42 protein-coding genes (1 of these 42 running past the window's edge) are annotated in these 47,282 nt (G+C 45.9%); 30 read left to right on the top strand and 12 right to left on the bottom strand.

Features of this window, described 5'->3' with window-relative positions:
• Positions 1–6 precede the first annotated feature (6 nt).
• Both HGP28_RS19430 and HGP28_RS09350 read left to right on the top strand, forming a co-directional pair.
• A complete protein-coding gene (locus HGP28_RS19430) occupies positions 7–168 on the top strand; it encodes an integrase core domain-containing protein (protein ID WP_369333941.1) in 162 nt (53 codons plus the stop codon).
• A gap of 419 nt (positions 169–587) precedes the next feature.
• Positions 588–2,069: a hypothetical protein gene (locus HGP28_RS09350; RefSeq protein ID WP_168836179.1), complete on the top strand. Its 1,482-nt coding sequence runs from the start codon at positions 588–590 to the stop codon at positions 2,067–2,069.
• Between the two features lie 417 nt (positions 2,070–2,486).
• Here the strand turns inward: HGP28_RS09350 and HGP28_RS09345 are convergent, their stop codons facing one another.
• The 3 genes from HGP28_RS09345 to HGP28_RS09335 all read right to left on the bottom strand — a co-directional run bounded on the left by HGP28_RS09345 (position 2,487) and on the right by HGP28_RS09335 (position 6,104).
• A complete protein-coding gene (locus HGP28_RS09345) occupies positions 2,487–4,202 on the bottom strand; it encodes a bifunctional protein-serine/threonine kinase/phosphatase (RefSeq protein ID WP_168836178.1) in 1,716 nt (571 codons plus the stop codon).
• Positions 4,203–4,261: 59 nt separating this feature from the next.
• Positions 4,262–5,092 carry a formate/nitrite transporter family protein gene (locus HGP28_RS09340; protein WP_168836177.1) on the bottom strand — a complete coding sequence of 277 codons (831 nt, stop codon included), beginning with the start codon at positions 5,090–5,092 and terminating at the stop codon, positions 4,262–4,264.
• A gap of 151 nt (positions 5,093–5,243) precedes the next feature.
• Positions 5,244–6,104 (bottom strand): NAD(P)H-binding protein, encoded by an 861-nt coding sequence (locus tag HGP28_RS09335; RefSeq protein WP_168836176.1) that lies wholly within the window; start codon positions 6,102–6,104, stop codon positions 5,244–5,246.
• Positions 6,105–6,361: 257 nt separating this feature from the next.
• Between HGP28_RS09335 and HGP28_RS09330 the strand changes: the two genes are divergently transcribed.
• Positions 6,362–6,766 (top strand): nuclear transport factor 2 family protein, encoded by a 405-nt coding sequence (locus HGP28_RS09330; RefSeq protein WP_168836175.1) that lies wholly within the window; start codon positions 6,362–6,364, stop codon positions 6,764–6,766.
• 161 nt (positions 6,767–6,927) lie between these two features.
• On the opposite strand, the gene HGP28_RS09325 is transcribed toward HGP28_RS09330, so the two are convergent.
• Both HGP28_RS09325 and HGP28_RS09320 read right to left on the bottom strand, forming a co-directional pair.
• A complete protein-coding gene (locus HGP28_RS09325) occupies positions 6,928–8,148 on the bottom strand; it encodes an MFS transporter (RefSeq protein WP_211091938.1) in 1,221 nt (406 codons plus the stop codon).
• A gap of 122 nt (positions 8,149–8,270) precedes the next feature.
• On the bottom strand, positions 8,271–9,254 hold the full coding sequence (locus HGP28_RS09320) for an SLAC1 anion channel family protein (RefSeq protein WP_246225666.1): 984 nt from the start codon (positions 9,252–9,254) through the stop codon (positions 8,271–8,273).
• A 274-nt stretch (positions 9,255–9,528) separates the two neighbouring features.
• Between HGP28_RS09320 and HGP28_RS09315 the strand changes: the two genes are divergently transcribed.
• The 17 genes from HGP28_RS09315 (at position 9,529) to HGP28_RS09235 (ending at position 23,801) form a co-directional block, all read left to right on the top strand.
• A complete protein-coding gene (locus HGP28_RS09315; RefSeq protein WP_168836174.1) occupies positions 9,529–10,950 on the top strand; it encodes a mercuric reductase in 1,422 nt (473 codons plus the stop codon).
• Between the two features lie 270 nt (positions 10,951–11,220).
• A complete protein-coding gene (locus HGP28_RS09310) occupies positions 11,221–11,559 on the top strand; it encodes an antibiotic biosynthesis monooxygenase family protein (RefSeq protein WP_168836173.1) in 339 nt (112 codons plus the stop codon).
• A 382-nt stretch (positions 11,560–11,941) separates the two neighbouring features.
• Positions 11,942–12,139: a Flp family type IVb pilin gene (locus tag HGP28_RS09305; protein ID WP_168836172.1), complete on the top strand. Its 198-nt coding sequence runs from the start codon at positions 11,942–11,944 to the stop codon at positions 12,137–12,139.
• Positions 12,140–12,278: 139 nt separating this feature from the next.
• Positions 12,279–12,476, top strand: a complete 198-nt coding sequence (locus HGP28_RS09300; RefSeq protein ID WP_168836171.1) for a Flp family type IVb pilin — start codon at positions 12,279–12,281, stop codon at positions 12,474–12,476.
• A gap of 9 nt (positions 12,477–12,485) precedes the next feature.
• Complete coding sequence (locus HGP28_RS09295; protein ID WP_168836170.1) at positions 12,486–12,902, top strand: A24 family peptidase; 417 nt, start codon at positions 12,486–12,488, stop codon at positions 12,900–12,902.
• A gap of 12 nt (positions 12,903–12,914) precedes the next feature.
• Positions 12,915–13,718 carry a Flp pilus assembly protein CpaB gene (gene cpaB, locus HGP28_RS09290; protein ID WP_211091937.1) on the top strand — a complete coding sequence of 268 codons (804 nt, stop codon included), beginning with the start codon at positions 12,915–12,917 and terminating at the stop codon, positions 13,716–13,718.
• Between the two features lie 23 nt (positions 13,719–13,741).
• Positions 13,742–15,058: a type II and III secretion system protein family protein gene (locus HGP28_RS09285; RefSeq protein WP_168836169.1), complete on the top strand. Its 1,317-nt coding sequence runs from the start codon at positions 13,742–13,744 to the stop codon at positions 15,056–15,058.
• Positions 15,055–15,588, top strand: a complete 534-nt coding sequence (locus tag HGP28_RS09280) for a hypothetical protein (RefSeq protein WP_168836168.1) — start codon at positions 15,055–15,057, stop codon at positions 15,586–15,588. Before HGP28_RS09285 ends, HGP28_RS09280 begins: the two co-directional genes overlap by 4 nt.
• A gap of 9 nt (positions 15,589–15,597) precedes the next feature.
• Positions 15,598–16,827 carry a CpaE/TadZ family protein gene (locus HGP28_RS09275; protein ID WP_168836167.1) on the top strand — a complete coding sequence of 410 codons (1,230 nt, stop codon included), beginning with the start codon at positions 15,598–15,600 and terminating at the stop codon, positions 16,825–16,827.
• A 38-nt stretch (positions 16,828–16,865) separates the two neighbouring features.
• A complete protein-coding gene (locus tag HGP28_RS09270; protein WP_168836166.1) occupies positions 16,866–18,149 on the top strand; it encodes a TadA family conjugal transfer-associated ATPase in 1,284 nt (427 codons plus the stop codon).
• On the top strand, positions 18,149–19,066 hold the full coding sequence (locus HGP28_RS09265; RefSeq protein ID WP_168836165.1) for a type II secretion system F family protein: 918 nt from the start codon (positions 18,149–18,151) through the stop codon (positions 19,064–19,066). The genes HGP28_RS09270 and HGP28_RS09265 overlap by 1 nt, the downstream gene beginning before the upstream one ends.
• Positions 19,063–19,971: a type II secretion system F family protein gene (locus HGP28_RS09260; protein WP_246225664.1), complete on the top strand. Its 909-nt coding sequence runs from the start codon at positions 19,063–19,065 to the stop codon at positions 19,969–19,971. Before HGP28_RS09265 ends, HGP28_RS09260 begins: the two co-directional genes overlap by 4 nt.
• A 15-nt stretch (positions 19,972–19,986) precedes the next feature.
• Positions 19,987–20,751: a tetratricopeptide repeat protein gene (locus HGP28_RS09255; RefSeq protein WP_168836164.1), complete on the top strand. Its 765-nt coding sequence runs from the start codon at positions 19,987–19,989 to the stop codon at positions 20,749–20,751.
• 1 nt (position 20,752) lies between these two features.
• Positions 20,753–21,322, top strand: a complete 570-nt coding sequence (locus tag HGP28_RS09250) for a TadE/TadG family type IV pilus assembly protein (RefSeq protein ID WP_246225662.1) — start codon at positions 20,753–20,755, stop codon at positions 21,320–21,322.
• Positions 21,297–21,848 (top strand): tight adherence pilus pseudopilin TadF, encoded by a 552-nt coding sequence (gene tadF, locus HGP28_RS09245; protein ID WP_168836163.1) that lies wholly within the window; start codon positions 21,297–21,299, stop codon positions 21,846–21,848. Before HGP28_RS09250 ends, tadF begins: the two co-directional genes overlap by 26 nt.
• Entirely contained in the window at positions 21,845–23,101 is a 1,257-nt protein-coding gene (locus HGP28_RS09240) for a TadE/TadG family type IV pilus assembly protein (RefSeq protein ID WP_168836162.1), read from the top strand. Before tadF ends, HGP28_RS09240 begins: the two co-directional genes overlap by 4 nt.
• Positions 23,102–23,165: 64 nt before the next feature.
• On the top strand, positions 23,166–23,801 hold the full coding sequence (locus tag HGP28_RS09235; RefSeq protein ID WP_168836161.1) for an OmpA family protein: 636 nt from the start codon (positions 23,166–23,168) through the stop codon (positions 23,799–23,801).
• Here the strand turns inward: HGP28_RS09235 and HGP28_RS09230 are convergent.
• The 3 genes from HGP28_RS09230 to HGP28_RS09220 are packed head-to-tail and all read right to left on the bottom strand — an operon-like array spanning position 23,793 to position 26,495.
• A complete protein-coding gene (locus HGP28_RS09230; RefSeq protein WP_168836160.1) occupies positions 23,793–24,575 on the bottom strand; it encodes a sulfite exporter TauE/SafE family protein in 783 nt (260 codons plus the stop codon). The two genes, HGP28_RS09235 and HGP28_RS09230, sit on opposite strands and share 9 nt — an antisense overlap.
• Before the next feature lie 12 nt (positions 24,576–24,587).
• On the bottom strand, positions 24,588–25,466 hold the full coding sequence (locus HGP28_RS09225) for an NAD(P)-dependent oxidoreductase (RefSeq protein WP_168836159.1): 879 nt from the start codon (positions 25,464–25,466) through the stop codon (positions 24,588–24,590).
• 9 nt (positions 25,467–25,475) lie between these two features.
• Entirely contained in the window at positions 25,476–26,495 is a 1,020-nt protein-coding gene (locus tag HGP28_RS09220) for a TauD/TfdA family dioxygenase (RefSeq protein WP_246225660.1), read from the bottom strand.
• A 158-nt stretch (positions 26,496–26,653) separates the two neighbouring features.
• Between HGP28_RS09220 and HGP28_RS09215 the strand changes: the two genes are divergently transcribed.
• The 7 genes from HGP28_RS09215 (at position 26,654) to HGP28_RS09185 (ending at position 36,579) form a co-directional block, all read left to right on the top strand.
• On the top strand, positions 26,654–27,994 hold the full coding sequence (locus tag HGP28_RS09215; protein ID WP_168836157.1) for an aminotransferase class I/II-fold pyridoxal phosphate-dependent enzyme: 1,341 nt from the start codon (positions 26,654–26,656) through the stop codon (positions 27,992–27,994).
• A gap of 136 nt (positions 27,995–28,130) precedes the next feature.
• Positions 28,131–28,562 carry a DUF4399 domain-containing protein gene (locus HGP28_RS09210; protein WP_168836156.1) on the top strand — a complete coding sequence of 144 codons (432 nt, stop codon included), beginning with the start codon at positions 28,131–28,133 and terminating at the stop codon, positions 28,560–28,562.
• 327 nt (positions 28,563–28,889) lie between these two features.
• Complete coding sequence (locus HGP28_RS09205) at positions 28,890–30,776, top strand: DUF294 nucleotidyltransferase-like domain-containing protein (protein WP_168836155.1); 1,887 nt, start codon at positions 28,890–28,892, stop codon at positions 30,774–30,776.
• On the top strand, positions 30,773–31,504 hold the full coding sequence (locus HGP28_RS09200; RefSeq protein ID WP_168836154.1) for a 3'-5' exonuclease: 732 nt from the start codon (positions 30,773–30,775) through the stop codon (positions 31,502–31,504). The genes HGP28_RS09205 and HGP28_RS09200 overlap by 4 nt, the downstream gene beginning before the upstream one ends.
• 248 nt (positions 31,505–31,752) lie before the next feature.
• Positions 31,753–33,426: a BCCT family transporter gene (locus tag HGP28_RS09195; protein WP_168836153.1), complete on the top strand. Its 1,674-nt coding sequence runs from the start codon at positions 31,753–31,755 to the stop codon at positions 33,424–33,426.
• Positions 33,427–33,923: 497 nt separating this feature from the next.
• Complete coding sequence (gene mltC, locus HGP28_RS09190; protein ID WP_168836152.1) at positions 33,924–35,078, top strand: membrane-bound lytic murein transglycosylase MltC; 1,155 nt, start codon at positions 33,924–33,926, stop codon at positions 35,076–35,078.
• Positions 35,079–35,259: 181 nt separating this feature from the next.
• Positions 35,260–36,579, top strand: a complete 1,320-nt coding sequence (locus tag HGP28_RS09185; protein ID WP_168836151.1) for a mechanosensitive ion channel family protein — start codon at positions 35,260–35,262, stop codon at positions 36,577–36,579.
• Between the two features lie 207 nt (positions 36,580–36,786).
• On the opposite strand, the gene HGP28_RS09180 is transcribed toward HGP28_RS09185, so the two are convergent.
• Both HGP28_RS09180 and HGP28_RS09175 read right to left on the bottom strand, forming a co-directional pair.
• The gene (locus HGP28_RS09180; protein ID WP_168836150.1) at positions 36,787–39,939 is read right to left on the bottom strand and encodes an efflux RND transporter permease subunit; all 3,153 of its coding nucleotides are present in this window, start codon (positions 39,937–39,939) and stop codon (positions 36,787–36,789) included.
• A gap of 12 nt (positions 39,940–39,951) precedes the next feature.
• A complete protein-coding gene (locus HGP28_RS09175) occupies positions 39,952–41,109 on the bottom strand; it encodes an efflux RND transporter periplasmic adaptor subunit (protein ID WP_168836149.1) in 1,158 nt (385 codons plus the stop codon).
• Between the two features lie 537 nt (positions 41,110–41,646).
• Between HGP28_RS09175 and HGP28_RS09170 the strand changes: the two genes are divergently transcribed.
• From HGP28_RS09170 to udp, 3 genes are all read left to right on the top strand, one after another.
• On the top strand, positions 41,647–42,063 hold the full coding sequence (locus HGP28_RS09170) for a CBS domain-containing protein (RefSeq protein ID WP_168836148.1): 417 nt from the start codon (positions 41,647–41,649) through the stop codon (positions 42,061–42,063).
• 106 nt (positions 42,064–42,169) lie between these two features.
• On the top strand, positions 42,170–44,560 hold the full coding sequence (locus tag HGP28_RS09165; protein ID WP_168836147.1) for a zinc/cadmium/mercury/lead-transporting ATPase: 2,391 nt from the start codon (positions 42,170–42,172) through the stop codon (positions 44,558–44,560).
• A gap of 332 nt (positions 44,561–44,892) precedes the next feature.
• On the top strand, positions 44,893–45,657 hold the full coding sequence (udp, locus tag HGP28_RS09160) for a uridine phosphorylase (protein WP_168836146.1): 765 nt from the start codon (positions 44,893–44,895) through the stop codon (positions 45,655–45,657).
• Between the two features lie 224 nt (positions 45,658–45,881).
• On the opposite strand, the gene HGP28_RS09155 is transcribed toward udp, so the two are convergent.
• Both HGP28_RS09155 and HGP28_RS09150 read right to left on the bottom strand, forming a co-directional pair.
• Positions 45,882–47,042, bottom strand: coding sequence for a DUF1887 family protein (locus tag HGP28_RS09155; protein WP_168836145.1), 1,161 nt, complete (start codon positions 47,040–47,042; stop codon positions 45,882–45,884).
• Positions 47,043–47,263: 221 nt separating this feature from the next.
• On the bottom strand, positions 47,264–47,282 hold the 3' end of the coding sequence (locus HGP28_RS09150; RefSeq protein WP_168836144.1) for a methyl-accepting chemotaxis protein. It continues 1,973 nt past the right edge of the window; only the last 19 of its 1,992 coding nucleotides appear in the window; its start codon lies off the right edge, out of view — the gene reads right to left on this strand; the stop codon is at positions 47,264–47,266.

Below are 47,282 nucleotides of genomic sequence, written 5' to 3'. Positions count from 1 at the left end.
CGGCTAATCAGAACCATCAAAGAGCAATGTATCTGGATGCACAATTTTACGTCGATGCATGAGGCCAGAACAGCGATTGGCAAGTGGCTTGATTTCTACAATACAGAACGACCACATCAAGCTCTGAATATGAAAACGCCCGCTAAAGCGTATGAATTAGCGGCTTAAGTTGTCCAATTTCGGCTGGGTCATTACATTAGAGTCTAAATTGAAATAACACTCACCCATCATAATGATAGAGCTCTGTTTCTAACACTGACGTAACTTTGTAACAGAACCAGACAATATTGAGTGTAAACTTTGATCATATAGTATACCCAGTGAAGGTCTCAGTAGGAGTAGCTTTATCGTCGTCCTAGCACGTTTCTGTCCAAAGGTGTGCTGGCGGGGCATGTAACACGAAATTGCCCCGAAATGAGTTGCAAGATACAGAAATGATTCTCTCTAAAAAGTCACTGGCTAGAGGCACAAAGTAATGAAGTGTGATACTACTCTCGGAGAAAGGTCAAATTATGATGGTATGATCTTAAAGCTAAATGCGTTATTCTTTTAAGGAGGTTTGATATGAAAGATAGTCTGATTAATACATGAATGATTTAAGTCCACTATGGCAAGAAATTGAAGATGATGCATCGTACAAGAGATTTGCAGATTCTTTACGAATAATTTCTCGTTGTAATTTCACCTTCCCTACTTCTCTTGCTATTAGATGGATCAGTGCTTTAGAAATGTGTTTAGGGCTAACACCCTTTACTATTTCTAAAGCGGATAAAAATTGGGCTCCAGACTATACCAAAGATATAATAGTTTTAAATTGTTCGAACGAACTTCATGAAGATATTCATTTCGATTCCATATCTTCTAGTGAGTCGGAATTTATAATTAAGTTGAAATCTTCTATAGAAGAAATCCAAAGCGAACTTGTTAATTATCAATTTTTTACTAAAGAAGATAGTTCTAACAAAAGCAGTACAAAAGTTAATATTAAAATAGAAGTGCATCGCTATGAAGTTTTTTCTAGAAAGATTACTTTGATAGCACCTTACGAAAATAAGAAGTTTGATAAGTCAGAATTTTTACTTGGCTGGGTTGGCAGTAATAAGTTATTTTTGACTTCATATAATTTAAACAATGGTCTTTATCATCAGCCCACCTCAAATAGTGTAGGAAAGTACATCACGTTCCGTAATAACCTACGTAGATATCTTAGTGATGATCGAAACGCCAGATATCGTAAAAATTACGACCGTTTCTATAACATGGATACAAGATTGGAAAATAGTCTCTTACAGGCTCTTGAGTGGGTAAAAGAATCACTGATAACAATTGAAAATAAAACAATAACAACGGGTGGAACCGACTATCCGTCCGATGATCTATCAGATACTTGTCCGCACTTTATGGCGGCTATTACTTATTACCAAGAAAAGCGCAATAAAGTTACAGCCATGATTATTGAAGATTCAAATCGAACTAGTAAGTTAGGATATAAAATTATTTCCTCTCCTGACCAATTAATGCTTTATATCAAAGAAGGAATTAAATTATTAAGAAAGGATAAACTGTCTTACTTACTCGATGATGAAAAATTTCGTAATGAAACTGCAATTAACAAAAGATTGAGTGATTTCATCAATTTGCAACCCAATGTAACCGCTAAGATAGAGGAAGATGATGGTGCAAGTTGTATAGATTTACTGGTCAATAATGTTCAAGATAAATTTATTTCTGATTTAGCTATTGAAGCAAAAATTGCATTTAAAGATGGTAAATTTAAAAAAGATGATGTCGATAAGGCAATTTTTACTCAAGCGGCATCTTATGCCGAAGGCCATAACAGAAAAGCATGTGTTGTACTCTACGCTTTTAATGCTGAACTTGATAAGATAAAAAGTGAAATTAAAAATGTTGTAAATAACAGTGGAGCAGAAATGAATCCTGCTTCATTCGATAGTTTTAATCATTTTAAAATCACAAAAAAAGACGCATTCAAAATTGATCTTTTAGTCGTCATCTTGCACTCAAAAAGCAATACTCAAAAACATAAGGACAAGAAAAAGAAAAAATAAGCCATCACATAAGAGCCCTTATCACCAAGAGTACCCGCTGAAGTACTGCCGTTTCAGTCTAAACTACCAGTTCTCACCTTGATTGTTATGGATATCTCGTTAGCTCTGTGGTGAGCAAAAATAAAAGATTAATGGTATTGATGTGTCGATGTATACGATTGGCACATACATAAATCAGGTTTAAGAGTCTTCACCTTACTTAAACTAACCCGTTATTATCTAATTTACTAAAATACGTAACTCAAAAATGTCCAAAAATGATTTTGACCGTTCGCGGATGGCCTTGTGTGCTTGACGCATAGCCAGAATTTCTTACTGAATAGTTTTGGGATTAGTTTGCGGTTTTTATGCTTTTCAGCGACTTTTGCTGCCGCGATACCTTCCAACTGCCTGTAACTGGCGACTCTTATATTGTTTTTAGTAGCCAAACACTAAAAGCACAATGAGTGTTGTCGCCAGCCCAAGTGATAGGCGCTGCCAAAAGAGTAATGGGTTACGCTCAATCAAAGGAATTATTGGGCGTGTTTTTTTTACGACATTAGGTGAGGTTAACTCAAACACAAACTCAGATGCAGCGTGATAGCGTTTTCGAGGCTGAATTTGCAGCGCTTTTTGCAAAACGCAGTTTATTGTTACGTTCCTATTTGAATCAAGCGTGTTGATTGAAGTGTATTTGAGTGCTCGCTGCTGTTTGGGTGAGCGCGCGCGGCTGACCATGCCATTGTAAGGAAGCTTATTGGTCAGCAGATAATAGCCAATCGCGCCGAGTGAATAGAGATCCGATTGCGGTGTCGCTGCATGCCCGACGAAATATTCGGGCGCTGTAAATTGCATGGTGCCCTTAATCACTGATGCTGGATTGTCTGTTAATCCCAAAATGTGGGTGGCGCCAAAATCAATGATGGTGATTTTCTCGTTTTCATCAATCAATATATTTTCAGGCCGAAGATCTTGATGAATCATATCGTGGCGGTGCATGGCATCAATCCCCTTGGCGATTTGAATCATAATGTGTTTCCAGTTTGATAAAGCACAAGGGGAATTTTGTTTCAGCCATTGGGCTAGTGTGATTCCTCGAACGTATTCGCTGAGCGTGTAAAGATAGTGGCGCTCTGGCGCGGGTAGGCTTTTAAGCAGGTAAGGGCTGTGAAGCCTGCGCCCGACCCATTCTTCAATGCATAGGCTCTCAAGCGCCGCTTCATCGTCTCGACTTTCCGCAGACGGCAGTTTTATGACCAACTCGGTATCATCCGTTGCTCGCTTTGCAACAAAGAGATGGCTACGACTGGTGATGCTCAGTTCGCGTATTAAACGAAGATCGTCAATGGTATCGCCGCATTTTAGTGCTGGTGGTAAGGGCAATCGACTCGATGAAAAAAGGTCAATTGGCTCAGACGAATGGGGTAAGGGGCCAATTTTAACCAATTGGACAGAAATATTGTCTGCACTGCCGTTATCTAATGCAAGCGTGGTAAGCGTTTGGGCGCATAGAGTGAGATTTTGTGGTTGATGAGTGAGTTGCTCAATGAGCGCCTCTTCACTGACATGCTCATAAAATCCGTCACTGGCAAGAATGTATATATCGCCTGTCTTTGCCTCAACGCTCTGATAATCAAGATTCAAATGAGGGTTTAGACCAAAGGCATTAGCAAGATAGTCGCTCTCTGTGCCGAGTTTATTTCGATGATCGCGTGTAAGCTGCTCTAGATGGTTTTCAGAAAATCTTAGTATGCGAGTATCGCCGCAATGAAAAAGGTACACGTGGCGCTGGTGAAGAATGAGCGCGCTTAACGTGCACACGTAGCCTTTATTAAAATCAAAGCGAAATTCACTGTTTCGCGTTTGTGCATAAAGCCAGTAATTGACGGCGGTAAGTACTTTGATGGCGGATTTTTTTACCGTCCAGGCATCGCTGGTACAGTAGTAATCTTGGATCAAGGTTTTCACTGCCGTTTCGCTGGCAATCTGACTGACGTTGCTTGAGCTTATTCCATCCGCTATCGCAATAAGAGCCCCCTTGCGTTTCATAGCGGATGGTTTTGGTATTAACGCGCCGATGAAATCTTGATTTATCGGCTTGAGACCGGCAATCGAAGCTTGTCCCAGTTCAATGAGAGGCGGTTTTGAACTCATACTGGTAACTCATATTGATGACTTCGATGCACGGTTCATTAACGTGTGTTTAAACGGTGTTATGCCAACTGCTCCTTTACTTTGAGCTTGCGCTCGGCGTTTGTGCGCACGTGCGTGATGTAAAGTGGCAAGCCGACCATGAGTAGTCCACCAACTAAGTTGCCAAGTGCGGTAGGAATTTCATTCCAAATAAAATAATCGACAACGGTAAATTCCCCACCCATGATCATCGAAAATGGGAACAAGAACATGTTGACGATAGAATGCTCAAAGCCCATGAAGAAAAACAGCATGATCGGCATCCACATCGCGAACATTTTCCCTGTTGCAGAGGTCGATATCATCGCGCCCACAACGCCCATAGAAACCATCCAGTTACATAACATGCCGCGAATGAAAATGGTGAACCAACCTGCCAAGCCGTGCTCCTGGTACCCAAGGGTTCTGGACTCGCCGATGGTGCTGACCTTTTGTGCTAGCACACCGCCATCAGTGTTGTATCCGTAGGTTAAAATGAACGAGGCAAAAAACGCGACAGTGAGAGCGCCAGCAAAGTTGCCGAGAAACACCAGACCCCAATTACGCAGCATCTGATCGACGGTGCAACCACTGCGTTTATCAAGCACAGCGAGGGGAACTAACGTAAAGACGCCGGTGAGCAGGTCAAATTTCATCAGATAGAGCATGATAAAACCGACCGGAAAGAGAATTGAGCCAACCAGTACACTACCGGTTTTGACGATCACGGTGATCGCAAAAAAAGCAGCTAGAGCTAAAATTGCACCTGCCATAAAGGCACGCACGACCGTATCTTTGGTCGACATGAAAATTTTTTGTTCGCCAGCATCAACCATTTTGGTGACAAATTCACGGGGTTCAACGTATGACATCGTTACTCTCCTTATAATGATGACTGTTGTTGAAATAGCGAAAACTGTGCCACAAAAATAAGTTATAAATTTCAATGTCTTTTAATCACTGTTTTCATTTTTAAACTAATCAATGCGAGCGAAAGGTGCAACTATGCACATAATTGAGACACTATTGCAGTTGCTGCTGACGTAGTTGCTCAAAAAAATGCGTCCAAGACAGGTGCTCGCGTTCCGCCGCAATGGAATAGTCACTTGGGTTATTGAAATAGCCTTGTTCAATGCTCTGATAGATACCGGCGATGACGGTGCCAATAAACTGACCGAGTTCATTGATTCGTTCAATTTTGAATGCGTCGACACTCATATTTTCGTATTTCAATGTCGTGCTAAAAGCATGATTGAGGTATTGGCATAACTCGCTTTGAGTGATTGGCGCGCCGTTTAAGTTGTAGGTTTGGCCATTATGCTGTTGGCCAGTGGCCATTTTGGCATAGGCCCAGGCGAGCTCATTTCGTGTGGTATAGCCGCATTTTCCATTACCCGCGCAGTTTCGAATGATGCCCTCACGGCGATAGTGATCTATGTATTCAATATCTGGTTCAATATAGAGGCCGTTGCGACCGATAGACCATTCTAATCCGCTGGACTTTATATCCATTTCGGTTTGTCTATTACTGGCAACCACAGGAGCAAAGTCGTTACCTTCAGGGTTTCCTTGAATGCTGGTGTAAATTAACTTCGTCACACCGGCCTTTTTTGCGGCATTAATTACGTTGCGATGTTGAGTAACACGACGTTGTGGCTCGTCATTGCTTGAAATGAGCACTAATGTATTAATGTTTTGCAACGAGTGCTGCAACGTAGCGCCATCGTTATAGTCACCCGGTCGAATGTCAATGCCAAGGTGAGACGCATGCGCGGTATTTCTTGATAATCCAACCAGTTGCTGTGGGCTGACAAGTTCTTTAAGGGCGTAAATAATCGCGCTCCCGAGCTGTCCGCTTGCGGCGGTAATCGCAATATTGGTCATTCATGTCATCCTCTTGGTGAGCGTGCGTAGGGTAAAGGCTAGTTATGCTCCTAGGTTGCCGCAAGTGGTTAACCCCTTCCTATTTGAAACTGAAGCGATATTCGCTTTTCACCTATCGGCCTCTCCAAATTGCGCTGAGATAAAATTCTGTTTTTCTAAAATCAGGGTAATAGTTTGCGGCTATTGCTCCTATCTTTCACAGACATGTTGCAACGATTTGGCCTTGCTCGGTGAGGGGTGAGGAAAAGGAGTCCATAATGAGCTCAGAGCAAAATCACCAAGTGGTTAATGAGTTTTTTCAACGTTTCTCCAACGGGGATGTACCAGGGGTGCTGGAGCTACTCACGCCAGATGTTGATTGGCGGATGATGGGACAGCAAGGTGGGCTACCGGTATCTGGTAATATGGATCAAGAAGGCATAAAAGGCTTGATGGCCGGTGTTAAAGAGACTGTGATTGACCATTTGGCGATGACCCCTAAGGGTTGGACTATCGATGGCGATCGCGTTGCGGTGGAAGTTGAGTCATTTGGTAACATGAAAAATGGGAAAACGTACAACAATTTGTACCATTACCTTATTGAAATGAAACAGGGGAAGATTTGGCGTATTCGCGAGTATGGCGATACAGATCAAGTGCGTCGCGTTTTCCTTGAGCCATAGAGTGGCAAAGGGGTGACCAAGATAACGCGTAACGAACACCAAGACGGAGCAAGGCTTGATTGGGGGTCAGTTCGTCTTTGGTTGCGTTATCTGGTCATTGTGCTCGCGCCTAGAGCCGTCACTAGGCGCGACTGTGTCGATTCAACTCATGATGGTTTGGTTTACATCGATTCGGCACCCATCTGCGCTTCATTCGTTGAATTTTTATCCGCATTGGTTTTGCTACCAAAAGCGTTGAGTTTTTCAGATAAGGCCAGCATTACGCCGCTGAGTAGTAGCAAGATGAACGGAAAATAAGCAAAGGATAGCGTGTCCAGCGCAAAGCCCATCATAGGCGGCACTAAGGTCGTACCTGTGTACGCGGTCGCCATTGAAAGAGCGATAACCGCTTGAGAGGCGTGGGCGCCAAAGCGTTTGGGTGTGAGATGAATGGTATTGGGGTATATAGGCGCGCAACCCAGACCAATCAACACTAAGCTCCATTGATTGAGCACCATAGGAAGTGGCGCCAAAACGCCAATGACGCCCAACAAAATGATGACCGCGCCGTAACGGATCATTTTCGCTTCATCAAAACGATCCGCAATCATGCCACACAAAAAGCGGCCGATGGTGATCCCAAGGAAGTACATCGCCGTCCAGAAGGCGGCGTCACTGGCAAGCATGCCTTTTTCAGTGGTGAGATAGCTGGCGGCCCACAATCCCGTCCCGGCTTCCAGCGAACAGTAACAGCAAAAGACCAACATTTGCAGTTTTACCCCTTTGATTTTCAATGCGGTTCGATTGGAAATCATCGCCGTAGAAGAGGACTCTTCTTCTTGGCTCACTGTCGGAGTAATGGCTTTTTTCCAAAGAGGTAAGGTGGCAAAAAGCACGATGACTAGCGCAAATTGAATCGCAGAGAGAACCGCGTAACCTTCGCGCCATCCACCATTGACGGCCAAATAGGTTGCCATAATTAATGGTCCCGTTGTGGCGCCGACTCCCCAAAATGAGTGCAAATAGTTCATATGCTTCGACTTGTAATGCAGCGCGACAAAATTATTGAGCGCTGCATCGACCGCCCCTGCGCCCAAACCGAGTGGCACAGCAAGGAGAACGAGCACAAACAGATAGTTGGCACTGGTGAAACCAAGTAGCGCGGCGGCCGTCATTAGCACACTAACGGCAACCACTTTTCCGGTACCAAATCGTTGTATGATTCGAGTTGCCGCAAGGCTAGAAATCACCGTACCTGCACTTACGATAACCGCAACAAAGCCGGCTGCATCAAGTGAGGTGGAAAGATCTTGGCTTATTACAGGCCAAGACGAGCCAAGCACTGCGTCAGGTAAGCCAAGGCTAATAAACGCAAGATAAATTAGAGCAAGGAGCAATAACATAATAACAAGGTGAGTAATAAAGAAGTGCTAGGAAAATACGCTCATCACTGTGCTTTCTCCATAGCAATTCTACTCGGAACTATAAAAATTCTACCTAAACACCACAAATTGCGAAGCATCTATCATTTTGATTCTGCGCTAATGATGGTGTGATTGAGTAAACCCTTTATGGTTTTTATCAGTAAGAGGGCAATCAATAGCGTGACACCCAAAAGCAGCGCGTATGAGAGTGACAAGAGAAAGGGGCTTGCAATCAGTGTCGCCATTTTTGAGGTTGCAAGAGTGAGCGCTGCACTAGGAAACGAATATCCCCACGATGAAAGTGAAAACGGAACTCGAATAAAACGGGGAATGCTAACCAGTAAAAATAAGCCGATGAACAGCGCCACGTAGTAAAGCACACGAGCAAAATGATCGATGCCATCGATAAGGCTGGTATAAGAGACAAACGCGATAGAAGGTGGCGCTAATAAGATAAATAACATCGGCGTCATTGGCAGCGGTAGCGGCTCATGAAAAAAGAGGCGATTGAGCACGATAGTCAGTATCACCAACCAAAACACAATGCCAATACTAAAAAAGAACCAACTCAACTCAATGAACCCCAATTGACTTCCAGTAATTGGCGCAATGATATTGCCGACGATGGGTATAAACCAAGCGGGATTAACATGGGTGATTTGAAAGTGTTGATCGTATATCCAACGGCTTAGTACATAAAGGGTCAATAATAATTGTACACCAGAGCCGAGTCCCCAAAGTGGCAGGGCAAGCGATGGGGTGCTTTGCCAAATCGCAGAAAGTAATAGCAAGCTGATTGAAAATGCAGGAAAAAAGTTGAGCATGACTGGGTGGTTCTGCTCTGCTCGTACGGCGTCACGATGTAAAACTGTTTTTAGAAAGTAGAGTGCACAGACAATGAGTGCGATCACCGTTGTTATGGCCCCGAGCCATTGGTAGATATCGGGCGCTATGTTTCCTGCCACACTTTTCCAAGCGAGAGTCAGACCACTAAGGCCCATCACGACGGCAAAAAAGACAATTGGAAAAAAGGGTAAGCGTGAAGGCGCGTGCTGACGCTGCGCGTCCATTTCTAGAAAGTCCATAACAAAAATCCTGAGTTATACCTATCAAACGAATACGTTAATGCTCTATTAGTCATACCAATTGAAGTGAATCGTGGCTCACACTCGGTTGTTGCCTACCTGCATTTTCAAGTGGTTTGGGTATAACACGAATCATAAAGCAAAAGGATGCGCAAAAACGCGCAAAAATCATAATGTTCAACTTTGCAATTTACCCTTTATGATTCAAGAGTGAGCTTACACTTCTCAGTGCGTCAACTAGGCTTATAGCCAAGTAAAGCCGCGGGGTGAAATCATGAAACAGTACGATGTTATTTGGATTGGAACAGGGCAGGCGACGCTTACCGTTGTGCCTCGACTAAGCGCAGCAGGTAAGTCGGTGGCCGTTATTGAAGCCAATCAATTTGGTGGAACGTGTGTTAACACAGGCTGCACTCCGACAAAAACCTTAGTTGCAGCGGCGCGAGCAATTCATCAAGCGGGGCGAGGCGCTGACTTTGGGTTTAGCACGGGGTTACTTCGAGTGGATTTTGCTAAAGTGATGGCGCCGCAGCAGCGTAATCGCGCCAGTGCAACACAAGGAATTGAATCGGCGCTCAAAGCATATTCTTTGTGTGATGTCTTTTATGGTGAAGCGCATTTTATTGACTCCCATACCGTTCAGGTGGGCGACACAGTGCTTACTGGAACAGATATCATTATTAACGCGGGCTGTCGCCCCGCGCCGTTTATGCTGGAAAACCGCGATGGGGTTGACATTTTAACCAATGAAACTCTGCTTGATCTTACCGTGCAACCGGAGCATCTCGCGATTGTTGGAGGCAGTTACATTGGATTGGAATTTGCGCAAATCTTTCGTCGTCTTGGTAGCCAAGTCACGGTCTTAGAGCGCGGTTCACAGCTTATGTTTCGTGAGGACAGAGATATTGCGCAGATTGCGAGTGACGTGCTGAGTGATGAAGGCGTTATGCTGCATTGTGGTGCCGAATTGAAAAAAGTGAGCCGTCAGCATGGCCGTTTGCCGGTCTTAGTTGAATATCAACAAGATGGCAAAGAAAAACAGCTTCACGCATCTCATTGCCTTTATGCAGCAGGGAGGGTGCCAAATAGCGACCGACTAAATTTGGGTGCCGCTGGCATTGAGTGTGACGAACATGGCTACATCAAAGTGAATGACTGGGTTCAAAGCTCGCAAAGTCACATCTACGCGCTGGGTGATATTAATGGTTGTGGTGCATTTACCCACACATCGGTAAACGATGGCGAGATTTTTTGGGATCACTACAGTCGTCAGTTGGGCATTAATCCTGAGCCTGCCGAGTTAGATCGCAGATTGAGCCTGCGCCATATCATTTATGCGATGTACATTGACCCGCCGTTAGCTCGAGTGGGTTTAAGTGAATCACAAGCGCGGCAAAGTGATAGAGAAATTCTTATGGCGACACTGCCGATGGAGCGCATTGCTCGTGCTCGCGAAAAGCAGGAGACCAAAGGGTTGGTGAAAATATTGGTTGATGCACAATCAGAGCAAATCGTTGGCGCAACCGTATTTGGCACTGGGGGCGATGAAGTGATTGGAATATTCGCAGCCTATATGCAATCACAAGTCTCTTACAAAATTATGCGGCGCACAGTATTTCCTCACCCCACTGTGAGTGAACTTATGCCTTGGGTTCTAGACAATTTGCAACCGTTGGCGGGATCATCTGATTCCTGAGTCGTGGGGGGGTAAGGGTGCGACATAAACGCCATGGCGTGGGCTCGATGCCTTTCCCACGTGAAGTTGCAGCGTTGTTGGTTTGCATTCTCGAACCTCATCACGTCGTCGGTCTATGGTCACGAAGTGCGCAGAGGCTTCGTTCGTTTGCCGCCTACCTGCAACGCCAAGTTGTTTGAGTATATTAGAAAAACTTGAAGGCTAACGCTTGACCAATACCTAATTTTGCTGCAAAACGCTGACTGAAATTTTTATCATTAAGCGACAATCATGATTGCAGTAATTTTCGAAGTCACTATAACCCCAGGAATGACCGAGCAGTATTTAGATTTTGCTGCTCAACTCCGGCCGCAATTGGCTGAAATTGATGGTTTTATCTCGATAGAGCGTTTTCAAAGCCTATCAAATGAGGGCAAAGTGCTCTCGTTATCCTTTTGGCGCGACGAAGAGGCGATTGCTCAGTGGCGACGTGTTGAGGCGCATCGTTTGGCGCAAATGAGTGCTCGAGAGCGTGTGTTTCAAGATTACCGACTGCGTGTTGCGGGTGTCATTCGCGACTATGGCATGAATCAGCGCGATGAAGCGCCTGCAGGCAACCCATTCAATTAATCCTACTCATATCGCAGCATCGGCAATCTCCCACTTAACGTTGCTGCGGTGTTGCTTGGCGCTCACGACCCCATCGCATAGTCTATTTATGCTCATAACGTGCTCAGAGGTTTTGTGCGCTTGCCGCATACCTGCGCCTTCACGTTGTTTGGGTAGAATCCCTTTCCTTCTTAGTATGAGAAAAGTTGTAATTTCTCGCCAGTGAGTGCTTATATTTTTCTGGCTTTACAATATGTCATTTAAATAACCTACTGATAATTAATTTAAAATTAATACTAATTTTTTCTCTCTGTTTTTCCTGCCTAGTTAAAATGGATTAGGGCAACTATATTCTTCTTGTACATGGTCTTTATGCAATCAAGCTAATATCAAGGAGAGTTCTATGTTTTTAAATCTGTGTGTTAAAGCTGAAATGGTGGTGCGTGATTTTATCGAGCAGCGCGATGGTGTGACGGCGATTGAGTACGCTCTCGTAGGCGTTGCTATTGCAGGCATTGTCACCGCAGTGTTTGGCACTAATGGTGACCTTGAAAAAGCGCTGGATGAAGGGATGAAAACGATTAAAGATAAAATGAAATAATGACTAGAGATTAATAGGAAATGGCTATTTTATTTCTCTTTTTATATTTAAAAAACAATAAAATAGTCTCATCTATTAATATTTAACATTCTAATTGAAATCATTTAATTGTTTTAAAGTGGAAAATAAGGAGATAACTATGTTTCTTGCAACGTGTGTAAAATTTGAAATGTTGGTTCGTGATTTTATTGAGCAACGTGAAGGGGTTACGGCGATTGAATATGCATTAGTCGGTGTGGCGATTGCTGGGATTGTAACGGCTGTATTTGGTACCAATGGCGATTTAGAAAAAGCACTGGATGAAGGCATGAAAACCATCAAAGACAAAATGAAGTGATCGCCGCCAATGATGATCGCAGCGCTGATGATATTCTCGCTCATTGCCTGCTACTATGACTGGCGATGGCGTATCATACCCAACCTGCTGTGCGCTGCGATCTTACTCACCGGATTTGTCATCATTGCTTTTCGTGGAGATTTTCCCCACTGGAGCGCGCTGCTTATCACTTTTGTCATCGCGATTGCTTTGTGGCGGTTTCGTATTTGGGGCGCTGGTGACAGTAAACTTCTTCTGGCGTTTTTTCCTATGATAGACAGCCAATTTTATATCGCTACGATTGCATTTATCGGTTTGACAGGTTGTGCAACAGCACTCATATTTTTACTGTATCGACGTTTAAGCCCGTGTTGCAAATTTAACAGTGTTCCGTATGGTATCCCCATCGCGTTAAGTTGTTTTGTTACTTCCGTCGCTTCGTTTTAAGAAGGACAGATAATGATGAAATTGCTGATCCCGGTGGCCTTGATCGCCATCGGTGCTGGTCTCTATGGCTTATCACAGCCCTATTTTAATCAATCTAGCCAAGCGCCATTGGTTGAGTTAGCCGCTGAAACAGCGGTGCCTCAAGTGACGGTGTATGCGTTAGCCGAGCGGATTTCTCGAGGCACAGTGGTTTCCAAAACCCACTTCGAATTGCGCCAAATCGACCAACCTAAAGCCTTACAACTCGGAATTGACCCGAGCATGCCTCTCAATTTAACGCCAGGAAGCGTTGCCATTCAAGATATTGCTGCGGGTACCTTAGTTAGCCCGTCATTGTTTATTACCCCTAGTGATCCTGGTTATATCGAAGCCATCGTTGCAAAAAATAAAGTGCCCTATGCGATAGAAGTCAGTACCAGCAATATGGTTGGAGGAATCATTACTCATGGCGCGTTTGTTGATGTGGTCGCTTTGTCATCAGAGCAGCAAAACTTAGCCAATGACGAGACCGTCACTGGGTATAAAACCGTGTCTATTGCTCCGGTGCTTATGGCAGTAAAAGTACTCCAAGTCAGTGCCGAACTGCCCAATGAATCATCGCGAGAGGTGTTAAACCCTGCCTATACGACTTTGATTCTCGAATTGAGCCAGCGTCAAGTGGCAAAGTTGGCCATCGCCAAAAATATCTCACAACTTGAAGTACACAAATCATTAGGTCGCCAAGAGGCGAGCGATTTACAGGCCAATTCCGGTGATGTGCTGCCGGATTATCGCGCCATCGTCGAGTTCCGCGGCGACACAATCAAAATTAAGTAAGCAGACGTGTCTAGGGGGCAGGGATGAAAAGATGGGCAAAATATGGATGGCTCTGGGTCATGTGCCTAGCCAGTTATGCCAATGCCGCGCGAATTGTTAATTTGGCGGAAGGGGATGCAAAGGCAATTGCAACACAAGTTGAAATTGGTTCGGTGTTTGTCGCCAATCCTGAGGTGGCAGATTACCAAGTGATTGAAAAAAATAAAGTGGTCTTCTTTGGTCGGACCATAGGTAATACCGCCTTTATGGTGTTTGATAAAGACGGCAAGACACTGATAAACCGCAAGCTCGTGGTCAATAAAAGTTTGCACCATATCCAGCAGCAGATTCAATTGCGCTACCCCAACAGTGATGTCTCGATTTATAACCTCGGTGAGCAAGCCGTGTTAAGTGGCACGGTTGCATCGGATGAAATACGCGAGCAAATCTACCGTCTTGCTGGTGAATTACTCGGGATGGAGGCCGAAATCACCAATGTTAATTGGGACTTGGGCGATCAGATCTATGAGATGCAATTTATGCGTCGTTACCGCTTTCCGGGACTGGTCAATAACATTGATGTCATCACCACCAAACAAGTTAATGTGAAGTTGACCATTGCCGAAGTGACGCATCGATTTTTAGAAGAGTTTGGGATTGAAATTGGTGTATTAGAGCCCGGCGTATTTGTTGATCAGCTCACCCGTTTTAGCGCAAGCGACATCATTACGGTGATCACCGCCATTGGTGACGATAACGTTGGTCAAGTGCTTGCTGAGCCTAACTTGTCGGTAATTTCAGGTGAGACCGCCAGTTTTCTTGCTGGTGGAGAAATTCCGGTCGTGACGGTTATCGACGGGGCAACGGATGTGGAATACCGAGAATATGGCGTCCGTCTAGAGCTCATGGCCAAGGTGCTGAGTGATGAGAAAATCATGCTATCTATGCTGCCAGAGGTGAGTGCGTTAGATAATCAGTACGAAAATGAAAACTACGATTTGCCCGCACTGCGCACTCGCCGCGCGCGCACAACCGTAGAGCTCGGTGATGGGCAAAGTTTTATCTTGGGTGGTCTGTTAAGTACAGAAGATCGGGAAACTTTACGCCGAATTCCCTATATCGGCGACATTCCGGTTCTAGGGGGGCTGTTTCGCAATACCTCAACCGAGCGCACCAAAACGGAGCTGATTATTGTCGCAACCGTCAATCTGGTTCAGCCGATACACCCATCGCAAATTCAACTTCCCACACTGCAGCGCAGCTCCAACCTAGAGCGTTTTTTCAATATCAAACTTGGTTATCCAAAAGCGGCAAGTGCTCATGTGCAAGAGGTGCTCGCCACCGGAGGGTTTAAACAATGATGAACGCAATTCGCTTCGCATCGCACCGCGCGGTGGTGATTCGTTTCTTATTCGCCGTGTTTATGAGCAGTGCGGTTGGGTGTGCCGAGCATATATCGGAGCGGCAGGGCCCAACGTTTGATGTTATCCCAATTAGTTATGGTTATCAGCTCACGATTAAACACGAGTCGCAAGCGTGGGAGCAACTGCTCGATTACGTCGATCAGCATTGGCAAACCATTACCCAAGAACCCGTCACCATAGTTTGGACTTCTGTGAAGGGGAAAAAAATGGCTCAGCGCTTAAAGCAGCATCTGCAAAAAGCTGGGGTGAGTGCTGAACAAGTGGTATTAAGTGGCTCGCAACAGGCGACGCAGCATTTTGATCTTGGACTTTCGATGACGGCGCACCATGTGCTATCGCCGCTGTGTCCTTACGCTTCGATTGGCGAGTATGGTGCTATTGAGGGAGGGTGCGCGCCAGAAAGCGGGCGCTGGCAAAGCATGGTTCATCCCGAAAAAATGCTTGTTAACCCTAACTGGGCAGAATAAGGAGTCTCTATGTTTGATTTGGTTGATGTACTAAAAAAACGTGAAGAGAGCCCCAATGAGGTCGTGCGTCATGTCTCTTCTGTCGCGTTTTACCAAAGTGACGCTTGCCGACTACTGGTTGCTGAAGCGTATCGATTTGAAGGGTTGGAACAACCGGAGTTTCATCCACTCACCGATGACAAAGTGACCCAACATGCGCGGGTGGAATCACTTGAAGTGATCATCATCGAACTTAATCACAGTGACGATGTGGCGGAGGATGCGGCGCGGCTAAGACAGCTTTTGCCTAATGGTGCCTCTTTAGTGGTGATTGGCAGTGAAGACTGCATTTCAACCATTCGTAAACTCAAATCTATGGGAATTTATTACCTATTTTGGCCGATTAATAAAAATGAACTGATCGATTTTGTACTCAGTGTACAAGAAAACGTCCGTGGTAATCGCGGGCTCAGTAAAAAGCGTCGAGCGAAACAAATAAGTTTTATTGGCTGCAAAGGGGGCGTCGGAACCACATGGCTTTGCGCTGAAATGAGCCACCATCTGGTTAACAAACGAAACAGTTCGTGTGTCGTGGTCGATAATGGCTTTTACAGCAGTAACCTCGACATCATGATGGGGATAGAAAAATTTAAAAAACGAGAAATTCGAGCTGGTTCACTCGTTGCTAATCTCGATTTTACCTCGTCACAGAGCTTATTGACCAAGCAAGGGAATCAGCTTTCTGTGCTTGCATTAACCTCTCAAGACATAGCGTTTAGCGAATTGCAGGAATACAGCCGTCATGTTACGGCGTTTGTCTCTGAGGAAGTCAACTTTGTGCTGGACGACCTATCCGCCAGTGCGGTCGCCACGCTTTCAGCGCACGAGATCGTCGATACGTCCGATTGTATCATTCTTGTTGTTGCACCGACGATTTCATCACTACGTGAAGCCGCAAGGCTTAATCATCTGTTGCAAGCCGAGTCCGAAGCGACCGGACAAAAGGTGCGTACGTTGGTGGTCTTAAATTACAACCTGCCAGCGGTCAACGCTACGGTGACGAAAACCGAAGTTGAACAATACCTAAGGCGCCGAGTTGATGTGGTGGTGCCATTTATCAAAAAAGTCGATGCTCAAATATTGGACGATAAACGAATGAGCGATGCTCGTGGCAAAAGTGGTCGAGCTTTGCAAAGTTTAGCCGCATCCATTTTTGGTGAGGAAACCCCAAAGCGCCCTCTGTTATCCCTGTTTTCATAATATGACGCGCAATGTGTAAAAACGCATAAGGAGCAAAGATGCAAGGGGCGAAAGAGATTTATCGAGAGCTGCGCAAACGCATTTTTGATGCGCTCGATCCTGAGGTGATCAACCGATTGGATACTCGTCAGCTATCGGAGCAGTTGTCGCAAGCGGTCGCAATGCTAATTGATAAAGAGCAGTTGCCAGTCCCTGCGACGTTGCGTTCCGATTTTGTGCGCAACTTAGTGGATGAGCTACGAGGCCTCGGGCCGCTACAGATGCTCATGGATGACGAAGAGGTGAGTGATATTATGATCAATGGGCACGAAAGTGTCTTTGTTGAACGCAACGGTTTGGTTGAGCCTTGTCAGGTTAATTTTGTCGACCATGCTCAACTGCTGGATATTGCTAAACGGATCGCGGGACAAGTGGGCCGGCGTGTTGATGAGTCGCAGCCATTGTGTGACGCGCGTTTAGCCGATGGCAGCCGCGTGAATATTGTGATCCCGCCAATTGCTATTGATGGCACCTCGATTTCAATTCGTAAATTTCGCAAACAAGCCATTGATCTAAAGAAACTGTCTGAATTTGGCGCTATGAGTCCGGAGATGGCGCAACTGATGATGATAGCGTCTCGTTGTCGGCTTAACATTTTGATTTCTGGTGGCACAGGGTCCGGTAAGACCACAATGCTAAATGCCTTGTCTCAATATATTTCTGAAAAAGAACGCATTGTCACGATCGAGGACGCTGCAGAGCTGAGGTTGATGCAGCCACATGTGGTGCGTTTAGAAACACGTACGGCAGGCATTGAAAATACTGGCGCGATTTATCAACGTGATTTGGTGATCAATGCGCTGCGAATGCGACCTGACCGGATTATTGTCGGTGAGTGCCGTGGCTCTGAAGCCTTTGAAATGCTGCAGGCAATGAATACGGGGCATGATGGTTCCATGTCAACCCTCCATGCCAATTCACCGCGCGATGCCATTGCTCGTGTTGAGGCGATGGTCATGATGGCAACCAACAATCTGCCATTAACCGCGATTCGTCGCACGATAGTCAGTGCTGTTGACTTGATTATTCAAGTGAGTCGTCTTCACGATGGAAGCCGCAAAGTGATGAGTATTGCTGAGGTGGTGGGCATCGAAGGGGACAATGTGGTTTTAGAGGAGATTTTTCGTTTTCAGCCACAAGCGGGTGAAGAGAATACTCACAAGGTTCAAGGAAACTTTATTACCCCTGGGCTGATGAAACGCTCGGTGCTGGTGGAAAAAGCGCGATTTTTTGGGTTGCAATCTCAGCTTGAATCCCTATTCGCCATGGGAGCGACAACATAATGTTTTTGCTCTTGATTGGTGTTGGAATATTGCTTCTTGCGTTAGCGATGCGTCAACCAAAGAAGAAACGTCGCTACATTGAAGAGTTCAATCGCACCATTTTGGTCAACAGTGTCATCAATGAAACAGGCCAAGCGGTCGACATCAAATCGTTGACCGATAAAACGTGGCGGCAACGCATGCAAGACCAATGGCACAACGTGCATCAACAGATAGGGCGTTATTCGTATCTCAAAATCGCACTCTTGATGGTGGTGCTATATCTTGCTGCAGTTGAAATTAACAGTCGTTTTTTTCGAGGTTCGCTGTTACTGGTTGTGATATTGACACAGGTCGTTGGGTTAATTTGCGCTTATTTATGGTTGCAGCAACGTGAAAAACAGACGTTTGAAGCCGCGTTTCCCGATGCACTCAATATGTTGGCAAGCGCTGTTTCGTCGGGTGAAAGTATCATGCATGCCATCGTTTATGTCGGTAAATCTTTAGACAATGCGGTGGGAGCTGAATTTAAACGAATGGGCGAGCGGCTTCAGCTTGGCGAAAGCCCAGATGAGGTGTTGAAAAAATCGTGTGCACGATTTCCCTATCCAGCCTTTCATTTTTTTGTGATCACGTTGCGTGCCAATATGCAGCGTGGCGGTCAGTTAAAAGCGGTAATCACACGTTTAAATCGTTCGATGTTTGATGCGCGAGCGCTCGATAAGAAGAAATATGCTCTGACGGCAGAAGCGCGAATGTCGGCCAAAATTGTCTGTGCAATCCCCTTTATCTTCTTATTTTTTATGCAGAGTATGAGCCCGGAAAACTACGAGTTTATCATGTTCAATGAACAGGGAAGGCCGATTCTCTATTACATGCTAGGCAGTGAATTGATTGGTATGGCGATCATCTGGTTACTCATGAAAGGGGTACGATGATGACTTCACATTGGCAATGGCTTTCCTCGACCACTGCGCACTGGCTTATTTTGGTCTGGGTTGGTGTCATTGTGTTGGCGTCAATTGGTTATCACGTCATGATCCGCGTCGCGCGCCAGCGGCGTTTGCAGCGATATGGTTTAAGCACGGCTAAATCAATGCGTGGGCATCAACTTTTGCATTCGTTTAACAGTGTTATTGGCAGTGTCGTCTCTCTATCCGAAAGTGATGTGCGAGAAAAAATGATAGCGGCAGGCATTTACCATGGCCGTTTTGATAAATGGTTGTTTCCATTGAAGTACGGTGTGCTCACGTTGGGAGCGCTAGGGTTGATGTTTGCTTGGCTACAAGGGCAGCTCGAGCCGAGTCGGCTTTTGCTGTACGCCAGTGTATGGATGGTGGTCTGTTTGCTTGGACCGGATTGGTATTTAACGATGCGTAAGCACAACCTGCAACGCGGCGTTTCAGATCGTTTGCCTTATTTGCTCGATTTGATGGGTGTCTGTGTACAAACCGGCATGACGATTGAATCGTCAATGCGTTATCTCGCGGCAGAAATGGAAAGTTTTGATCCAGATTTAGCATATATGCTCAAAAAGACGAATGAGCGCGCGATGCTGGTGGGTATCGAAGCGGCGCTGAATGAGTTGTATGACCGGATTCCTACGGCCGAAATACGTAGTTTCGTTATGACGCTGAGCCAAAGCTTGCAATATGGTTCGTCAATTTCAAATGTATTGGCCACCTTGTCTGTCGATATACGTGAAATTCAAATGCTCAACTTGGAAGAAAAAATTGGCAAATTAGCCGCGAAAATGTCGGTGCCGCTGATCTTATTTATTATGTTACCCATTGTGGTGTTGATTACTGCGCCGGGTATATTGCGTTTGATGTCTGGGGCTTAGGGAGGCGTTATAACAATGTCACTGAATTTACACCAAGGCTGGGTACTCGTGATAACGATCATGCTACACGGGTGTGTGTCGGGGACCATGACTCAAACCGCTCAGGCTACGTTTACTGCAAAAGCGGATTTACTGCATGAAACTCAAGACTATCCACAATTGATCACCCATTACAAAACGTATTTAAAACAAAATCGTGATGACGTTACGATTCAAATGGCGTTAATCGATGCCTATTTATTGGCAAACGATCTTGATTCGGCGGATTTTCATTATCAGCGTTTGAATAAACAAAGCCAGACGTCGGCCGAAGGGTATTGGCTCGGGGCGAAAATTGCTTTTGCGAAAAACCAATTAGATGTAGCGATTGAGCTTGGAACCCAAGCGTTGGCGCTACGTCCAGATTTCGCCGAGGTCGAAAATTTACTTGGCATGGCGCACGCATCAAAGGGGGATATGAACCGTGCTTGGCATTATTTTTATGCAGCGCGGGAAAATTTATTTGACGATGCCACCATCAAGAACAATCTAGCGGTTATCGATATTTTGCTTAAAGACTATCAACTGGCCATTTCTCGGTTGGAACCGCTTTATCAGGCTGGCCGGCGCGATGACACGCTGATTGCCAATTTAGCGTTAGCTTATGCTAAAGCTGGACATTATGAGCCTTTTCAAGCGCTTTATATCAATCGCTATAATGCTTCCGAGCGTGAAGCATTATTTGTCGCGCTTCGCATGGCAGTCACGAACGGAGCCCCTTCATCAGTGGAGAGTCCATAATATGAAGGCGAGACCCACGCGGCGGTTACAGGCGAGTAGTAGCGTCGCCATGAAATGCAAGTGTCTTATTACAGAACGCAAGACTAAGCGCAGTCGTCAATCTGGGGTGATTTCGATTGAGTTTGCATTGGGTTTTTTCCTGTTTTGGCTCATGGTGATGGCATGGGCTGAGTTGAGTTATATGTCGTATGTCTCTGCGGTGAATGATGTTGCGATAGCAGAAGCATCCCGTTCGGCCAAAAAAGGCACTCAGGCCTATATGGACGCATTTGAACGCCAGCTTAAAAAAGATGACAGCTTTTGGGGGGGATTTATGGACAAAAACCAGTTTCGTGCCTCAGTTCGCTATGTGCAAGACATCAACGCGTTAACCCAAGTTCAAACGATCTGCCTTCCGCCTCAAGGTGAACAAATGGCGGAGTGTGGCGTTGCGCAAAACTCCGCTATCGCCATTTATTATGTCGGGTATCAATTTGACAGTATATTTGATTATTTCATTGATACTAAGGAGGTTTTTGGTCGAGAGGTCATCGTGGTACAGGAGTATGAACGTGATCAATTCAACTATTAAGCAGGCGGGGACCTTCACGATAGAGTTTTCGTTAGTTGGGATTTTTCTCGGCGTTTTGTTTTTGTTTTCGGCCGACATTATTGAAAAGCTGTCGATGAAGGGCAAGCTAGATAGGTTGTCTTACTCCGCAACGAGTTTGGTTAAAGAGCGAACGCAATTATACGGTGAAAATTATCTTACCTCTTCTCAAGACGCGGATCTGGTGTTTAGGGTGGTGCGTGATTCGTTAACAAGGACAACGGGTTCATTTGATGTCGCGCGCTTTGGAATGGTGCTTGAAGAGCAAACATACGCCTCCGACCACTCGGCGAATAGCCTAAAAACCTTACGTCGCGGTACGTTAGCCTGCACAATTACCGCGCCCTTATCTCAAGTAGAGAATGATCTAACCGTCGTCACGTCTTGGGGGCGCAAAGCCACTTTGTACCGTGTGACCTTGTGTTATTCGACTGAAAATATGGTGGAGAAAGTGTTGGATAATGGTTTTGCGATGGTCTCATCCAGCGCGGTGGTGGTCGGTCGATGATGAATACTCAAACACAACAAGGTCATGCCGCGATTTTATGCTTGCTATTAATTCCTGCGCTGTTTGGCCTTTTTAGTCTCGCGACGGATGGGGCGCAAATGTTGCAAGATAAAGCGCGCTTACAAGATGCACTTGAAGCGGCCAGTCTTGCGATTGCCGCGCACAATGATGATAACGAAGATGACGGCTCGGGAAACGGAAGCGCGGTGAATCAACGTATTGCGCGATCTTACGTTTCGCACTACATGACGGGGATGGAAGAGATTGATGCTTTAAAAATCATCAAATTAAGCTGCGAGCAAATTCCCGATTGTGTCACTGGTTTGGCTCAAGGAAACTCGCGCTTTTTTGAATATCAAGTGACCGCCACCACGGATCATGATCCTTATTTTTCTGGGCATTTTGATGCTAGTGAAAAAACCTATCAGATTGGCGGGGAGTCAATTGCGCGCAAATATCAAGACAATGCGGTCGATGTGGTTTTTGTGGCCGATTATTCGGGGTCAATGGGGTGGGATTGGTCTGGTGGCAATCAATATAAATACCAAGATTTACTCGATGTTATCGATGCGGTGACGGTTGAACTGCAAAAGTTTAATAACATCCTTCATGCCGACGATAACACAGTAGCCTTGGTTGGCTACAATCAATATGTTCGACTGCAAAATGGGGATGGTGCGGGAAATACCTGTTTTGTCAATGAGCTTCGTTATACTGCAGGGCTTTTAGATTATCGAAAAACGGTCACTCAAGTGTTTGTGCCCAAAGTGGGGTGCGTGAACAATACGAGTGCGAGCTTTCATGATGTATTACCGACCACAGATTTTGAATCATTTAATCGCGTTATTGGGCAATTTCGTCCCGGTGGTACAACATCGTCAATTCAAGGGGTAATTCGAGGAGCACAATTGGCAGCGTTGGGAAGTAATCCGCGCCGGCTGATGATTATTCTTTCTGATGGCAATGATTATGGATCAACGTCGGGTATTCAAAATAAAACGATTGCGAACAATCTTTATGGCAGCACCTACCAAATTTGCCACAAAATTCGTAGCGAATTGGATAGACAAATTTCCGGTAATCAGCAAGTGGTTTCTCGAATTGCAGTCATAGGATTTGATTACGATGTTGCGAGTAATCGCGGTTTGCAAGATTGCGCAGGGGCAGAAAATGTATTTAAAGCACAAAATAAGAATGACATTCTCAACAAAATACTAGAATTGATTAGTGAAGAGATTGGTCATCTACATTAATTGAAATTTGTGAGTTTCAGTAAATAACGCTGTAACTTTAAGTTTCAAGGGTAAGGAGTAAAACATGAACCTAGTGAAATACAGTGTTCTTTTATTTGCGCTGCAGCCAATCACTTCGCTGATGGCGCAAGACGCTACGGAGATTATTCGTTATTGCGCCAAGCCAGGCCTCAACGAGCAACAAAGTGTTCGATTTGGCGCGCCACAAGCTGTGGCCTTGAACCAAGGCGGCTTTATGTTGCTCGAAAAAGAGAGTGATTATGAGATAACTGAGGCGCTTATTGAGCGAGCGCTTATTGAGGCGGGTATTGATCCTGATTGCGCCGAATACTTGTTAACGAAGAGTCAAATCACGCATTACGATGCGGGGGAGCTTGTGGCGCGGGTCTATTTTGCCTTTGACCGAGCCGAATTAACGCAAGAGTCGCAATATGTACTAGATACACTAGTCAGTAAAATGCGTGGGCAAGAACAGTTTTTGCTTCTTGAAGGACACACAGATAATGTGGGAACCGCTGTGTATAATTTTGACTTAGGCTGGCGGCGAGCGACGAGTGTTAATGATTATTTAGTGCAGCAGGCGCTTGCTCCAAATCGTTTAGAGGCAGTGTCAAAAGGCGAAAATGAGCCGATTGCGACTAATCAAACGGCAAAAGGACGTCAAGCCAATCGCCGTGTTGATGTGGTGATATTAGAATAAAAACTTATATCCCAATGAGACAGTTAACAGACTAAGTGATAAAGAAATGGTTCTTTGAATTAACTTTGGACCATACTTTATTGCAGAAGAACTGCCTAAGTGATTGCCGAGAACATTCATTACTACAAGAGGGATGGCAAGCATATAAAGCACATTTTCCGAAATGATAAATGCGACTAAGGCACCAATGTTGGAAGAGAAATTAAATAATTTTGATGTAGCAGAAGCGGCCACAAGATCAAATTTTAACAAATAGTGAAGTGCTAGAATTAAAAAGCTGCCAGTTCCCGGTCCAAAAAAACCATCATAAAAACCAATAATAAACACCGCAAGAGGAACGCCGATAAAGAGGGTCATGGGGTTTATTTTGTCATCATTCGCTTGATGCTTTGATTTTTTGGGAATAAAGGAGAGTATAATACCAAATGGCAGCATGGCTAAAATGATTTTACCAATTGTATTTGGGTCAAAATACAAAATGGCTTCTGCGCCGATATAAGCACCAATAAGTCCTGCGGGAATACCAGTTGCGGCCGCAGTCCATATTACACGTTTATTGCGAATAAAGTTTCGCATAGCCGCGATGGTTCCTAGAGTACTGACAATTTTTTCTTGGCCAAGCGCCACTTGAGGCGGCAAACCGGCCAATATAAAAGAGGGTACTAGTATTAAACCGCCGCCACCTGCGACAGAGTCAATAAAGCCTGCGGCAAAAGCTGCCGCCATTAAGGTTAATAAAACTAATAGAGTAATATCGCTACCGAGCCATTCCATATTTTATCTCCCTTATGCTGTTTGACTATACGATTTGAACAGCGCAGACGTATCTAATCGGCCAAAGCCTTGTTTGCGCAGTTCAACGTAAGAATTGTCAACATCTTTAATTAGAGGCAGATACAGCCCTAATTTTTTGGCTTCATTCATGCAAATCATAAGATCTTTGTGCATCCAATCAATTGCAAAACCAAAATCAAACTGCCCTTGTGACATGGTGACAGCGCGATTCTCCATTTGCCATGACCCTGCGGCGCCGTGTTTTAGCACTTCTGTGACTTGGGCTATGTCGAGGTTGGATTTTTGTGCTAGCGCTAGGCCTTCGCTGAGGCCTTTCAGCACGCCAGCAATACAAATTTGGTTCACCATTTTGCAGCGCTGACCCTGACCATGAGTTCCCACGAGTGATACCTGTTTGCTATAGCAATTTAATATAGGAATAAGGGCATCGAACACGGTCTGTTCACCGCCGCACATGACGGTTAGCGTACCATTCTCGGCTCCTGCTTGCCCGCCGGAGACTGGCGCATCAATGAAATTAACGCCGTAGTTTGCGCATGCTGCAGCAAGCTCTGTGGCCAATTCTGCGGATGTCGTTGTATGATCGACAAGGGTCGCTCCAGATTTCATTCCCGCAAGAACACCAAAGTCACCGTATACCACACTTCGAACATCATCGTCGTTGCCAACACAGAGAAAAACAACATCACTATCTTGTGCCGCCGCTTTAGGTGATTGGCAAATTTCCCCCTGATATTGGTTATGCCAGTGTGTGGCTTTCTCTAATGTGCGATTAAATACTTTGGTCCTTAGTCCATGATTGGATAAATGACCGGCCATTGGGTACCCCATGACACCAAGGCCAATAAACGCAATGTCTGTGATTTTCATATTATTCCCTTAATCTTTTCCAATGTGTGGTGATGCATTATTGATTGAAATTATTTGGTCAAGTGAGCTCATGCCGAATAATCGTATTAGCCATCGATCAGCGCCGTCATTTCGAGAGCGAAAACCTTCTCGGCTATGGAGAACACGCTGATTTTTGATGATTAAGAAATCACCTGGTTGATAGGTGATGTCATTTTTGATCTGTCCATTTTTAAGTTGAGCTTCAAGCATGACTAGGGCGGCTGCGGCTTGTTCGGTCAGTGGGGTTGTATTTTCTTTATCGTAACGACAAGAAAGCACGCCATCTGGTCCACAGACCACAAGTGGTAGCCGAGTGATTTTTGCTTGTCCAAAAGAGTCTGGACGCTGAATATGGTAATTCGCCTTTTTAAGTTCTTCGATAACACCTTGGCTTAAATTGTTAATAATGTCGTCGAGCAAAATAAAATTGGATCTCACCTTTAAGTCTGATCGAAGGGCCATGAGTGATAAAAATTCAGGGCAGCGGCTTTCATTTTGAATCGGTTCCGGTTTCAGCGGCAAATCGGGGTTGTCGACGTGATGGCCGAAGGTGTGTATCGACCCGTGCGATGATTTTTCTTGTTGACCTTTGGTCGACGGTACGACGTGGCGAAACAACAATCCTTTGTTTTCATTGATGTAAGATATTGGTTCAATTTGCATTAATTGATATATGCCAATGTGGCAGCCCGTTGCAACCGGTGTTTTCTCTGGAGCGAGATAACCACCATAAGGCGTTGCGCCAAGTTCAGAATCAATAGGAAGCCCACGTATAATCAGTGCGGTTTTTGCGGGATCTTGCTTAAATTTAACCAGGGCACTGAGTTGCGATGGTGAAATGGCATGTTGGATTGTCGAGCCTAGCCAGTCCCTTGCGTTAAGCCAGGCGTTATCTCCGTTTAATCGTAAACTTTGAAAGGCATTTTTTATCTTTCTATTCGCGTCATACGATAGGTGTATTTCATTTATTGTTGGAGGTGGAATGTCTCTTTCGCGATATTTGTACATCATCTAGCCTAAGTTTTGTTGTTAGTATTTCGTTTTGAACTAGACTATTATTCACAATGACATATGTCAATTGTCATAATTGTTTGAAAATGGATTTTTTGAGCGAATAGGCAGAAGCATTGCTTTATAATGACCAAGTTCTTTTTAGGAGATGCCGTGTGAGTGACGATAAATTCACAAAAATTGCAGAAATAATTGAGCAAAAAATTAATAGTGGTGAGTATTTGCCCAATTCAAAGCTGCCAACTCACCGAGCGTTAGCGGATGAACTTAAAACGACCCCCGCGACGATCGCTAAGGCGTATAAATTGTTGAGTGAGCGTGGGCGACTAGACTCATTTGTTGGTCGAGGAACCTTTGTTCGAGCGCACACTGAATTGGGGCAAGCGATACAAGCCCCGAATGATGAAAAGTACTTTAATTTTTCATTGTTGCAGCCTTGTCTCGACGTTAATGTTGCACCACTTAAAAAAGCCTACCAGCAAGCGGCAGAGCAGTTTTCTGCTGTGGCGATCGGGTATGTCGAAGGCTCGGGCCACGAAGCGCATCGCGAGGCCGGCGTTATGTGGGCAAAAGAGTACGGGTTACTGGGTGGTAATAGCAGCAACACGCTATTAACCAACGGCGCGCAGCACGCCCTTTCTTTGATCATTCACAGTATGACTCGACCTGGTGATACCATTTTGGTCGAAGCATTGACTTACCCAGGGATTCTGGCGATCGCAAGTTTAGCGGGTAGGCAAGTCGTGAGCGTCGCGTTGGACGAGCAAGGTCTATGCCCAGATTCTTTACAAGCGGCATTAGTTGAGCATGATCCCACATTGGTAATTGTGGTGCCAAATCATCAAAATCCAACCGGTGCATTGATGTCGCAAGCACGCAAAAAGGCGATTGCTCACTTGATTAATCAACATCAAGTTTGGCTCATTGAAGATGATATCTACGCGTTTTTAAATGAGGCGCCTTGTGAGCCGATTGCCAATTTTGCTCCGGATTATACCTTCCATATCTCGGCGTTATCTAAGGCGATAAGTCCGGCGATGAGGTGCGGCTTTATTAAAGCGCCACAACCGCAAGTGAACGTGTTAAATGCGTTCATACGTTCCGATATTTGGCTGTCGTCACCACTCAATTTTATTGCTGCGACATGTTTAATTGAATCACAAGAGGCGTTTCGTATCGCGGCGGTTCAGCGAGATATTGCGAAACGTCGTCGCCAGATCGCCGCTGATATTCTGACTCAAGTCTCATGGCAAGCTCATGGCTATCATATCTGGTTACCATTACCTCAAGACTGGCAAGCGGATAGGTTTACAATGGAAGCAAAAAATCAGGGGATATTAGTGACCAGCGGCAGTTATTTTAGTGCCGATGGGCAAGTGGCCGACCATGTGCGGTTGTCATTAATGTCCATTTCTGATGAGGCTCGTTTTAAGCAGGGGCTGCATGCACTGCAAGCCTTGCTACAAACCAATAGGAATACGCTTTTTCCATTCTAAGCGACCAAGCACACGGTAGGATAACGTTTCATTTTCAAGCATCAGCAGGATTTGCAGGGCAAAGTCGACCAATGCCATCAATACTTTTGCGGATTAGCCCGCTTAATGGGGGTTAACTAACGTGAGGAGAGAGGTAATGAACTTAATCGTTCGTGCGTTGGTGGTGATAGTTTGTGCCTGTGGGGGACTGGTGTCCGGCTCTGTTTTTGCAGCCACGCCCTCCCCAGAAGGGGCCAGGGTGTTTATCATTGAACCGAAAAATGGTGCAACGGTACCGGCCACATTTAAAGTGGAGTTTGGTATCGAAGGGATGACGTTAGCGCCGGCTGGCACATTTGAGCCAAACACAGGGCATCATCATTTATTAATCGATGTTGACTCTGTACCCGATATGGCGGTGCCACTGCCTGCAACCGAAAATATTTTGCATTTTGGCAAAGCGCAGTCCCAGACGTTTATTACATTAGAGCCAGGTAAGCATACCTTGCAGTTGGTACTCGGTGATGGCAATCACATTCCCCATGAGAAGCCGGTGGTGTCTCAGGTAATTACGGTCAATGTTGAATAAGTGGTGTGCGGGAGCTTGCCTCCCGTCGTTTCCCTATCCCCGTCCTACTTGAAGTTGCAGCGGTGTTGACTGACACTGACAGACCTCATCACATAGCTCATCTATGTTCACGAAGTGCTCAGAGGCTTTGCTCGTTTGCCGCCTACCTGCATCTTTAAGTTGTTTGGGTATATACGCTCATACCCTAGGTAGTTCCCCTTTTTGTTTTTGGAGTCCAGTTGCTTAGTGGTTGGACGGCAAGAGTTGTTAGTTTCAAGATCTAAATCATTGTTAGAACGTTCTTTTAATGTTACATCTTCGCGATAAATACCCATCACGGATATGGACATGGAAGCTGAACAACTCGAAGTACTTAATTTTATCAGCCAATACCCCCCTTTTGATGATCTGCCAGACGACAAACTACGTCATATTGCAATGAATGTTGAGGTTGCCTACTACCGCGCCGGCAGCATGGTGCTCAACGTGGGTGATCAGATTCAAGATCTCTATATGATTCGAAGTGGCGCGATGGAACTCTATCGCCGTAAAGGGGAGTTATATAACCGTATCGACACGGGCTGTGTTTTTGGCCAAATGGGATTATTAATGAACAATCGCGTGCGTATGCCAGCCAAAGCGATTGAAGATACTTTGGTGTATTGCATTCCCGCCGACATTTTTAATCAGTTGTGTGACGAATTTGATTATTTTGCCGATTTTATGGAGCTTGAGGACAGCGCCAGACTGAGGACGGTTGTCTCAAATCATGGTGAAGGGAATGACTTGACTACGGTAAAAGCGCGCAAAATCATCGCGCGTGACCCTGTCATGATTTCACCCCAGCATTCGATACAGCAAGCCGCCAATCTGATGGCTGAGGAGAACGTGACGTCGCTGCTGGTGGTAGGCACGGCGCCTTGGGATGAAGAGGAAGAAGAAGAGTCGGAGCGACTGCTCGGAATATTAACCGATAGAGATCTCTGCATTCGAGTCATCTCACAAGGTATTGACACAAATTTACCCGTCGCCGAAGTGATGAGTACCGATGTGGTTTCGCTGGACTACAACGCGTATGTGTTTGAAGCCATGCTAATGATGCTGCGCTACAACGTGCATCATCTGCCGATTATTAAAGAGCGCATGCCGGTTGGTATTATCGGTATGACGGATATTGTTCGTTATGAGTCACAAAACAGTTTGTTGCTAGTGAGCTCAATTTTTCAGCAAACGACGGTTGAAGAATTGCGCGGCATTGCTGGTCAAGTTAAAGATTGTTTTGTGCGCATGGTCGATGAAGATGCCAATGCTCATATGGTGGGAACGGCAATGGCGGTGATTGGTGCCAGCTTTAAACAGCGCCTTGCTGAGCTCGCCGAAGAGCAACTAGGCCCCCCGCCAATTCCGTACTGTTTGGTGGCAATGGGCTCTATGGCGCGAGATGAACAGCTCATTGTGACAGATCAAGATAACGCTCTGATTTTAGACAATAGTTACGATGAAACGCTGCATGGTGAATATTTTGCTGAGTTGGCAAAGTTCGTTTGTGATGGGCTTGATCAGTGCGGCTACAGTTACTGTACGGGCGATATTATGGCCACCAATCCGAAGTGGCGTAAAACACGAGAAGAGTGGGAAACCTGTTTTGCCGACTGGATAGATAACCCCAACCCGGAACGTTTGCTCAATAGTTCAATTTTCTTTGATATTACTGGTGTTTATGGCAGAAGAAAGTGGGCTGAACAGCTGAGCAGTTTTATTGTGCGTCGCGCGCGGCGGAATAATCGCTTTTTGGCTTGTATGGCGCATAACGCGATTAATCGCACGCCACCACTGGGCTTTTTTAAAGATTTTGTCATGGAGAAAGATGGGCGTCATCGCAATTCTATCAATCTAAAACGACGTGGCACCGCGCCGTTGGCCGATCTTGTTCGCGTACACGCACTTGCGGTAGGCTCGCGCGCGCAAAATTCATTTGAACGATTGGATGACATTATTGCGGCTGGCATTTTGCCGAACGGACGTGGTCAAGATTTGCGCGACGCCATGGAGCTTATTTATATGGTTCGCATTCGCCATCAAGCTTTGGATTTAGAAAATGGTGAAACACCGGATAATAGTGTGGAACCTGAAAATATGTCGGAATTTGAGAGACGCAACTTAAAAGCAGCGTTTCAAATATTAAGTAATGCGCAGAACTTTATAAAATTCCGTTACCAGAGAAGCAGCAAATGAGTCTAAAAACAGCCGCGAGATTTAATAATTCAGGCGTTGCTAATTGGCCAGAGCGCTTTGCCGATTTGGCAAGTAAAGCCCAAGATCCACGTTTGATTGATTATTATCAGCAAGGGGTGGTGAGCGGGGATACTCCTTTATCTGAGGTGCCTTTCGTGGCATTAGATTTTGAAACCACCGGGCTTGATTCTCAAAATGACGCTATTTTGACTATAGGGCTCGTGCCGTTTTCGTTACAGCGTATTCGATGCAAAGAGTCCGCGCATTGGGTGATTAACCCGCATCGAGAAATGAACGAAGAGTCGGTGATTATTCACGGCATTACCGACTCGGATGTTAAACAGGCGCCGGATCTAAATATTGTATTAGAAGAGGTGTTAAACGCACTTGCGGGTAAGGTTGTGGTGGTCCACTACAAAAAAATTGAGCGGGAGTTTATCCATCAAGCGCTATTAGTACGTCTTGCAGAAGGCATTGAATTTCCAGTCATTGATACCTTGGATTTAGAAGCCTTTGTACAGCGAGAGCAGTGTAAAGGGTGGCTTAATTGGCTCAAAGGGAAAAAGCCTGGCTCGGTGCGATTGGCGCATGCGCGTGAACGTTATGGATTACCTGCTTATGCGCCACATCATGCGTTAACCGACGCATTGGCCACGGCAGAATTGTGGCAGGCACAAGTGGCGTACCATTTTGAACCATCAATGCCCATAAAGTTATTGTGGCAATAGCAAATATCCCTAAACGTGGACGCATTTAAACGTTTGCGCGGGGAGATATTGTTCAGTCACACGGTTGATTAGTATTTTTAACTTTACATTATCAGTAATAGGGTTAAAATTTTTTCGATTTTCTAACAATGGAGCCAAACAATAACAACACTCTTCAAATTGGCGAATGGATGCCCACAAAAAATACAGTAAGTGTTTTTGCATCCGATTCAATTCACATTGTATTCACGTTTTTAAGGAGTTAATTCGTGAGCACTGATAATAATGGTGGTATTCAAAGCCCTGAGGGTAAAGTCAATGCAATCGATACTGATTATCAAGTCGGTCAAGATAACGTTGCTTTAAAAGTTGGCCCTTTTGGTTTAGATATTCACAACCGCGTTTTTGCCATTTCAGGCCTCTCTATTATTCTTTTTGTCGTTTTAACACTGCTATTTCGTGAGCATGTTGAACCTCTTTTTTCCGGCCTACGCAGTTGGTTAATATCAACCCTTGATTGGTTCTTCCTTATCGCAGGTAACGTCTTTGTTATTCTCTGTTTTGGTCTTATTGTCTCGCCGTTAGGTCGTGTCCGTATTGGTGGTACAGAAGCGACACCTGACTACAGCTACACTGGTTGGCTTGCGATGCTGTTTGCCGCAGGTATGGGTATCGGTCTGCTATTTTTCGGTGTGTCTGAGCCTATGTCACACTTTAGTTCAGCTTTAGGTGGCGTGACCGTTGGCGCAGATGGTGTACGTACTGACTGGGCACCACTTGCTGGCGCAGTTGGGAATGCCAAAGAAGCAGAACTGCTGGCTCAAGCGGCCACTATCTACCACTGGGGCCTGCACCCTTGGGCAATCTACGCCACATTAGCACTTGGCTTAGCGCTGTTCTCGTTTAACAAAGGTTTGCCATTGACGATGCGCTCGATTTTCTACCCATTATTTGGTGAGCGTATTTGGGGCTGGATTGGACATATCATCGATACGTTGGCTGTTGTCGCGACAGTATTCGGTTTGGCGACGTCTCTAGGCTATGGCTCAGAACAAGCGGCATCAGGACTGAACTATCTTTTTGATATTCCAGTTAATGAAACCACCAAAATTGTTTTGATTGTGATCATCACAGCGCTAGCGCTCATTTCAGTGGTGAAAGGGCTTGATAGTGGTGTTAAACGCTTGTCCGAAATCAATATGATTGCGGCAGCGCTGCTGCTGTTCTTCGTGGTGATTGTCGGTCCAACCCTAGCGATTTTCACCGGCTTCTTTGACAATATCTGGGCTTATATTGTTAATACGCCAGCGCTGTCGGTGCCAGTTGGACGTGAAGATGTCAACTTCTCGCAAGGTTGGACTGCGTTCTATTGGGCATGGTGGATTTCATGGTCACCATTTGTTGCGATGTTTATTGCACGCGTGTCTCGTGGACGCAGTGTCCGTGAGTTTTGTATCTGCGTAATGCTCATTCCATCAACCGTTTGTGTGTTGTGGATGACGGCCTTTGGCGGAACAGCAATTGGTCAATATGTGAATGATGGTTACCAAGCGGTATTTAATGCTGAATTGCCATTAAAACTGTTCGCAATGCTTGATGTATTGCCGATGGCTGAAATCACCTCATTGGTGGGTATTGTGTTGATTGTGGTGTTCTTTATCACATCAGCGGACTCTGGCTCATTAGTGATTGATACCATTGCTGCAGGCGGCAAAGTGGATGCACCGACACCACAACGCGTATTCTGGTGTAGCTTCTTGGGTCTTGTGGCTATCGCGCTCATGTTGGGTGGCGGTTTGGGCGCGGCGCAAGCCATGGCCGTAGCAACGGGCTTACCGTTTACCATTGTGCTTTTGGTGGCAACGGTCGCGGTTGTTAAAGGGCTAAGCAGTGAACCACGCTTGCCTTCGAAACGTGCGCCAAAATTGGCGACTCAGAAATAAGTCGATTTTTTGAGCCTCACAAAAAAGAGCATGACTTCATGCTCTTTTTTTATGTGTGATTGACGCATTCTGGCTGCATGTCACACATTATTTTCGTTAGGAGTTTAATAAAATCGATATTTTGGTTAATTATCGACAGGACAAAAATCTTAAGTTTGGTTGGGGCGCGCTATCTTTTATTATTAAATTTATTACTCCGGTTATTTTGTCCTGATTAAGTTGTATGCACTTTTCTATTTTGGTTGTTGCTTGTTACATCTAAATACGCTGGCATCCAAATCAAATCGATGTCTGTTATACCCAAACAACTTGGAGATGCAGGTAGGCGGCAAGCGAACAAAGCCTCTGAGCATAGATAAGCTATGTGATGAGGTTTGTGAGAGCCAGCCAACACAGCTGCAACTTCAAGTAGGAAGGGTATAGCCCCGTTGTTACTAGATGATGGCTGAAACGTGTTAATGACTGAGGCGGGATGAACATCAAATAAAAATGAGATTATGATACGACACCTTATTGTTGCCCTAGTGATTGGAGTGACATTATCCGCTTGTACCATGGCGCCAGAGCCACAGGCTTGCCGATGTGAGCCTACTGTGATTCCTGGAACCATTCCAAGTGTTTCTTCACCAAATGTCTTGCCACCTTCTAGTACGTCGAATCCGAGGGCCGAAGAGGTTGAAAAACTGTTTCGATATCTTTCGACACAAGTGAAAAAGCAGTGGGGTGATGAGGATTATGTTGAGGCTGGTAAGCATCGTTACGTTAAGTATCTTGATGGCTACAGCACTCGCGCGCACATTGATTTTGAGCAAGGCAAAATATACGTAGCAACCATTTCACAATACCAAGCGGTAGAGAAATTACAAAAAGCGATTGTGCAAACGCTGCTCATGCCAGCGGACCCGCAACACGCAGAGCTATTTAGTGATAAGCAAGCGGTGCTCAAAGGCAAACCGTTTTTATTGGGACAAGTGCTCGATCACGATAATAAACCCATTGAGTGGGAATGGCGCGCCAACCGTTATGCCGATTATTTAATTGAGCATCGTTTGCAATCTAAGCCGATGAAAAAGGGGAAAGCGCACTATGTTGAAATTGCGATGGTGCAAAATCACTTAGAGCAGCGTGAATACCAATACGCTCATCTGGTTCGTGAAGCGGCGGCACGCTATGGTATTTCGGAAGATCTGATTTATGCGGTGATCAAGACCGAAAGTAGTTTTAACCCGTACGCGGTGAGTCATGCTGGCGCATATGGTTTGATGCAAGTGATCCCAAAAACCGCGGGTGCGGATGTGTTTAATTTGGTCAAAGGTCAGTCGGGTATTCCGACAAAAGAGTATCTTTTTGATCCGGCCAATAACATCGATACTGGTGCGGCTTATTTCTATATATTGAAAAACCGTTACCTCAAAGAGGTAAAAAATGAAACGTCGAAGCACTTTAGTATGATTTCGGCGTATAACGGTGGGACTGGTGGGCTTCTTAGCACGTTTGACAACGACCGCAAACGCGCCATGAACGAACTCAATAGTCTATCAGCCAAGCAAGTGTATGATGCATTAACCACGCAACATCCCAAAGATGAAGCACGGCGTTATTTGCAAAAAGTGCTCTATTTTCAGAAAGGGTTTAATGAAGGCCAAATCTAGGGGCTGTTGACCTTTCGTGCTGATTTTTGCGCGAACAAAATTTAACCTCGAAAGGTTAACAGACCCTAGTCATTTGTTTCAGATTTAACCTTTAAGCCAAAAAGTAGGCTTACTGGCGCGCACTCACTTGCTCGGCGATACCTTGTCACATACGCTTTAAGCACAGTAATAAGGAGGTTGCATGGGATCTGGCCTGCGCGCATACGTTACCGAATATCTAAAATCATTAGGGGTCACGACAGACCCCTATGGAATTGAGCCTACCATTGTGCTGGTGCTTGCTGCCATTGGGGTAGCAACCATCAGTTATCTCATCGTGCATCGTATTATTCTACGCGCGCTTCATTTGTTGCTCAGCAAAACTCAGCAAAATTTCAGTGAAAGTTTTTCCAAATTTCGCGTGTTGGAAAAAATTGCCATGCTGGTGCCTGCGCTTATTTTAGAACTCTTCATTCCGATTATCGTCTCGCACCATCCCACATTATCGTTAGTGATTGATCGCTCACTCACCACTTTGATACTGATCCTGTTCATCTGGGTACTGTTTGCCATATTAGACTCGTTAAATGATCTTGCGAGTAAGCGTGGGTTTACTCGAAAAATGCCAATTAAGAGTTTTGTTCAGTTGATTAAACTGTTCACGTTTCTCATTGGTATTTTCCTCAGCGTATCGATTCTAATCGACCAATCGCCTGTTATATTTTTGAGTGGTTTGGGCGTGGCGACCGGTCTGGTGATGTTAGTGTTTCGCGATACCATTTTGGGTTTTGTTGCTGGTATTCAGCTTTCAGCAAACAATATGGTGAGTCTGAATGACTGGATTGAAATGGATCAATTCGGTGCTAATGGTACGGTCGAAGAGGTGGCATTAACCACAGTCAAAGTGCGCAATTTCGATAACACCGTGACTATGCTGCCCGCTTACGCTTTAGTGCAGAATGCGTTTCGAAATTGGCAGAGCATGACCGAGTCTGGCGGGCGACGGATCATCCGCTCGGTGAATATTGATGTCAATTCGATTCGCTTCTTAACCGAAGATGAAATTGAAGAGCTGAAGAAAATTCGCATTCTCAGAGAGTATCTTTTTGATAAGACAAGAGAGGTGACGGCGTTTAATGAAGGTTTGGAAGAAGGGGATAAGGAGTCGGTTGGTAACCAAAGACACATTACCAATATTGGAACGTTTCGAGCCTATCTCACAACTTATTTACGTACTCATCCAGATATTCACCCATACATGTTGTTCATGGTCAGGCAGTTGGCACCAACGTCGGAAGGTTTGCCGCTGCAGGTGTATGCTTTTGTCAATAATACTAACTGGGTGTTCTATGAGGGAGTACAGGCGGACTTGTTTGATCACATTTATTCCGTGATGCCGCTGTTTGGTTTACGTCCTTATCAAATGTTTGGTGGTAATGACACCAGTCGTATTCCTGTTCCCGCGCCAATTGACGCCAGCGTTCTGCAATCGCTTACTACGAATACGACACGCCAAAGTTAGGTCATTTTCATTCTGACAGATATATATACCAAAAAACTTGGAGTTGCCGGTAGGCGACCAACGAACAAAGCCTCTGAGCACTTCGTGAACATAGATGCACTATGTGATGAGGTTTGTGAGTGCCTGTCAACAACGCTGCAATTTCAAGTAGGAAGGAAATAAAAAAGGGCCAAATATTGGCCCTTAAGTTTGTATTGGTACTTTAAATCAGCTGGCTGATGCCTTGCGCGCCAGACGGCGCTCGCGACGCTCTTGGCGTTCACGCGGGCTGAATAAACGCTCAATCACGACAAAGAACAGCGGTACAAAGAAGATGCCAAGGAAGGTCGAACCTACCATGCCACCAAGTACGCCAGTACCGATCGCGTTTTGTGCGCCAGAGCCTACACCAGAGCTTATCGCCATTGGTACGACGCCCAAGCCGAACGCTAATGAGGTCATCAAAATCGGACGTAGACGTACACGCACCGCGTGCAATGTCGCTTCTGTTAGACTTGCGCCTTTCTCATAGTATTCTTTGGCGAATTCGACAATCAAAATCGCGTTTTTGGTTGCCAGACCTACGGTTGTCAGTAGACCAACCTGGAAGAATACGTCGTTCGGTAGGCCGCGCGCGTTCATTGCAATAATGGCACCGATAACCCCAAGTGGCACAACCAGAATAACCGACAGCGGCACTGACCAGCTTTCATACAAGGCTGCCAGTACTAAGAACACCACAAGGATAGACAGGGCATATAGCATGGGTGCCTGGTTGCCTGATAGACGTTCTTCGTACGACAAACCGTTCCATTCAATACCAAAACCAGGTGGCAGTTGCGCTGCAAGTGCTTCAATTGTATCCATTGCTGCACCCGTACTGTAACCTGGTACTGTGGCACCTTGGATATTCACTGCTGGTAGGCCGTTAAAGCGCTCTAAACGTGGTGGACCGTATTCCCAAGAACCGGTCGCGAAGGCTGAAAATGGCACCATTTCGCCTTTGCTGTTACGCACGAACCATTTGTCGAGATCTTCTGGCTGCATACGGTATTTGTCTTCACCTTGCACCATAACCTTTTTAATTCGGCCACGGTCGATAAAGTCGTTGACGTACGCACCACCCCACGCTGACGACAGCACAGAGTTCACTTCCGCAATGTTCAAGTTCAGAGCACGCAGTTTCGCATGGTCAATATGTACTTGATAAATTGGCGCATCTTCTTGTCCGTTTGGACGAACACCGACGAGGTTTGGATCTTGTCCTGCCATGCCAAGCAGTTGGTTACGAGCCGCAATCAGCGCGTCGTGACCAAGACCTGCGCGGTCTTGTAGGAAGAAGTCAAAACCACCTGACGTGCCCAGTTCAATAATCGCAGGCGGAACAAAAGCAAACACAAACGCTTCTTTCATTTGCATGAAGGCGCCCATGGCACGACCGGCAACCGATTGAACATGAGTTTCTGGTGTTGTGCGCTCATCCCATGGTTTCAAGCTCACGAAAGCCACACCCATGTTTTGACCCATACCAGCAAAACTAAAGCCCGCAACCGCAAACACAGATTGAACCGAGTCAGCTTCTTGAGTATTGAAATAACGCTCAACGTTTTGAATCACATCCACCGTTGCTTCTTGAGTCGCGTTCGCTGGCAAAATGGCTTGCACGAACATAACGCCTTGGTCTTCATCCGGTAGAAACGCCGTTGGCATTCGCATGAACAAATAACCGGTACCCACTGCGATAGCGATAAAGATCATAAACATACGACCGGTACGCTTGATAATGCTCGCAACACCCGATTCGTAACGGTTGGTATTGCGGTCAAACCAGCGGTTAAAGGCGCCAAAGAATCCTTTGTCAGTGTATGCATGGCCTTTTTCAACTTGCTTGAGCATGGTGGCACACAGCGCAGGAGTTAGCACCATTGCAACCAATACCGACAGCGCCATCGCCGACACGATGGTGATAGAGAACTGACGATAAATCACACCGGTTGAGCCAGACATAAATGCCATCGGAACGAATACCGCTGACAAGGTCAAACCGATACCAACCAAGGCGCCTGTGATTTGGCCCATTGATTTACGTGTCGCTTCGAGTGGCGTGCAGCCCTCTTCGGACATGATACGCTCAACGTTTTCGACAACAACAATCGCATCGTCCACCAGCAAGCCGATGGCCAGTACCATCGCAAACATGGTGAGCATGTTGACCGAGAAACCCGCTGCCGCAAGAATACCAAAGGTACCTAGCAATACGACAGGCACCGCAATCATAGGAATGATAGTGGCGCGGAAGTTTTGCAAGAACAGGTACATGATGACGAACACCAAAAGCACCGCTTCAAGCAGGGTTTTTACAACGCTCTCAATAGAGTTGGCAACAAATGGCGTGGTATCAAAAGGCACTACCATTTCCAGACCCGCAGGGAAGAAAGCTTCAAGCTCTTCCATACGCTCAAGGACTGCCGCTTTGGTATCCAGCGCGTTACCACCAGTTGAAAGCTGAATCGCAATACCTGATGCTGGCTTACCATTATAGAAACCTTGCGTCATGTAGTTTTCTGCGCCAACTTCCACTGTTGCCACATCGCTTAATAACACTTTCGCGCCTGTGGTGTCAGACTTCAGTACAATGGCGCGGAACTCTTCAGGTGTTTGCAGTAGTGACTGAGATGACACTGTTGCATTCAGCTCTTGGCCTTTGACTGATGGCGTGCCTCCGAGTTGACCTGCAGAGACCTGAGCGTTTTGCTCTTGAATCGCGGCAATCACGTCATTGGTTGTGAGGCTGTATTGATTCAACTTCAGTGGGTCGAGCCATATACGCATTGCGTATTGCGCACCAAAGAGCTGAATGTCACCCACACCTGAAACACGGCTTAGGGGTTCTTGAATGTTGGCAGCGACATAGTCACCGATGTCTGCTTCACTCATCGAACCGTCTTGAGAAACGAAGCCAAGTACCATTAAGAAGCCACTGCCCGCTTTGCTTACGCTCACACCTTGTGCTTGTACCACTTGAGGTAGCATCGGCATAGCCAGTTGCAGTTTGTTCTGTACTTGTACTTGGGCAATATCAATGTCCGCTTCTGAATTGAAGGTCAATTGAATTTGCGCGTTACCAAAACTGTCACTATCCGCTTTAATGTAGCGAAGGTGATCCAGACCTGTCATACGCTGTTCGATAACCTGAGTCACCGAATCTTCGACGGTTTTTGCTGATGCGCCAGGGTAGCTGGCGGTGATCATCACAGTCGGTGGCGCAATAGAGGGGTATTGCGATACCGGCAGGCTGGTGATCGCAAAAGCACCTGCAAGCATGATGATGATCGCGATAACCCACGCAAAGATGGGCCGATCAATAAAATAACGAGCCATTATCAATTCCTATTAGCTGGCTTTAATGTCGTTAGCTGGTGAGCTTTCAATCACAGTAGGAGCTACCGCAGCGCCAGGGCGAATTTTTTGTAAACCCTCGACAACGATTTTATCGCCGTCAGCCAAGCCTGAAGAAATCAGCCACTGATTGTTAATCGCTTCTTCAGTTTTAACAATGCGAGCTTCAACCTTGTTGTCGGCGGTGACAACCATCGCCATTGCTTCACCACGCGGTGTACGAGAAATCGCTTTTTGCGGCACAAGAATCGCTTCTGGGTAGGTACCGACGGTAACGATAGTGCGTACAAACATACCCGGTAGCAAAATGCCATCTGGATTCGGGAATTCAGCGCGTAATGTTACAGAGCCTGTGGTTTCGTTAACGGTGACTTCGGCAAATTTCATTGACCCTTTGTGCGGGTAAACGGTGCCATCTTCCAACACCAAGCTCACCTCAGTTGTTTCAGGTTGGTTGAGTTGGCCACTGGCAATGCGCTGTTTAAGGCGAAGCAGCTGTGTGCTCGACTGCGCAATGTCAATGTTGATTGGATCAAGCTGTGAAATTTTCGCTAGAGCAACACCTTGGTTTGCGGTAACAAGTGCACCAGGCGTGACGCTTGATTTACTGATTTGACCAGAAATCGGCGCTTGAACTTTAGTGTACGCTAGGTTGATTTCTGCGTTGTTGATGGCTGCCTTGGCAACGGCAACGCTGGCTTTTGCTTCAAGGTATGCTGCTTCAGCTTGGTCATAATCTTGTTGGCTAATCGCTTTGGTTTTAAGCAGTTCTTTAAAACGGGTTGCCGTTGCGCTAGTAGATGCAAGCGCGGCTTTCGCACGCTGAAGCTCGGCCTTAGCACTGATCAATTGCGCGGTGAAAGTGGCATCATCAATTTGGTAAAGTGATTGACCTTGCGTGACTTGACCACCTTCAACAAAGCTACGTGCGAGTACGATGCCTGAAACCTGCGGGCGAACTTCCGCTTCCATATAAGCGCGGCTGCGACCTGGCAATTCCATGGTGATCGCTTGGGCTTGGCTGGCAAGCTCAACGATATTCACTGGCACAGCAGGGGCGCTTTGAGGCTGTTGCGCTGCGGTTGATGAATCACATCCCGATAGCCACAAAGCAGCAGCAATTGCCGAAGCAATCCTAAGTTTATTGTTCATTTAAGCTCCATTGAAAATAAATCTCGACTTAAAGTAAGTTGATTTCGCATCAGTTTGGTCAATGACTTAGTTAAAAAGTTCAGCCCTTGAGTTTGAAGAAATCGTTAACCAAAGCCGTTGATGTTCAAATTAAAATACGACCAATATCACGCAGTGTATAATTTACTATCCAGTTGGTAAATTAAAAAATTAACTCGTTTTACATTGAAACTTTTTTTCGTTGAAAAAGTGTCCGAATTGCGTCAACTGAGTGCATGAAAAAAGCCAAAATGTGTTGCAAAACATGACAATCCGCTAGAGAGGTATGACCACCTGTTGCGTGTTGCCCATCACGCTGGGTAGTGAGGGGTATAGCGAATCAACACGACAGCACCGGGTGCAAGTTTGTCGAGGGTGATTGCAGAAATGATACGTTCGACATAAAAGAATTCAATAGGTTATATCAATAACAAAAATCGTTGTATTCGATTTAGTAAAACGAAAAATTTAGGCGACACTTATCCTAAACGCCCTACGTGATGGGCTAAGGAGATGTGAATGAATTCATTAAAAGTCAAAGATTACATGACGCTACAAGCGGTGACTTTTACTAAAGAGATGCCACTTAGCGCCGCATTAGATAAAGTCATGTCAAGCGTGACCATGGGAGGCCCCGTTGTTGATGAGCAAGGCGCGGTTATTGGCTTTCTTTCGGAGCAGGATTTGCTGCAACAGCTGGTTAAAGTCAGCTATTTTTGCCAAGACTCACATACAGTGGGGGATTGTATGCACGGCGATGTGTTATCGGTCTCGCCGGATATGTCAGTGATTGATTTGGCTGAGATGATGAAAATTGGCAAACCCAAAATGTATCCGGTGGTGGAAAATAAAAAATTGGTTGGGGTTATTACAAGGCGCGATGTTTTAAAGGCGATTGGCCACTCACTCAACGAGTGCTTTCAGCACCCGGTTTAATCAATCAGCGTCCGAGTCAGTGTACTGGCTCGGCGAAAATAACTGCTTGACCTTGGAGTTAACTTCAAGGTTTACACTGGTGAAAACTTTGAAAGAGGATTTCATCATGTGTGCTCAAAACGATCCGCATGACACGAGCATTGCTCGTAAACGCGACTATTCTATCAATCCGACACGCTGCAGCGCTGAGCCGAAAAACTCGTTCGGTTTCGCCGATAAACAAAAAAGGGTACCCCCATTTCACATTACTCAGCTTAGAGCGGCTGATAATCCACATCGTGATTGCAGTGGAATAACATCAGGTGATCACCTCTCGATGGGCGATATCGTCACACCATCAGCGACGAAGCGTTGGGTAATTCAAGGTATGGATTGCCCGGCATGCGCGGCAAAATTAGAAAAAGCGCTCACACAAAATCAATCCGTAGCGCAGGTGAAGGTGCATTTTGCAACGCAAGTATTGAGCTTACAGATTCGTGACGCCGCAACGATGCAAGAGATCCAAAAGCAGGTGGAACTGACCGCGCAGCGTCTTGGTTTTGCCTTGTCGGCAGAACATTCTGATGCGCCTCATGCCACAGTATCAAAGTGGTTTTATCTTAAGCAAAACGCATTACTTGCAGTGATGACACTGGCCTTAGCAAGCGCAGGATTTTTGAGTCAATTCGCTACGCAGTGGTCATTTTCCACACTTGTAAGTCAAGGGATTTTTACCTTTGCGTGTGTTATTGGTCTCGTGCCCATTGTAAAAAAAGCGCTAGCTCAAGCGCAGTCAGGGTCCCCCTTTGCGATAGAAACTTTGATGAGTGTGGCGGCAATCGGTGCGCTCTATTTGGGCGAAACGGCCGAAGCTGCCATGGTGTTGCTGCTGTTTTTAGTTGGTGAGAAACTTGAGGGTTATGCGGCATCAAGAGCGCGCAGTGGCGTAAAAGCGCTCATGGCGTTGGTGCCTGAAAATTGTGTGGTCATTGAAGGCGAAAACCGCGTAGTTCGCCCTGCCTCTGAGTTAAAGGCAGGAGACATTGTTGAAATTTCTCCTGGTGGGCGGCTACCTGCAGATGGTCTCGTTCTAGAGCGGGGAGCAAACTTTGACCAAAGCGCACTCACTGGCGAATCAATACCTGCGTTTATTGAGGCGGGTGGCGCAGTGATGGCGGGAACGGTAGCCGTAGATAGTGTGGTATTAATGCAGGTGACGTCGGCATCAGGCGATAACGCCATTGATCGTATTCTGCGCTTAATTGAAGAGGCTGAATCACGCAAAGCGCCGCTTGAACGTTTTCTCGATAAGTTTAGTCGCTGGTACACACCGCTAATGATGTTGGTATCAGCTTTAGTGATGACCTTGCCACCATTGGTGTTTGCTGAGTCGTGGGATACATGGGTATATCGTGGGCTTACGTTATTGCTGATTGCTTGCCCCTGCGCGTTGGTTATTTCAACCCCAGCGGCGATCACATCCGGTTTGGCAACTGCCGCCAAACGTGGCGCTTTGATCAAAGGCGGCGCCGCACTTGAGACCTTGGGTAAGGTTGAGGTGGTTGCGTTTGATAAAACGGGCACATTAACTCAAGGAAAGCCACAAGTTACGGACATTGTTCCCTTTGAGCACCAAGCGACAGTGAAGGGTGCAGCGCCTATCGCACAGACAGATGCAGCGGCACTTTTGGCTTTGGCCGCAGCCGTAGAGCAAGGTTCAACGCACCCATTGGCTCGTTCTTTGGTGGAACGTGCTGAAAAACAAGCTTTGCGAATACCGCAAGCACAAAATCGCAAAGCACTAGCAGGCATTGGGGTCGAAGGTTGGGTAATGAACGACCGTATCCGTATCTGCTCACCTAATCATTTGGCAAAGCCACTGCCAGAGAACCATAAGCTGCGTATTCTAGCGCTTGAAAATGAGGGTAAAACGGTCGCAGTAGTAGAGCAAAATGAGACAGCGCTTGGGGTCGTCGCATGGCAAGATACTGTGCGTAAAGAAGCTCAACAGGCATTGGCGCAATTACGAGATTTAAATGTGAGCGCGGTAATGCTAACCGGTGATAATCAACGCTGCGCCGCAGCAATTGCAAAGTCACTCAATATCCAATGTCATGCTGAACTACTTCCAGCAGATAAAGTTGCCAAAATTGAGAGTTATCGAGATCAACACCGTATTGCGATGCTGGGTGATGGCATTAATGACGCACCCGCGATGAAGGCCGCGACTATGGGTATCGCAATGGGTGGCGGAACGGACGTTGCGCTGGAAACTGCAGATGCGGCTCTAACGCACGATAATCTGCATACTTTGCCTTTTATGATCGCACTTTCGCGCGCGACGCTGCGCAATATTCGTCAAAACGTAGCGTTAGCTTTGGGCTTAAAAGGACTATTTTTAATAACAACGTTACTAGGTTTCACCGGGTTATGGGTGGCCGTACTGGCCGATAGTGGTGCTACGGCACTGGTAACACTCAATGCATTGCGTTTACTGCGTTTTCGTGAAGGTAAGTGAATTATCTGAAACAGTGAAAATGCGAGCGATTCGTGATTTGCATCACTTTTTTGTGCAATTAAATTAATATTTCATTTTAACGTCGTGATCGAGATAACAATGAAGTTGGGCTAAGTTAGATAAAGTGAAGTGAGTGCACGGTGCCTATTGGGTGCCAAAACGTCCCCCGTTATACCCGTCGCACTTGAAGGTGCAGTGGTATTGAGTGGCACTCACAAACCTCATCACATCGTTTGTGTAGGTTTATGAAGTGCTCAGAGGCTTTGCTCGCTGGTTGCCTGGCAGCATCTTCAAGTGGGTTGGGTAAATAATGATGCTTAAGGAGCTTTTTTATGTCTCACACTGTTTTTCATTTAGGTATTACTGAAGCCGATCTTAATGGTGCAACATTAGCAATTATTCCCGGGGATCCTGCTCGCGTGGAGAAGATTGCCAATCAGATGGAGAATCCACAATTTTTGGCATCGCATCGTGAATACACGTTATACCGAGCCAATATTGGTGAGCACAGTGTCGTGGTTTGCTCTACGGGTATTGGTGGCCCGTCTACGTCGATAGCGGTTGAAGAGTTGGCTCAGCTTGGCGTGCGAACGTTTTTACGAGTGGGGACGACAGGGGCGATTCAACCCCATGTGAATGTGGGGGATATGATCATCACTACTGGCTCTGTCCGCCTTGATGGCGCGAGCCTGCACTTTGCGCCAATGGAATTTCCTGCGGTTGCCGATTTTGAAGTGACAACAGCTATGAAAGCGGCCGTCGACACACTCAATGTTCCCGTCCATATTGGTATTACTGCATCGAGCGATACGTTTTATCCCGGTCAAGAGCGTTACGATACGTTTAATGGTCGTGTGGTACGTCGTTTCCAAGGGTCAATGGAAGAGTGGCAATCTATGGGGGTGTTGAATTATGAAATGGAATCGGCAACCTTGCTCACCATGTGTGCCAGTTCAGGTCTTCGCGCAGGTTGTGTGGCGGGCGTGATTGTGAACCGAACTCACAATGAGATCCCCGATCATCAAACCTTGAAAGAGGTCGAGGCGCGCTCTATTACGGCGGTTGTTACTGCTGCGCGCCACTTATTAACGAATTAGCAGACAGTCGATGTATACCCGTTCTACTTGAAGCTGCAGCGTTGTTGGCTAACTCTCACAAACCTCATCACATAGTTCGTCTATGTTCACGAAGTGCTCAGAGGCTTTGTTCGTTTGCCGCCTACCTGCACCTCCAAGTTGTTTGGGTATAAAAAATGCCCCGAAGTGTCGGGGCATTTTTTTATCACTTAAAACCAACTAGTTAGGTATATAGCAGGGCGGTGTTAAATACCATCACGGCCACCGGCTTGTGCAAACCACTCTTGCAGATGGTGACGCAAGTTCTTTAATTCATCTGGGCCTATCAGAGCAAGGCCCAAATCTTGCGCTCGAGTGATGTCATTGTGGCGTAGCGGCCGGAAGCTGACCAGCATGGCACGCGCTTGCAATCCTCCGAGTAAGTCGCGCAGTGATTCTAATTTGTATAGGGTGTCATCGCCATCGTCGAGCATTCCTTTGGTTTTGCATTCGATGATGTGGAGTTTGTTATTGACCACGGATGCCACGTCCAACTCATTGCGCACTTCACGTTCACCAATTTGGCGATAGACCTGCACATTCAGTGAGTGATCTTGAATGGTAGGGAGGTCGTCTTGAATTTGTTTGACGGTGCTGTGTACGAGACTTTCAAGCCACTCACCATTTGAAAATCGCCTCGCTTCTTCATTGGCAAACGTCAGTACACCTTGGTCGTATTCCGCTATGTTCGCGGCAACCAGATCGGTGATAAGCATGTTTAGCTCGCGGTACCCTTGCTGTTTTTCTGACAGCGTGACATCCAGTTTTTGTTCTTTACGGCAAGTCGTAGCAAGATAGTTCAATGTCGCAAGACCCGGACCAAGCTCAAGGGCGTTACTTGCCCAACGCTCACCCAATAGGTAGAGCTGCTGATCAAGTTGAGGCGGCAGCTCTATGGTACTGAATTCGCCACGCGCACCAAAAATAGTGAGGTAGTCATTGATGGTGATATGATCTTGCACCTGAGTATCTTGGCGCCCGTCTGGATAAAGCCAGCAAAGTTTATCGCTATTGGGTTCGACCACAAAAATAGGCCAATGATAAGTACGAAACACTTCATAGGCTGAGAGTAGGCGATGACGTAAACCGCAACTGGCATTGAATTTCACTTTCTCACCACGTTGCTTAAGGTCTTCCGCTAGAGTTTGAATTGCTTGCTTAATCAGCGAAGTGTTCGTTGCTGCAGGGATAATAAAGAACTCGCAGCTGATCCCACGCGCGGCAAGCACGGATTTTAAACGTTCATAGCTGTCAGACTGTGTTTGATCACCGATAAACACCATATGAGAACTGGTCAGTTGGCTGTCCAATAAAGGGGTGACGAGCCGAATCGGGTCTTGATCGATAATACCTACATGAACGGCCATAAATTATCCTTATAATGATGCATGAGCGAACCCCGCGTTTGGGCGACATTCCAGTTATACTCAGTTTTTGCTGAAATTGCAGTTTTTTATTGATAGCCCGAAATATATTCAAGTAACGCAAGCATAAAAAAGGGCGATATGATTATCGCCCTTATCACTTGATTTAAATTACCGCGAATACGGAGTGGTATGTCAGCAGTGAGTTAAATTTGTCTCAGCATCTAGATTTTAAATCGATCA

The sequence above is a fragment of the Vibrio agarilyticus genome (genome assembly GCF_012641465.1).
GTDB classification, from domain to species: Bacteria; Pseudomonadota; Gammaproteobacteria; order Enterobacterales; family Vibrionaceae; genus Vibrio; species Vibrio agarilyticus.
The sequence above is the reverse complement of the archived record's forward strand: the minus strand, read 5'-3'. Positions and strand labels throughout refer to the sequence as shown.

Coding starts and splice junctions, on each gene's coding strand:
- HGP28_RS09315 (WP_168836174.1), top strand. CDS start 9,529: ATGAAACAGTACGATGTTATTTGGATTGGAACAGGGCAGGCGACGCTT.
- HGP28_RS09305 (WP_168836172.1), top strand. CDS start 11,942: ATGTTTTTAAATCTGTGTGTTAAAGCTGAAATGGTGGTGCGTGATTTT.
- HGP28_RS09155 (WP_168836145.1), bottom strand. CDS start 47,042: ATGGCCGTTCATGTAGGTATTATCGATCAAGACCCGATTCGGCTCGTC.
- HGP28_RS09345 (WP_168836178.1), bottom strand. CDS start 4,202: ATGAGTTCAAAACCGCCTCTCATTGAACTGGGACAAGCTTCGATTGCC.
- HGP28_RS09260 (WP_246225664.1), top strand. CDS start 19,063: ATGATGACTTCACATTGGCAATGGCTTTCCTCGACCACTGCGCACTGG.
- HGP28_RS09300 (WP_168836171.1), top strand. CDS start 12,279: ATGTTTCTTGCAACGTGTGTAAAATTTGAAATGTTGGTTCGTGATTTT.
- HGP28_RS09180 (WP_168836150.1), bottom strand. CDS start 39,939: ATGGCTCGTTATTTTATTGATCGGCCCATCTTTGCGTGGGTTATCGCG.
- HGP28_RS09205 (WP_168836155.1), top strand. CDS start 28,890: ATGGAAGCTGAACAACTCGAAGTACTTAATTTTATCAGCCAATACCCC.
- cpaB (WP_211091937.1), top strand. CDS start 12,915: ATGATGAAATTGCTGATCCCGGTGGCCTTGATCGCCATCGGTGCTGGT.
- HGP28_RS09275 (WP_168836167.1), top strand. CDS start 15,598: ATGTTTGATTTGGTTGATGTACTAAAAAAACGTGAAGAGAGCCCCAAT.
- HGP28_RS09220 (WP_246225660.1), bottom strand. CDS start 26,495: ATGTACAAATATCGCGAAAGAGACATTCCACCTCCAACAATAAATGAA.
- HGP28_RS09225 (WP_168836159.1), bottom strand. CDS start 25,466: ATGAAAATCACAGACATTGCGTTTATTGGCCTTGGTGTCATGGGGTAC.
- HGP28_RS09230 (WP_168836160.1), bottom strand. CDS start 24,575: ATGGAATGGCTCGGTAGCGATATTACTCTATTAGTTTTATTAACCTTA.
- udp (WP_168836146.1), top strand. CDS start 44,893: ATGTCTCACACTGTTTTTCATTTAGGTATTACTGAAGCCGATCTTAAT.
- tadF (WP_168836163.1), top strand. CDS start 21,297: ATGAACGTGATCAATTCAACTATTAAGCAGGCGGGGACCTTCACGATA.
- HGP28_RS09285 (WP_168836169.1), top strand. CDS start 13,742: ATGAAAAGATGGGCAAAATATGGATGGCTCTGGGTCATGTGCCTAGCC.
- HGP28_RS09335 (WP_168836176.1), bottom strand. CDS start 6,104: ATGACCAATATTGCGATTACCGCCGCAAGCGGACAGCTCGGGAGCGCG.
- HGP28_RS09295 (WP_168836170.1), top strand. CDS start 12,486: ATGATGATCGCAGCGCTGATGATATTCTCGCTCATTGCCTGCTACTAT.
- HGP28_RS09330 (WP_168836175.1), top strand. CDS start 6,362: ATGAGCTCAGAGCAAAATCACCAAGTGGTTAATGAGTTTTTTCAACGT.
- HGP28_RS09185 (WP_168836151.1), top strand. CDS start 35,260: ATGGGATCTGGCCTGCGCGCATACGTTACCGAATATCTAAAATCATTA.
- HGP28_RS09250 (WP_246225662.1), top strand. CDS start 20,753: ATGAAGGCGAGACCCACGCGGCGGTTACAGGCGAGTAGTAGCGTCGCC.
- HGP28_RS09265 (WP_168836165.1), top strand. CDS start 18,149: ATGTTTTTGCTCTTGATTGGTGTTGGAATATTGCTTCTTGCGTTAGCG.
- HGP28_RS09200 (WP_168836154.1), top strand. CDS start 30,773: ATGAGTCTAAAAACAGCCGCGAGATTTAATAATTCAGGCGTTGCTAAT.
- HGP28_RS09175 (WP_168836149.1), bottom strand. CDS start 41,109: ATGAACAATAAACTTAGGATTGCTTCGGCAATTGCTGCTGCTTTGTGG.
- HGP28_RS09350 (WP_168836179.1), top strand. CDS start 588: ATGAATGATTTAAGTCCACTATGGCAAGAAATTGAAGATGATGCATCG.
- HGP28_RS09320 (WP_246225666.1), bottom strand. CDS start 9,254: ATGGACTTTCTAGAAATGGACGCGCAGCGTCAGCACGCGCCTTCACGC.
- HGP28_RS09325 (WP_211091938.1), bottom strand. CDS start 8,148: ATGTTATTGCTCCTTGCTCTAATTTATCTTGCGTTTATTAGCCTTGGC.
- HGP28_RS09340 (WP_168836177.1), bottom strand. CDS start 5,092: ATGTCATACGTTGAACCCCGTGAATTTGTCACCAAAATGGTTGATGCT.
- HGP28_RS09170 (WP_168836148.1), top strand. CDS start 41,647: ATGAATTCATTAAAAGTCAAAGATTACATGACGCTACAAGCGGTGACT.
- HGP28_RS09255 (WP_168836164.1), top strand. CDS start 19,987: ATGTCACTGAATTTACACCAAGGCTGGGTACTCGTGATAACGATCATG.
- HGP28_RS09270 (WP_168836166.1), top strand. CDS start 16,866: ATGCAAGGGGCGAAAGAGATTTATCGAGAGCTGCGCAAACGCATTTTT.
- HGP28_RS09280 (WP_168836168.1), top strand. CDS start 15,055: ATGATGAACGCAATTCGCTTCGCATCGCACCGCGCGGTGGTGATTCGT.
- mltC (WP_168836152.1), top strand. CDS start 33,924: ATGATACGACACCTTATTGTTGCCCTAGTGATTGGAGTGACATTATCC.
- HGP28_RS09235 (WP_168836161.1), top strand. CDS start 23,166: ATGAACCTAGTGAAATACAGTGTTCTTTTATTTGCGCTGCAGCCAATC.
- HGP28_RS09165 (WP_168836147.1), top strand. CDS start 42,170: ATGTGTGCTCAAAACGATCCGCATGACACGAGCATTGCTCGTAAACGC.
- HGP28_RS09310 (WP_168836173.1), top strand. CDS start 11,221: ATGATTGCAGTAATTTTCGAAGTCACTATAACCCCAGGAATGACCGAG.
- HGP28_RS09240 (WP_168836162.1), top strand. CDS start 21,845: ATGATGAATACTCAAACACAACAAGGTCATGCCGCGATTTTATGCTTG.
- HGP28_RS09210 (WP_168836156.1), top strand. CDS start 28,131: ATGAACTTAATCGTTCGTGCGTTGGTGGTGATAGTTTGTGCCTGTGGG.